Origin of the sequence: Mycobacterium sp. E787 (assembly GCF_001668725.1) — a bacterium.
Classification (GTDB): domain Bacteria; phylum Actinomycetota; class Actinomycetes; order Mycobacteriales; family Mycobacteriaceae; genus Mycobacterium.
In genome coordinates this window covers 1-56,158 of record NZ_LZKL01000056.1, presented here as the reverse complement: position 1 = coordinate 56,158, position 56,158 = coordinate 1, and the positions used below count along the sequence as shown (strand labels likewise).

Sequence of the window (56,158 nt, the reverse complement as noted above, 5' to 3'; positions counted from 1 at the left end):
CGCCGCCGATCACCCACGCGTCGGGCTCGGTGAGCGCGGCCTCGAGCGAACCGGCGACCTCGGCCCCGTCGGCCCGGTAGTCGGGCTGCCGGGTCAGCACCACGTTGCGGCGGCCGGGCAGCGGACGGACCCGGGCCGGCAGCGACTCCCAGGTCCGCCGGCCCATCACCACCGTGTGCCCCAGGGTGATCTGCTTGAACCGGGCCAGGTCCTCGGGCACCCGCCACGGGATGTCACCGCCGCGCCCGATGACGCCCGACGTCGACTGAGCCCAGACCAGGCCCAGGGAGGTCATGTACGGCTCATACGGCGACGGGGGCTTTGATCGCCGGGTGCGGGTCGTAGTTCCTCACGACGACGTCGTCATAGGTGTAGTCGAAGATCGAATCGCGTTGCGCCAGAACGAGTTCCGGATACGGCCGGGGCTCACGGGCCAGCTGGGTGCGCACCTGTTCGACGTGGTTGTCGTAGATGTGACAGTCGCCGCCGGTCCAGACGAACTCGCCCACCGACAGTCCGGCCTGGGCCGCCATCATGTGGGTGAGCAGCGCGTAGCTGGCGATGTTGAACGGCACCCCGAGGAACAGGTCCGCGCTGCGCTGGTACAGCTGGCAGCTCAGCCGCCCGTCGGCCACGTAGAACTGGAAGAACGCGTGGCACGGCGGCAGCGCCATCCGCGGGATGTCGCCGACGTTCCACGCCGACACGATGATCCGCCGCGAATCGGGATCGGTGCGCAGCAACTCCAGTGCGGCGCTGATCTGGTCGACGTGCTCGCCCGACGGGGTCGGCCAGGACCGCCATTGCACGCCGTAGATCGGTCCGAGATCGCCCGTGTCGCTTGCCCATTCGTCCCAGATGGTGACGCCGTGCTGGTGCAGCCACGCGACGTTGGAGTCGCCGCGCAGAAACCAGAGCAGCTCGTAGACCACCGACTTGAGGTGCACCCTCTTGGTGGTCAGCAGCGGGAAGCCGGCCGACAGGTCGTAACGCAGCTGCCGGCCGAACAGGCTGCGGGTTCCGGTGCCGGTGCGGTCGGATTTCACCGCGCCACTCTCGAGCACGAGGCGGAGCAGATCCTCGTAGGGGGTGGGGATCGACACGCGGTCAGCTTACTTCGGTGCGTAAGGAGTAGAACGGATCCCATGCCGAAGATCACCGACAGCGTCACCACTCCCGACGGCTCCTGCCCCGTCCGCCTGTTCACGCCCGAAGGCCCGGGCCCCTGGCCCGGCGTGATCATGTACTGCGATGCCGGCGGGGTGCGCGACACCTTCGACCAGATGGCCGCCAAGCTGGCCGGATTCGGTTATGCCGTCCTGCTTCCCGACGTGTACTACCGCAGCGGCGACTGGGCGCCGTTCGACATGGCCACCGTGTTCGGCGACGCCAAGGAACGCGGGCGCCTGTTCGCCATGATCGGCAGCATCACACCCGACAAGATGGCAGGCGACGCGGGCGCCTTCTTCGACTACCTGGCCGCGCGGCCCGAGGTGTCCGGGCAGCGCTTCGGCGTGTGCGGGTATTGCATGGGCGGCCGGACCTCGTTGGTGGTGGCCGGGCGCCTCCCCGAGCGCGTCGCCGCCGCCGCGTCCTTCCACGGCGGCGGGCTGGTGAGCGACGGCGCGGACAGCCCGCACCTGCTGGCCGACCGGATGACCGCCAAGGTCTACGTGGGCGGCGCCGAGAACGACGCGTCGTTCACCGCCGATCACGCCGAGCAGCTCGACAAGGCGCTGACGGCGGCGGGCGTCGAACACACCATCGAGTGGTACCCGGCCGGCCACGGGTTCGCGGTCCCCGACAACCCGCCCTATGACCCGGCCGCCGACGAGCGGCACTGGGCGGCGATGACGGAGCTCTTCGGTTCGGCGCTATAGCGCCAAGCCGGTGCCGCCGCTTGCGCCGAGCGTCTCGAGCAGCAGCGCCGCGGCCACCGTCGCCCCGTCGGTGCGGATCTCGCCGGCCAGCGCGCCGGCTCGCGCGCGGGTGTCGGGGGCCAGGGCGGTCGCCAGCGCGCAGGACAGGGCGTCCGTCGTCGGCGCCGCCCCGCACAGCGCGGCCCCGACGCCCAGCTGGGCGACCCGGCGCGCCCAGTACAGCTGGTCGGCCCCCTGCGGCACCACCACCTGGGGCGCGCCGGCCCGCGCGGCCGCCGTCGTCGTGCCCGCGCCGCCGTGGTGCACGACGGCGGCGACCCGGGCGAACAGCGCCTGCTGGTTGACCTCGCCCACGGCAACGCAGTCGTCGCCCCGGTCGATCGGCGCCAGGCCGGCCCAGCCCCGGGCGAGCACCGCGCGGCGGCCCTGCGCCCGGATCGCCGCGATGGCCGCCCGCGAGGTGGCCTCGAGCGCGGGCACGGGCATGCTGCCGAACCCCACGTACACCGGGGCGTCGCCGGCGTCCAGGAACTCCACCAGCTCGCCGGGCAGCGGGCGGGTGTCCTGCACCAGCCAGGCGCCGGTTTGGACGACGTCGAGATCAGCGGGCAAGGGCCACGGGCCCAGGGTCGGGTCCGCCGCCAGCCAGGGACGCTCGGCGATGGCGTGGTCACGGACGTTGTCGACCGGCGGCAGGCCGATCGATGCTCGGTGCGCGTTGAGCGTGGCGCCGAAGTGGGCGTTGGCGTTTCGGCCATCCAACTCCCACAGCACCCGGTTGTCGACCGCGCCGGGCGGCAGCGGCGCGGTCCAGAACGACGGCGGCGGGTGGTGCGGTGACGGCAGATCGGTCGGGTGATAGCTCGCGTAGACGTAGTGAATGCCCAGCATTTCGGCCGCCGAGCGCGCGCCGGCCGCGGCGGGCAGCAGGCCCGCCGCCACCAGGGCATCGCAGTCCTGCGCCGCCGCGGCCACCGCGTCGAACTGCGCTGCGATCAGCTCGTCGACGTGCCGCCGCAGGTCCGCCTCCGACGGCGGCGTCGCCGCGGCCGTCAGCGCGCGCACCGACTCCCCGAACGGCACCAGCGGCACGCCGAGACCGGCCGCCCGTTCGGCGAACTCCTCGTCCGGGGGCGCGCAGATGCGGACCTCGGCGCCGAGGGCCCGCAACTCGACGGCGAGACCGAGCAGCGGCTCGACGCCGCCGCGCGAATCGTATGTCGAGAGCAACGCACGCATTTGGCTACTGTGCGGCAGCGCCCAGCGCCCGGCGAACCCACGATGGCCACCCGGAGCACTTTGCCGGACGAAATGGTTTTGATCTTTCTGAGCGAAACGCCGGGGCAAGGCGGTCGCCGGCCCGAGTTAGCGAATCCCGCCAGGAGGAAGTTGCTGCCCGCGGTTATCGCCGGTGACCGGGGCTTTCGACGGGTAGCGGTGATGCGTCCTTGAGTTTGCTGAACTGGCGCCCTGCGGAGACGAAATGGCACTGTGCAGCTAATAACGCGCGCAGCGAAATCTCCGCTGATGCGGTGGAAGACGCGCCGGCTTAATTAGGCATGTGGCAAATAGCTAATGCCGCCTGCGAACTGTGGACTTATCACGCCACTTCCCATACCATTTGCTGTCATCGCATTCTAAGTGCGCGCAATTTCCCGCATCGGAGCGAAATGCCAGGGCGACGACGGGGGTAGGCGTGATCGGGAAGATTCCCACAGCCGTCAACGGTCGACGAATCGAGCGTCGAAGCCCGCGGCCCCCGGATCACCTGCCGATCGACGAACTGCACCGCATGCCGGCTTTGGTCGTCCTGAACAGGCTGCCGGCGCCGGCCCTGGCGGTTGACCGCCTTGGCACCATCCTGTTCGCCAACGGCTCGTTCTGCGAAATGGTGGGCCACTCTCCCGACGAGCTGCTCCAGATGGAGTTCGAACACCTCTTCCGCGACCTGCCGGCCGACGATCACTGGGTCGCGCTGATCGGCACGGGCGCCGAGCGGCTCGTCGAGCTGCGGCACAAATCCGGCCACTCGGTGTGGGCCAGCATGAGCAAGTCGGCGATGCGACGCCGCGACGACACCGTCGCGCTGGTCACCTTCCACGACCGCACCGAGGAGCGCTGGACCAACAGCGACACAGCGGGTCAAGAGTCCGGCAGGTCCACCAGCTGGGCCAGCCGGGTCCGGTGGCTATAGGCGGTGCCGAGCGCCAACTGGTCGCTCTTGGCGCGCTTGAGGTACAGGTGCGCCGGATACTCCCAGGTCATGCCGATGCCGCCGTGCAGTTGCACGCATTCCTCGGCCGCGTGCACGGCGATGCCGCTGCAGTAGGCCTGCGCGATCGCGGCCGCGGTGGGCGCGTCGTCATCGCCGCGGGCGCACGTGTCGGCCGCGTACCTGGCAGCCGCCGTCGCGGCGCCGACCTCGAACCACAGGTCCGCCAGCCGGTGTTTGATCGCCTGGTAGGAGCCGATCGGGCGCCCGAACTGCTTGCGCTGCTTGACGTAATCCAGGGTCGTGTCGAAACACCACTGCGCCAGCCCGAGTTGCTCGGACGCCAGCAGGGCCGCCGCCGTCTGCAGCGCTTCGGCCACCGCGGACTCCCCCGCTCCGACCGGTGACGACGGGGCCCGCGAAAAGCTAACGCTGGCAAGCGGTCTCGTCATGTCCAGCGCCAGCACCGGCGTCACCTGCACGCCTTGCGCCGTCCGGGGCACGGTGTGCAGCTCGAGCCCGTCCGGCCCCGCTGCGGGCACCACCAGCACGTCGGCCTCGGCTGCGCCCGCGACGCTGCCGACCAGTCCGCTCAGCCCGTCGGCCCCGGCGGTGACGCCCGCGACGGCGTCGCCCGGCGCGGTGGAGAGCGGCAGCACCAGCGCGGCGGTGAGCTCGCCCCGGGCCAGCGCGGGCACAGTCTCGCCGTCGCCGGCGCTCAGCAGCGCGACGGTGGCCAGCACCGCGCTGGACAGGAACGGCACCGGCGCGACGGCCCGCCCGATCTCCTCCATGACCACCGCGGCCTCGCGCGCGCCCGCGCCGGCGCCGCCGAGCGACTCGGGCACCAGCAGCCCCGCCACCCCGAGTTCGGCGGCGAGGGTCCGCCAAAGTGCTGAAAAGTCCTGTGGCTCAGGGCCGTAGGCTCGGGCGACCAGTTCGGGTGGGCAGCGGTCGGCGAACAGCTGGCGGACGCTGTCGCGCAGCGCCTCCTCGGTGTCGGAGTACAACAGATCGAGCGTGTCCTTGTCGGTCATCGGGGCAGGTCCTTCCACGCGACGTCCTTGTCGACGCGGTGTTCGCCCGGCAGACCGAGGATCCGCTCGGAGATGGTGTTGCGCAACACCTCCGACGTGCCGCCCTCGATGGAGTTGCCACGGGCCCGCAGGTAGCGGTATCCGGGCCCGCGGCCGATCAGGTCGACCGTTTCGGGCCTGCGCATGGTCCAGTCGTCGTAGCTCAGCCCGGCCTCGCCGTGCAGCTCGATCTCGAAACCCGAGATGGCCTGGGCCAGGCGGGCGAAGGCCACCTTCATGCCCGCACCCTCCGGCCCGGGCTGCCCGGTGCTGGCCTGCTGCCGCAGCCGCTCGCCGGCCAGCCGCAGCACCTCGGCGTCGACCCACAGCCGCATGAGCTCGTCGCGCATGGCGGGGTTGCGCAGCGCCGGCTCGCTTCGCCAGGCCCGGGTGACCTTGCCGATGTGGCCGCCCTCCCGCGGCGTTCCCGCTCGGGTGCCGATGGCGATGCGCTCGTTGTTGAGCGTGGTGGTCGCGACGCGCCAGCCGCCGCCCTCCGGGCCGAGCCGGTTGGCGTCCGGCACCCGTACGTCGGTGAGGAAAACCTCGTTGAATTCCGCCTCGCCGGTGATCTGACGCAGCGGCCGGACCTCGACCCCGGGCTGGGTCATGTCGCACAGGAAGTACGTCAGGCCGGCGTGTTTGGGCACCGTCGGATCGGTGCGCGCGACCAGGATGGCCATGCTCGCGTGCTGCGCCTGCGACGTCCACACCTTCTGCCCGTTGACGATCCAGTCGTCCCCTTGCAAACCGGACGCGCGCACCGCGCGGGTCGACACGCCGGCCAGGTCCGAGCCGGCACCGGGCTCGCTGAACAGCTGGCAGTAGATCTGTTCGCCGGTGAACAAGGGGCGCAGGAACTTTCGCTTCTGGTCGTCGGTCCCGAACGCCGCGATCGTCGGGGCCGCCATGCCCATGCCGATGTAGTTCTTGACGGTGCCGCCCACCGGCGCGCCGGCGGCGGCGAGCTCGGCGTCGACGAGTTCCTGGGCCTTGCGCGGCAGGCCCAGCCCGCCGAAGCCCTCCGGCAGGTGCACCCACGCCAGCCCCGCGTCGTATTGCGCCGCAAGGAATTCCCGCGGTTCGGTGACGGCAGGGTCGTGCTCGTCGAGCAGCGCCCGGACCCGCGCCTTGAGGTCGGCCTCGGGACTCATGGGGCCTGGAACCCCTGCGCGGGCCCCAGCAGCAGGCCGCCGTCGATCACCAACGTCTCCCCGGTGATCCAGCTCGCCGCGTCCGAGACCAGGAAGGCGACCGCGCCCGCCACATCGGCCGGCTCACCGATGCGCCCGAGCGCGATCGTCGCCGCCAGCGGGTCCTCGTGGTCCTTCCACAGCGCCTCGGCCAGCCTGGTGCGCACCACACCCGGCGCGATCGCGTTGACCCGGACGCGCGGCGAAAGTTCCAGCGCCAGTTGCTTGGTGGCGTGGATCAGCGCGGCCTTGGTGGCGTTGTACATGCCCATCGCCGGCGACTGGTGCAGGCCGCCGATCGAGGCGGTGTTCACGATCGCGCCGCCGTGCTCGCCCATCCACGACTTGACCACGAGCGACGTCCACAGCAGCGGGGCCCACAGGTTGACGTCGAAGATCTTGGTGAACCTGGCGTGGTCCTGGTCGATCAGCGGACCGTACGCCGGATTCGTTCCCGCGTTGTTGACCAGGATGTCGACGCGGCCGAAGCGCTCCAGCGTGAGATCCACACAGCGTCGCGCGGCCTCCTCGTCGACGGCGTGCGCGCCGACGCCGACGGCCTTCTCGCCGACCTGCGCCGCCGCCGCGTCCGCTGCCTCCTGTTTGCGGGCGGTCAGCACCACGTCGGCGCCGGCCGCCGCCAGCTGCTGCGCGATCGCCAGCCCGATCCCCCGCGACGCGCCGGTGATAATGGCCGTGCGGCCGGTCAAATCCTGTGAGGTCATCGCGGTGTGCCTTCCCGTTCGCTGCCCGGTTCGCTACAAGGATGTTTTACACACGTGTCTGGGTGGTATGCGACCCGCATGTTCACGAAATTAACCCTCGCGAAAAGACTGGTGGTGGGCGGGGCGGCCGCCGCGGCGATCGCGGCCGCGCCGATCGCCATGACCGATCCGGTTGCCTCCGCGGCGCCGGCCGCCCCCGCGCCCACGCACGTCGTCATCAAGGACGACCCGGGCGGCGGCGGCTGCGACGCCAACGGCAACTGCGGCTCGGGCGGGCAGAACCAGGGGCCCGGCGGCGGCCCCGGCGGGCAGGGCTGCGTGCCGGGTGTCGGCTGCGGCTCCGGCGGGCAGTTCGCCGGGCCCGGCGGCGTTCCTGGCGGCACGGGCTGCCTGCCGGGCGTCGGCTGCGGTTCGGGCCACGGATAACACGCGTCGACCCTCAGCCTCCCGGTAGCCTGGCGATCCAGGCCCGGGAGTCCGCGGGGTCGATGACGTCGTCGAGTTCGAACGTGGTGGCCGACCGCAGCGCCTTGCCGTGCTGGTAGGCCGCCGCCACAAGCTTGTCGAAGAGCTGTTCGCGCGCAACGGGATCCGCCTCCGCGGCGAGCTCCTTGCTGAAACCGAGCCGCACGGCGCCCTCCAGGCCCATGCCGCCGATCTCGCCGGTCGGCCAGGCCACCGTGAAGCGGGGCGCGCGAAAGGAGCCACCGGCCATCGCCATCGCGCCCAGGCCATAACCCTTGCGCAGGATGATCATTCCCAGCGGCACCGTCAGCCGGGCGCCGAGGACGAACATCCGGCCGAAGCGGCGGACGGCGGCCTCCCTCTCCGCGTCCGGACCCACCATGAATCCCGGTGTGTCGCAGAGCGATATCACCGGCAATTGGAACGACTCGCACAGGGCCAGGAAGTCGCCCGCCTTGTCGGCGGCCTCGGCGTCGATGGCGCCGCCGAGGTGGTGGGTGCTGTTGGCGATCAGCCCGTATGCCACGCCCTCGACGCGCACCAGCGCGGTGACGATCCCGACGCCGTAGTCGGGTCGCAGCTCCAGCACCGAACCGACGTCGACGACAGACGCGATCGCGCGGTGCACGTCGTAGGCGCGTAATCGGTTCTGCGGCACCACATGTCGGGCGAGCCGCGGATCGGGCGCCGCCCAGTCGCCGAGCGGACCACGGAAGTAGGACAGATATTGTTTGGCGAGCGCCACCGCGTGCGGCTCGTCGCGGGCCACCACGCTGACGACGCCGTTGTGCCGCTGCACGTCGACCGGCCCGATCGCCTCCGGCGGGTACACGCCCAGCCCGCCGCCCTCGATCATGGCCGGCCCGCCCATGCCGATGTTGGCGTCGGGCGTCGCGATGATCACGTCGCACACCCCGGCGAGCGCGGCGTTGCCGGCGAAGCAGCGGCCGGAGACTATCGACACCAACGGCACCCGTCCGTTCAGCGCGGCGAGCATCCGGAAGGTCGGCACGTCGAGCCCGGCGGCACCGCCGACGTCCGTGTCACCGGGCCGGCCGCCGCCGCCTTCGGCAAACAGCACCACCGGCAGGCGTTTTCGGGTGGCGAGCTCGAAGACGCGGTCGGTCTTGGCGTGGTTGCGCATGCCCTGCGTTCCGGCCAGCACGGTGTAGTCGTAGGACACCACGACGGCCGCGGCGCCGCCGATGGTGGCAAGCCCGGCGACCAGGCCGTCGGCCGGGGTGTTGGCGATCAGGTCATCTTCGGAGCGCCGGCTGCGCTGGGCGGCGATCGCCAGCGCGCCGTACTCGACGAAGCTGCCCGGGTCCACCAGGTCGGCGATGTTCTCACGGGCGGTGCGCCGGCCTCGCTCGTGCCGCTTGGCCACCGCCGCCGGCCGGCCCTCGTCGAGGGTGAGCAGGTGCCGGTGTACCACCTCGTCGAGGTCGGCGCGGGGCCGGTCGAGATCCATTACTGCCGAGTGGAACTCGTCGTCGGCTCCGGCCCCCGTGCGGGTGAACACGACCAGGGGATCGCCGGTTCCGACGACCTGGCCGGGCGCCACCAGGCTTCGCACCGTCCGCAGCGTGTCGGGCGCGGCGAGCACATGCTGCATCTTCATCGCCTCCAGGACGACGACCTGGCCGCCGGCGGCGATCTCCTCGCCTTCGGCCGCCACCTCGACCACGGTGCCGGCCAATTGTGCGCGCAGCGCCTCCTCCCCGGGGTAGAGCTCGACCGGTGCCGCACGGACGTCGTGCTGGTGGGACAGCGCGGCGGCGGCCAGCTCGGGCAGCTTCTCGTCGACGAAGTCCGTCGTCACCCAGCCGGCTTCAAGCTGGCTGTCCGACAACAGTTCCCGCAGCAACTCGAGGTTCGTGCGAACCCCCTCGATGCCGAATTCGCCCAGGGCGGTGCGGGCCTTGCGCACCGCCGCCTGCACTGAGGACCCGTGCACGTGGACGACGACCTTGGCCAGCAGCGAGTCGTACCGCGGGCTGATGACCAGGCCCGGCCGGCCATAGGTGTCGACGCGCACGCCGGGACCGCTCGGCGGCGAGAACACCGTCAGGGCGCCCGCGGCCGGCGCCACCGTGCCGTCGGCGGCGAGGGTCTCCGTGTTGACCCGGGCCTGAATCGCGATGCCGCGCGGGGCGGCCGGCTCGCCGATGACTTCGTTTCCGTCCGAGGCGATTCCGGCGGGGAGACCGAGCTGGTAGTGGGACGCTCCGCGGGCGATGGCCAGCTGCGCGGCCACCAGGTCCACGCCGGTGGTTTCCTCGGTTATGGTGTGCTCGACCTGGATGCGGGGGTTGACCTCGAGGAACACGAACTCCTCGCCGGCGACCAGGAATTCGACGGTGGCCAGCCCGCGCAGCCCGACCCTGGCGCACAGGCGCGCCGCCGCCCGGTGCAGGGCGCGGCGCAGGTCGTCCGAAAGCCCTTGGGCCGGAGCGATTTCCACCAGCTTCTGGTAGCGCCGCTGGACGCTGCAGTCGCGGTCGCCGAGCGCCAGCGCGTGCGTCTGGTGGCCGGCCGGCGCGCCGACGACCTGAACCTCGATGTGCCGGGCCGCGGGCAGGACCGCCTCGGCGAACAGCGCGGGGTCACCGAAGCCGAGGTGCGCCTCGGCGGCGCACTGCTGGTAGGCGTGGTCGACCTGATCGGCGCCGGTCACCTTCCGCATGCCCCGGCCGCCGCCGCCGGCGAGGGCCTTGATCATCACGGCGCCGCCGCGGGCCGCCAGAAACGCCTTGATGTCGCCGACGCCGCTGGGCCCTTCCGTGGCCGGCAGCACCGGTACGCCGGCCGCGACCGCCGCGGCCCGGGCCGACGCCTTGTTGCCGACCAACTCGAGAACCTCGGCGCCGGGCCCGGCAAACGTACAGCCGGCCGCCGCGCAGGCACGGGCGAATTCGGCATTCTCGCTGAGGAATCCGTAACCGGGGTGGATCAGCTCGGCGCCGGACTTCTTGGCCGCCGCCAGCAGCTCGGCATGATCCAGGTAGGCCGCCGGGCCGGCGCCCGGCAGCGGAATCGCCTCGTCGGCGGCGTGCACGTGGGGGCTGTCGGCGTCGTCCTCGGCGTACACCGCGACCGTACGGACGCCCAGTTCCGTTGCGGTGCGGATGATCCGGAGCGCGATCTCGCCCCGGTTGGCGATCAGCAGGGGGGCGCTCATCGGAGCGGGTCCCCCCAGCGCACCTGCCCGCGCAGCTCGCCCTTGAGCAGTTTGCCGCCGGCATTGCGCGGCAACGCCTCCCCCAGCACGGTGACGTACTGCGGGACCTTGAAGTCGGCCAACTGTTCGCGGCAGTGGTCCAGCACCGCCCGCACATCGATCTCGCCGTCGCCGGCGACGAGGACGGCGCCGACCTTCTCCCCCATGACGTCGTCGGGCACGGCCAGCACGCAGGCGTCGGCGACGTTGGGCGCCGAGAGCAGCGCCGCCTCGACCTCGACGCTGGAGATGTTCTCGCCACCCCGGTTGATGATGTCCTTGAGCCGGTCGACGATGTGCACCCGCCCGGCGTCGTCGACGCGGACCACGTCGCCGGTGTGCAGCCAGCCGTCGGCGAAGGTGGCGGCACTGGCGTCCGGCCGGTTCCAGTAGCCCGCAGTGATATTGGCGCCGCGCGCGACCAGCTCGCCCACCCCCGGCTCGTCGCCGCCGAACGGGACCAGGCCGAGGTCCACCGAAGGGACGGCGAACCCGACGGAGTCGGCGTGCTCGACGGCGTCGCGGTCCGGCAGGACGGTCATCAGCGAGGCGGACTCGGTCATCCCGTACCCGTTGAACACCGTGGCGTGCGGGAAGGTCCGCTTGACCGACCTCACCAGCGACGGCGCGATGGGAGCTCCCCCGTAGCCCACCCAGCGCACGCCCGACACGTCGGCCCCGGCAAGGGCCTTGTGCCGCAACATCAGCGCGTAGATCGCCGGGACGGTCACCATGACCGAGATGCGCTCCGCGGCCAGCGTGGCGATCAATTCGTCGAGGTTGAGCGCGGGCATGATCACCGACGCGCCCCCCAGCCGCATCGCCGCCAAAAGCTGTGAATTGCACCCGGTCACATGGAACAGCGGCACCGAGATGAGAGTGCGCATCCCCTCGCCGAGGTCCCTGGGCTGCTCCAGGCAGCGGATCGCGTTCTCGGTGTTGGTCACGAACGCCTCGTGGGTGGTCGGCACGCCCTTGGGGTGTCCGGTGGTGCCCGAGGTGTAGAACAGGGCGGCCGTGTCCGTGTGGCCGAGGCCGTGGGTCACGTACGGCTTGCCGTCGGGCAGCGGCGCGTCCGGGGGCAGGTCGACCCGCGCGCCGGAGTCGGACAGGACGAACTCCACCTCGGGTCGCGCCGAGCGCGTATTGACCGCCACCGCAACGCCGCCGGCCATCACCGTGCCCCAGAACGCCAGCACCCAATCGATCCCCGCCGGATAGCGCACGGCGACGCGTTCGCCCGGGGTCAGCCCGTCGGCGCGCAGGCCGCCGGCGACCCGGGCCGCGCGCTCCCACAGCTGCCGATAGGTAAGCCGGCCGGCGCCGAGCTCGACCACGGCCTCGCTCTCGGGGCGGTTGTCGACCTGCTCGGCGAGCATGTCCAGCAGGGTGGCGGGCAGGCGGTCGTAGCGCGGGATGCCGTCGGCGTCGCGGGACACGCCCACTGTCGGGTCTGCCGGGAATGGGTTGTGGCGGCGCGAGATTTCGATCACTTCAGGCATGCCCGGTCCTTGCTATCCCCCTGTCCTATCGTGATAGCGGTGACGATCGAGGATTCCGCCATCATGCCCGAGGCATTCTTCACTGTCGACGGCGACTCCTACCTGCCGGGCGCGATGACGCGGGGACCGTGGGGCGCGGCACTGGGCGGCCAGAACGTCGGCGGCCTGCTGGCGTTCGGCATCGAGCGATCCGGGCTCGATCCGGACCTGCAGCCCGCCCGGCTGACGGTCGACCTGTTGCGCCCGGTCCTGCCCGAGCCGGTGCGGATCGAGACGTCGGTGCAGCGGGAAGGCCGGCGCATCAAACTCGTCGACGCCGCGCTGCTGCAGGATGGGCGGACCGTCGCGCGGGCCAGCGCGCTGTTCCTGCGGCGAGGAGACCACCCCGCCGGTCAGGTGTGGTCCGGCCCGGTCGAGATGCCGCCGCTTCCGGCGGACTCCGACGGCTTCCCGACCGACTTGCCGTTCCTCATCTGGGGGTACGGCGCCACGCTTTCGGGCAGCCCCGGCATCGCGGCGGGCGAATGGGAACAGGCCCACTCGCAGAAGTTCGCGTGGACGCGGTTGTTCCGCCCGATGGTGCAGGGCCACCCGCTCACACCCTTCACCCGCCTGGCGTTCGTCGGCGACATCACGAGTTCGCTGACTCATTGGGGCACTGGCGGTTTGCGCTACATCAACGCCGACTACACCGTCACCGCGAGCCGCCTGCCGGACGGCGAGTTCCTCGGCCTGGCGGCCCAGAGCCACTACGGCACAGCGGGTGTCGCGACCGGCACCGCGACCCTGTTCGATCGGCACGGGCCGATCGGCTCCAGCACGGCGCTGGCGCTGGCCCAGCCCGCCGAGGCGTTCCAGCCGGCCTATCGGTAGCTCATCCCTCCATAAGCCGCGCGGCGACCGTCGCCCCGAGTTCCCAGCACGCTTCCAGGTCGGCCTTGCCGGGCTTTCCCGAAACCACCACCGTCTCAGCCGATTTCGTCCACCCCAGCCCGGTCGTGATGGCCTCGATGCCGCGCTCGGCGCCCTCGGTGCCCTCGTTGCCGTGCAGGTAGACGCCGAACGGCCGCCCCCGCGTCGCATCGAGGCACGGGTAGTAGCAGACGTCGAACGCGTGCTTGAGGGCGCCGCTCATGTAGCCCAGGTTGGCCGGCGTGCCCAGCAGGTAGCCGTCGGCCTCGAGCATGTCGGCCGGCGACAGGGTGAGTGCGGGCCGTCGCACCACCTCCACCCCCTCGATCTCGGGGTCGGTCGCGCCGGACAGCACGGCCTCGAACATCTCCTGGGTATGCGGGGACGGCGTGTGGTGCACGATCAGCAGCGTCTTGCTCATGGCTGGGCCTGGAGCTGGACCGCGGTCTTCATGGCCTCGCGCGCGCGCCGGCGATCGCCCGCGTAGTCGTAGGCGCGGGCCAGCCGATACCAGCGCCGCCAGTCGTCGGGGTCGGCCTCCACCTCCGTGCGCACCGTCGCGAACAGCGCGTCGGCCGCGCCGCGCTCGATGCGGCCCGAGGGCCGCCGCGGCAGCGCGCTGGTGTCGAGTTCCATTCCGTCCGCGGCGATCAGCCGGGCCAGCCTCTGGTGCGCGAACCCGGCCCGCAGCGTGGCGACCATCGCCCACAGCCCGATGACCGGCATGATCAGCACCGCCGCGCCCAGGCCGACGGCGGCGGCGCGGCCCGACGCGATCATCGCGGCGGCCAGGCGGCCCAGCAGCACGAAGTAGGCCAGCATCGCCACGCACAGGAAGGCGATCAGCAGCTGGGTGCGCCGCGTCTTGGTCATTGGAGGTCGAGCAGGGGCTCGAGGCCCACCGTGAGGCCGGGGCGTTCGGAGATCCGCCGCACGGCCAGCAGCACGCCGGGCACGAACGACGTGCGGTCCAGGCTGTCGTGGCGGATGGTCAGCGTCTCCCCGTCGGTCCCGAACAGGATCTCCTGGTGGGCGACCAGCCCGGCGAGGCGCACCGAGTGCACCGGAATCCCGTCGACGTCGGCTCCGCGGGCGCCGGGCAGGCTGCTGCTGGTGGCATCGGGGTTGGGCGGCAAGCCTTTTCGGGCCTCGGCGATCAGTTTCGCGGTGCGGGCCGCGGTGCCCGACGGTGCGTCGGCCTTGTGCGGGTGGTGCAGCTCGATGACCTCGGCGGAGTCGAAGAAGGGCGCGGCCTGCTTCGCGAAATGCATCGACAGCACGGCGCCGATCGCGAAGTTGGGCGCGATCAGCACCGACGTGTCGGGCTTGTCGTCCAGCCACTCCTGTACCCGGTCGAGACGCTCCTGGGTGAACCCCGTCGTGCCCACGACGGCGTGAATGCCGTTGCGTATCAAGAACTCCAGGTTGCCCATCACCACGTCGGGATGGGTGAAGTCGATGACGACCTCGGTGCCGCCGTCGGTCAGCAGGCTCAGCGCGTCGCCCTCGTCCACCTCGGCGGACAGCGTCAGGTCGTCGGCGGCCCGCACGGCCGCCACCATCGTCGACCCGACTTTGCCCTTGGCTCCCAACACCCCTACGCGCATGGTTTCACCCTAGTCCGCTCGGTTTTGTCCACAGTTCGATGTTCATCCACAAGGCCGCCTTTGCCGACCGCCAGCGTCGGACCTGCGCAATACAATTCGAACATGGGTTCGATCGACATGCCGGCGGACATGGCCGCCGAATTGGACGCGCTTGACGCGGCCGTGGCAGCGATCGCCCAACGAAATCTCGATGGCCTGCCGCCCGCGGTCCGACTGCGCGCGCTGGAGCGGCGGGAGACGGCAATCCGCCGCCAAGTCGCGGCGAACCACGATGCGATCGCCGGCCTGGCGAAGGAGGACCCCGCACACGTGGGCGGGACCGTGCACAAGGTGGTGGCCGACTGGCTGCGGATCAGCCCCGCCGAGGCCAACCGCCGGCTTCGGGACGCCAGACAGCTTTCCCCGCGTCTCACCCCCACCGGTCAGGAACTGCCACCGGAGCTGCCGGCCACCGCGGAGGCGTGGCGCGACGGCATGCTCGACGGTCAGCACCTGCGGGTGATCCAGACGTTTGTCCGCGACCTGCCCGACGAGACGCCGGTCGACACTGTCGAGAAGGCCGAGCGATTCTTGGCGCGGCTGGCGACGACGTTGCGCCCCGACCAGCTGGAGAAGGCGGCGCACCGGTGCTCGCTATTGATCAATCCGGACGGGAAGTACTCCGACGCCGACCGCGCACGCCAGCGCGGCTTCACCTGGTGTGGCCAACGGGCCGATGGGATGAGCCTGGGCAAGCTGGTGGCGTCGCCGGAACTGCGCGCCAACCTCGACGCGTGGCTGGCGCGGTTCGCGGCGCCGGGAATGTGCAACCCCGACGACGAAAGTCCCTGCGTCGACGGCGAACCCGATGAAGAGCGCGCCCGCAGGGACACCCGCAGCCATGCCCAGCGCCAACACGACGCGCTCAACGCATTGGTGCGTGGCCGGCTGGGTGATCCTAAGCTGGGCCGGCACAACGGATTACCGGTCACCGTCATCGTGTCGACCACGCTGCGGGAGCTGTTGTCGGGCGCGGGCCGGGCGGTGACCGGCGGCGGCACGTCGGTGCCGATACGCGACCTGATCCGGATGGCCAGCCACGCCTATCACTATCTGGCCGTGTTCGACGAGCACTCGGAGCGGCCCTTGTATCTCGGGCGAACGCGCCGCATCGCCTCACCGGATCAGCGCATCGTCCTCTACGCGAATACAAAGTGAGGTTGCGCACACTAGCGCATGACCGCGTGGTCCAGGTCAGGCCACGTGATGGCGCCGGGGCCACACGATAGGCGGCGTGGCGGCCTTGCTGTCCTAATCGCGACCGTCCGGTTGGTAGGGTTGGGACGTGATAGATGTGCAAACGGAGGACGACCTCCAAGATACGTTGTATCACTACACTGATTTTGCTGTGCTGCAGAGCATTTGGGAAAACGCCGAAGTATGGGCGACTAATGCGCGGTACTTGAACGACATCACAGAGACTAGGGTAGGGCCAGGGCTCGTCCAGGGTGTGCTCCTTAACCGAGAGTTGGCGACCGCTGGCGAGATCATTGCCTTCACCGAGCGTCTTCGCCAGCAGGGCGTTGCCGGAGATGAACCCCTACCACCCAGCGACGCCGATGCACTGCGCGAGTTATACGAGAACCGAGCGTTCTATCGCGAGATCCGCATGGCATTCGATTACTCCATCATCAGCGGCAATTGTTTCATCTTCAGCTTGTCGAAAGAGCCTGACCAACTCAGCCAGTGGCGTGCCTACGCCAAAGATGGAGTCTGCATTGGGTTTTCGACCGAAGTACTCCGCGACAGTTTATCCGCCGCTCGTGCCGACCGCGCATATCTGAAGAGCGTCGAGTATCCCGGCACGAGCGCCGATCCGGCGGACATTTCAGACCCCATCATCGAATTCATGAGGAATCGGCGCGATGAACTGATCGCAGAAGGCTGCGACGACGTGAACATACGAAACGTAGAGATCGGACGCGAGATCCTAATGAGGGTGGCCTTTTTGAAGCACGCCAAGTTTGAAGAAGAGAAGGAAGTGCGGGTGGCGGTGCAGGGCAACCCGAATCATTTCACGCCCAACCGCTATGGGATTGTGCCACGCATGAAGCTGCCTCTGAACCCGCACGCGATTCGCTCGGTAATGGTGGGGCCGGGAGCCCACACAGACCTACGGGTGCAATCTCTACGGACTTATCTTGACGAACGGGGATTTGGTGAGGATCTCGGTGCCCTGGGTGCCGAGGTTGAGCTGTTCAGGTCATCAATTCCGTATCGCGACTGGTAAGCGAGCCGATTGCCCGGCCCGCCCGGACCCGCCGCCCGCCGTGCGCGCCCAACCACGGCGTAGGCGAAGGGGTGTTTTCAGACGAAGATCGCCCGGTTGGATCGGGGGCGCCCCGCCGTCACCGCGCCGAACCTTGACAGCGTCGCCGCCACCAGCGGAGCCAGGAACACTCCACCGTCTGGGCGCCGGTCCCATGCCCACGCCCCGGCATCACCAATCGGACGGCGCCGCGCACCCGCCACGGCAGCGTCCAACGCGGGCTGCCCAGCATGAGACACCTTGCCGGCGGCCACGTCGTCGCAGAACGCACCGCAGGCCCGCGCCATGTCCCGCCCGGTGGTCAGCACCGTCTTCACCCGGGCCGCCGTCAGCGCGGGCACCAGCGCCGCCGCCGGGGACGCCCCGTCGATCACCACCGGAATCCGGCGCCCCGTGGCGCGGTCGGTGACGAACTGCAACGCATCCAGCGGGTCGCAGCGGTCGACCCCCAGCAGTTCCACATGGGTCCGACCGTTCCCGAGGGACCAGGCCCCCGCTATCGCCATCGCCCGATCCGGGGAAGCGTCCACGGCAATCGCCAACGGCGGCACGTCGTCGGCAGGCCCCGACGACAGCAAGCCCGCCCACAGGTCTGCGTCGATCACCACCTCGGCGCGGTCGGCGGGCCACAAATTCAGCCGCTCGCGCGCGAACCCCGGCTCCGACAACTCGCGGCGCTCCGCCTCCATCGCCTCCACACCGATCCGGCCAGGATTCGCCGCCGCCCACTGGTCGCGGTCATCCAAATGGCAGCCAGGCTCGGCGCCGTACTCCACCCACGCCAGCCGCTTCCCGGTGCCCGCGTGCGCTTCGGCGCGTAGCCGACCGAACACCTCGGCGTCCGTCGACAACTGCGGGCTGGTGCCGAACAACCACGCCACCGAATTGGGGCGCGCCGACATGGCCGGGCGCAGCGCCTCCCACTGCTGATCCGTCAAAAGCTGCGCCTCATCGGCCAAATAGGCGTCAATCGACCAGCCCCGCAACGTATTCCGCGTCCGGGCCGGGAAAAACAACCAAGTGCCGTCCCGGAGCCGAATTTCCTCGCGGCCCAACGCATAACCAATCGACTTGACCCGCCTGCGCAGTTCGTCGAAATTCTCGAAGTACCCGGCCAAGTGCTGGAACAACAACCGGCTCGTTTTTTGCTCATGCGCGCTTGCGACGATGACTTTCTCGTTGAAGATCAGCGCGCCAGCCAACGCGCGGGCACACAAAATCCAACTCTTGCCGTTCTGGCGGGATACATTGCAGCCCAACGTGTTTACCGCCCAGAACCCATCCGGGCGCACACCGCACCCCGCTTTGAGCGCATCAACCTGCCAGTCGTCTAACGTGGTGCCGAACGACGCCGACAGTTCGGCCACCAGCTCGGCGTCGTTACGACGAACGGCGGGGGCGACGCGCAGGCGCGGCTTGACGCCGGGCCGCAAGCTGGTCGACGACATCAGTCCTGTCCTCCGTATGTAGGGAATCAATCTCGGCGAGCACCATGCGGTATTCGCGGGACAGGCCCGCCAAATCCCGCGCCGCCTCGCAAGAAGCCAACGCAGTGGCCAGTTGGTCGCGGGTGGCGACCAGCCGGGCCAGGCGGTCCCCGGAATCACTTTCCATTCCTGCGCACCCCCTCCAAGAAATGCTGCACCTCGGCGAGAGAAACACCGATCTGATGCCGCCCCGACTCGGAACCCAACACCAACCGCCCGCCGTCGGACACCCAGAAAGTGCCGTCGCGCAACTTGGCCAGGCGCATGCCGAGGGAATGAGCGAAGCGGGCCATGTCGTTCTCATCACTGCTGGTCATCGGGCCTCCTGCCTTTTCGTGACGGGTCCCATTTTTGGCAATTTTGCTCCTCGTGTAAGGCGCAGTGCCAAGAGATGCGCCGTGACCTGCGGCGATGGGGCCATACCCCGGGGGGTAAGGTGGTCACCATCGTCGACTCGTGACGTAAGGGACGACGGCAGCGCGTTGCCGTGTGCCATCGCCGCGCCTGGCGTTGCACCGCCTATGGGCAAGGCGGACATTGGTTCTGGCATAAGGCGAGCCGCCTTTGGAGTAGGGCACGACCTCATCGACGACCGCCGACCAGGGGTCCAACCAGTGCAACGTCTTATCGACCGGCCTTCCACAGATCCAGCACACGTCCTCCTCGGCGAGGACTTGGGCGCGTAGGCATCTTCGCCTGTGCCCGTTGGCGTAGCGCGGGTTTCGCATCGGAGTTCACCACGCCGTCATCCTGCCGCCGACCATCCCCCGTTCGGCCTGGAGCGGCGCCTGGTAGCCGGGGTCGCAGGGATCGTGGACCTCGCGGCGCGTGACGCCGGTGTCGATCTGCACGTGCCTGACCTCAAGCGGCGGGGGCGCGGCGAACTCGATGATCGAGGTGAGTTCATCTGAGGGCAGCGCTCTAATCTCCACACCCAACGCGTGCAGCGCGGACCATCTGCCGCAGCGCTTTTCGGGGTCGGTGGTGGTGAACGCGGTCCACACGTGGCGGCGGTGGTGTTGCTCGGTCGGCGCGCAGAGCAGCGGCAGGAGGGTCTCGGTTCTGTCGATGCCACGGACCCCGGCGAGGGCGGCGGCCTGCGCGAGTGGCACGGCCAGCCGGGTGAGTTCGGCGGACCACTGCTCAGCCGCCAACCAACTCTTGCGCTGCTTCTCGGTGGCGTGGTGTGCGATGTCGACGGCGCTGGTCTCGGGATCGAATCCACTTGCGGCGTCGCCGAATCCCTTGGCCGCGACGTTGTACTGCTTGGCGACGTGGCCATAGTTGCTGACTGCGACGCCCGCGTACAGTTCGCGCAGTTTGGCTCCCGCGAGGTGACGGAGGGCATTGACCACGCGTGCAACGTCGCCGGGCGGGGCTTGCTCGGCCAGTGCCGCCGCGAACAGTTGCGGCACATCATCATCGGTGCCGTCGATGATCGCTGCGGTTAACCGTGCCTGCATCGGGCGGTCGAGCGCGGTAACAGCGGCTAGGCGCTCGGTGAGGGCCTGCCACTGAGGCGGAATCGTGGCCCCGGCGGCTGCGACCGCCCGCACCGCTTGGACGTGATCGGTGAGTTTGTCAGTTTCGTAGGTGGGCATTTATTCGCTCCTCATGGTGATGTTTGTTCCGCCGGTGAACCGCCGCAGCGCGTCGGCGGCGACCTGTTTCTTGGTTGCGCGGTCGGTCTGGCGGGCTGCCGAGATGACCTGTTGCGCTTCGGATTCGCTCAACTGCGCCAGGGCGTCAATGAGTTGTTCCTTATCGACTGACATGGTGCTTGTCCTTTCTGTTTTTCACGGCGGCTTGTGCCGCTGCGGCTTTGGTGGCCGGGTCGATGGTGGCCGGGATGTGTTGGCGCCCGCCGCCGGATGTGGTGCGGATCTTCGTGGCGGTGGTAGCGCGGTGGGTTTTGAAGATGCCGCGACGGTGTTGGCGGGTCACAGCATCTCCGCTTCGTCAATGTCGTTGAGGATTCGTGAGAGTCTGTGGTACTCGAAATCGCCTGTGCTGTCGTGTTGTTGCCGGCGCTCATGTTCGGCCCGCAGCCTATACAGAGCATCGCGGTAGGCGTGCATCATTGTGTCAGCCGCGCATTCCGTACACACAAGGCCGTCAGGTGTTTCAATGGCAACTTCGTACCGCGCTCGTACCTGGCGGTGGCAGCCGGGGCACGTAACGTCGCGGGTAAGCAGATATGCGTTGAAGACCGGCTCTGGCAGCGGGCGAAACACTAGGTCGTCCGAGGCTGTGATCGCCGGCGGGTTGCCGTGGTCGTCAGATATGTTGTCGCTCACGCGGTTCTCCTCTTGCTGGGTAATTCGGCGAAGGCCCGATTCAGCTCGACTTGGAGTTGGTGGTCGCCGCCGTGGTCGGGGTGGCAGACGCGGGACAGCAGCCGGTAGGCCAGTGGCGCGCGGGCTGGACCGACTCGCTGAAACACGAGCTGCGCCCAGGTGGCCGGGTCGGTGTCGTGGTGGTGCTGGGTGGGGTCGTCAATGCCGGCGACGACATGGCCGCGCCGGCGCAGCATGGCGGCCAGTGGGCGCGCCCAGCCGGCTTCGACGGTCCAGGCCTTGGCGGTCGGATGCCAGGATCGGGCGTAGTGCGGGACCGTGGCCTTGATCAGGTCGATGACCGCAGGATCGTAGGAGAACTGGACGACGTAGACGGCGCCGTGGACGCCGAACCGGACGGCGGTCACGACCGGGCCTTCTTTTCGTTCGCCGCGACGATGCAGCGGCCCTTGGAGCAGTAGCCCCTGGCCCGAGCCAACGGCATGTGCAGGGGAATCTCGTCACCGCAGTTAAGGCAGTGGACGACGGCGTCGCTTTCTCCCCCAGATTCGTGCGCAACAGCGCAACCGCTCTGGTCAGGCATGGTGTCGGCGGTTGCGAGTTGCGACGGCTCCGGCAGCAGCTCAACCGCCTCCGGCAGGTCGTCACCGACGACCCAGCGACCAGGTTTCCCCCGCTTGTCCTCAAGGTTGCGGACATACCCGCCGTCGGCAGCCACACGTAACCGCCGGCTCGCATTGGACTTGTCCAGGCCGAGTTTGTCGGCGATGGCGGTGACCATGACGCCCAGATCCGACGCCAGCGCGGCGACCGCCTCGACGGTGTCCCGCACGGTGTCTGAGACTGTCGCGCCGACGCCCTCAGAGATGATGTCGGCCACCAGATCACGGACCACGGCGTAGTCATCGAGCGCGGCGATGATGCGCCCGTCTTCGTCGCGGTCCCGGCTGGCCTGGTGGAGCACCGCGTGGGCGCGGATCAGGGCGAGCAGGGAACCGAAGTCGCGGCGCAGCCGCACGGCGGCGGGCGGTACTTGCTCGGCGAGCCGGCGAGCGTAGGGGATGGTTACCCGGTGCTCGGCGCCGGCGAGCCACCGCTGGAAGCCACGCCACTGCTCTAAGTCGTTGCCGCCGTTGGTTTCATCGGCAATTTCGAGCAGCACCCTGGCGGTCTGCGCGCGTGAATCGTCGGTGGCCAGCGAGAAAATACGGGTTTCGTTCTCGGCGTGAACCCGAGTCTTGGTGGTGGTGAAGATCAGGTTGGTCGGACCCGTCTTGGTGATCGTCTTGGTGGTGAAACCACCATCTTTATCCCGGATTGTGACCTCGTAGTCGATGCGCCCCTCGGACAGCAGTGACCGGATGAAGTAGCTGGTCATGTCGTCTTCGACGCCTTCGCGCAGCGCCGTGACCTCGTAGATGACGATGGTGCGGTGGGCGTATTGCTGATTGGAGTAGATCAGCGCCTTCTCGGACATGGCCGTAAATTCGAGGTACGCCTCGGGCGGAAAAAACCGGGTCACGGTCTCGACGGTGTAGGACTTGCCTGACGCCGAATGGCCTTTCACCCCAGCGGAGACCTGCTTGTCAAGGAGCCGTGAGGTCAGCACGAGGTAGAGGATTTTCGCCAGCCGTTCCTCGCCGACCAGGCCACGGGATCGAACTTCGTCGGCGACGGCGTCGAGGATGCGCCGCAACTGCGCAATGGGTTGCACCGCTTCCCACCTGGGCGGTTGCGCTGTTGCGGTGGTTTTCTGGGGGGTAAAGGGGACGAACTCGTCGAGCGTGTGGCCGGCGGCGATGTGATCGGCGGCGTCCTTGCCTTCGACCGCTTCGACGATCCGCACCGACGCAGCGATGCCCTCGAGCAGCCCGGCGACCTGGGCAGCATGGTTACGACCGGCTTTGTCGTTATCGGCGACGATGGTGGCGTGCTTGCCCTCGAGCGGTGACCAGTCGGCCAGCCGGGCCTTGCAGGCGCCCATCGCCGAGGTGACCGCCGCCCCGCCGGCGGCTTCGATTGCCAGCACGTCCTTTTCGCCCTCCACGACGTAGACGGTGGCGGCGTCGCCGATCCGGTCACCGTGAAACAGGGCGTTGCCCTCGGTGTTTCCTGACTGCCGGAACGTCTTGTTGGGCTTGCGGTGGACCTTGCGCCCGTCGCCGTAGGTGTAGGTGGCGCCGTTACGGGTGTTGAACAGGTCGGCCATCGTCTTGTTGAGCGCGGCCATGACATCCTGGGGGGAGCATCCCGCGTGGCAGTGGATGAGCACCTGCCCTTCGATGCCGGTGATGCTCAACGACGGGTTGCGGTCGCCGTGCCCGTCGCCGTGGCCGGGGCAGGGGCATTGAGCTATCGCCCGGTTGCCGTTGATCTTGACGTGGCAGCCGTGAGCCTCCAGGGCGCCGATGAGCCTGCCGAATGCGGCGTCGTCCATCAGTAGCCCCGCTCGGACAGGACACGGTTAACGGCATGCTCTCCGACAGGGTCGGGGTGCTTGACCAGCTTGACCAGGTCGGGGTCGGCGAGGGCGGCGCGACGCTGCTCGGCGGTCAGCCGCAGCGCGTTGGCGAAAAACTCGAAAAACTTCCAGCCATTACGCTCGACGCGGGCCTGGAATTGGCGGACCAGCCGGTTGACGCGGCGCGGCGACATCTCCATGCCGCACTGGTTGAGGATGGCGTGTGCGATCCTGATTTGGACTTCGGTTTGGCCGTGGGCCTCGGTGCCAGTACTACCACCGGATGCGGGTTTCGGCGTGACCGCCGGGGGGCTTTTCATGGCCGCCGCCGGGGCCGAAAGAGCAGTCGCAGGCGATCCAACTGTCGTGGCGTGAGGTCCGGCCAGTTCGCGGTCGTTTTGGTGATCGCCGCGACCCATTCGTCGGGCAAGTCGGCCAGCCAGGGCGGCACGCAACTTTGCGGCCCGGGGCCTCCAGCGCTACCCGGTACCGGGTGGCGCCCAGAAGGGTTCGGTGAGGTGGACAACGGGGTTCTCCTCCAACGCAACAAAAGTTGGCCCTCGATGGAGGACTGAAGGAGACACCACGGGCCGCCTAGCGCGACCCTCCCCGTGCTCGATTAGCGAGTCTATACCGGAGCTGCGTCAGGGTGATAGGTCTTGTCCACCCGCTGGCGAGCAACGTGTCAAGGATGGGGTGCAGGTGCTCGGCGCGGGCAGGGACAGAGTCGCCGCAACTGCACTCGATGCGGTATCGGAGGCGAGTGGCAGCTTCGGGGCCGCCGACGCGACGGTCGCCGTCCAGGAACTGCCGCTGCGCTTTCTCGCCGCGCAGAAGGAACGTGTCGTCCATGTCGGTGCCATCCGTGATGACGCCCCACCCGCCAGCCGGGTCCCGTTTGAGCCGCAGCACAACGTGCCCGCCGCGTCGTCCGTCGTGGGCCATGCTGTCGCAGACAATCGTGATCATGCTGGGCAGAACACGTCGTCGATGTGGGACTCGGTCGGTCATCGTGGCTCGATTATTACTGAATCGCCCGTTTCGGTGCGATGTCCACGTCGTCCGGGTTGAACCCAGGGCCTTTGCGGGTGGCGGGCAGGATCGTCACCGTGGCAACCTCGTCGACGGCCTGCGCCTGCTCGCTCGGCGACATGGCCTTCCAGCGCTCCCAAACCTGCTCGCCGGCGGCGACCAGCCGGGCGGCTGGGCTGGTGCGGGTCGCGGCGGCCAGCTCGGCGTCGCACGCCGCGATCTGCGCGGCCAAATCCGCTAAGTCCGAAAGGTATTCGCTCTCGTCGAGGCTGCCCGCGTTATGGGCGCGGCGCACCGCGTCTTTGCGGCAAACCAGCGCCTCGCGGCGCACATTGAGGTCATCGAGGTCAATATCCTGGTTGTCCAGCAGTAGGTGAGCGTTCGGCGATGACAGGATGTCGATGATCTGCCGCTCTACGAACTTATCGAGCGGCTCCCCGGCGCGCACCAGGTGCGCGTGCTCGCGGCACACGTAGCGGCGCCCACCGGCCCGCTTGCCGCCGGGCTGCGCGGCTTTCATGGTCGTCCCGTCGTTGCAGATGCCGCAGCGATACAGGCCGGAACCGATGTATTTGCGCTCAAAGCTGGTGCATATCACCCGTTCTGGGTCTGACAGCAGCGCGACGAGGCCTTTGTGCGTGTTGGCGTCGATCAGCGGTGTCCAGTTGCCGGGGCCAATCACCTTGCCCTGGTGGGTTTTCAGCGCGGCGCAGCGCGGGTTGATTAACAGGCGCCGCACGCCGGGCGCGTTGAACGGGCGGCCACGGGTACCTACCAGCCCGGCGGCCTTCCATTCCCGCGCCACGCCCTGAATACTCTTGCCGCCCAACACTTCCAGCGCGGCCTTACGCACCGCCGATGCTTCCGGTTCCAGCGGTTCCCCTTTCATGGTGTAGCCGAAAGTCCGGTTGGCGCTTTGCCATTTACCGGCCTCGGCCTTTTGCCGGTTGGCGCGGATACGGCGCTCGCTCATGTGCTCCGACTCCTGTCTCGCAACGGAACCTAAGATTCGCGCGACCATGCGGCCCGCGCTGGTGGACAGGTCCAGTTCGCCGCCCTGCGCGGTGCGGATGGGAACGCGGGCCAGCTCGGCGATGTCGATAAGGCGTTCAAGGTCTTTCATGCTGCGGTACAGCCGGTCTGTGTGCCAGCACAGCAGCACGTCGAATCGGTGGTTTTTCATCGCGTCGAGCATCGCCTCGAAACCGGGGCGCCGCTTGCCGGAGTAGGCCGACGTGTCGTTGTCGACGTAGACGTGATCGTCGGCGACGGTCAGGCCCAGCCGCGCGGCCAACTCCCGGCAGTCCTGCTCTTGACGCGCTACGCCTAGGCCGTCGCCGCCGCGACCGGGCGGCTTCGGTTCGTCGTCGGGCTGGTCCCCGTTGGCCTTGGCGGGGTCGTGGCTGATCCGCGCGTAAATGGCGGCGCGGGCTTTTTTGCTGGTCATACCCACGGAGCATAGCGTGCACAACCTAACTTTTGGTGCGAAGGACCGCGGCTGCACGCACCCGGGCTGCGACGTACCCGGCTACTGGTGCGAGGTGCACCACGTCGACGAGTGGGCGACGGGGGGCCGCACCGACGCCGACAAGCTGACCTTCACCTGCGCGCCCGACCACAAGCTGCTGGAAATGGGCTGGACGACAAGGAAACTGCCCGACGGCCGCACCGAGTGGATACCGCCTCCCCAGTTGGATCGCGGGGCGCGCACCAACGACTATCACCATCCCGAGCGCCTGTTCGACGATGATGACGACGAGGCCCCTTGACCGCCTTGACGGCGCGCCCCCTACCTCTTGAACCGCCCCGCGAACCCGCGCAGCGGCAGGTCCGCGCTGGTGATGAGCCCCGGCGGCGCCGCCACCACCGACTTGATCGAGGCGAGGGCCGGCATGCCGGTCACGGTCATCCCGATGGAGGCGAAGTTGTCGGGATTCGACAGGTCGACGCCGGGCTTGGGGAAGATCATGTGCTTGTTGTAGATGCACGGGTCGCCCTTGATCTGGGTGATGTAACAGCCCTTGATGTTCCAGCTCGGATCGGTGTGCGGGGTCATCTGCCACTCCAGGTGCGTCTCGACGCGCGGCACCCCGTTCACCATGCCCTGGTATTTGATGTAGTTGCCGCCCAGCGAGCCCTTGGGCAGCGTGTACCAGCCCAGGTCGACGTCCTTGGTGCAGGCGCCCAACTCGTAGCTGAACTTCACCTCGTCCAGGGGCAGGTCGAAGCAGTCGGCCATCATCAGCACGCTGTCGGCAAAGACGCGGGTGTATTTCTCCAGCTTCGCCGGGATCTCCGGGTCGTCGACCGGCTGGCCGTAGCCCACCTCGATCCAGGTGTCCTTGGAGTGGTGGCAGGAGACGTCGACGGACTCGATGGTGGTGACGTTCTCGATGTCGGCGACGTCGGCCGAACACACCACGCCCAGGATCTGGTTCAGGCCCGGGTTCATCCCCGTCCCGTAGAACGTCGAGCCGCCCGTCTCGCACGCCTCGGCCAGCAGCCGGGTCACCGGCTTGCCCGACGGGTGCGGATGGTTCTTGTCGCGGTGCCAGCCGGTGATCCAGTCGGCGGTGGTGACGATGTTGATGCCCGCCTCCAGCACCTGTACGTAGAGGTCCTCGTCGGGGAACACGCCGTGGAAGGTGAGCACGTCCGGCCTGGCGGCGAGGATCTCCTCGATGGTGCCCGTGGCCTTCACCCCGTTGGGCTCGATGCCGGCGAGCTCGCCGGCGTCGCGGCCCACCTTGTCGGGCGAATAGCAGTGCACGCCAACGAGTTCCAGGTCGGGCTGGGTGGCGATCCGCTTGATCATCTCCGAGCCGACGTTGCCGGTGGCCACCTGGAAGACGCGGATGGGTGCTGTGCTCATTCCGTCGTGCCTTTCTGCGCTGCGATTGCCTCGGGATAAAACTGCCTGGCCCACTCGCGGATCGCGGTGAAACCCGCGTACTCGTCGGCGGCCAGCGCGGGCAGGTCGGAGTAGCGCTGGTGCTGCCAGATCTCGATGTCCTGCTCGAACTGCCGGATCACTTCCCGCCCGAATTCGGCCGCCTTGCGCTCGGCACGCGCCGGGTCCTTGCCCGCGCCGATCTCGGGGCGGCCGATGTAGACCATGAACCGGACGTCGGAGGTGCTCTCGTCGACGGGCGTGACCGCGGAGATGGTGCGGTTGTCGACCATCCCCCAGCTCTTGGTGACGGCGATGCCCAGGCCGCCGTTGACGGCCTCCACGCCGCTCTTGACGTCCCCGATCCGCTGGCCGTCGTCGCCCTCGAAGGTGATGGTGAAGTCGACGAAGGACACCGGTTCGGCGAAGTCGTGGCGGGTGAACACCGGCACGATCGGGGTGTTGTGCACGAACTTGAAATGGGCGAAGTCCACCCCGTTCTCGAGCACGTACTGCGGGTGCAGCTCCAGGCCCGGGCGATACAGCCGCTGCTGCGGGTAGTAGTCGCCCGCGCCGCGGCCGTCCTCGAACGAGGCGAACACGTCGGGCGCGTCGAAGTACGGGTCGCGGCGCTCGGCGTCGTGCCAGATGTAGACCGACGCGTTGCGCTCCACCACGGGGTAGGTGCGCATCCGCCTGCCGCGGTTCGGCCGGTCCTGGTACGGGATGCAGACGTTGCGGCCGTGGGAGTTCCACTGCCACCCGTGGAACGGGCACTGCAGCGCCTCGCCGACCACCTTGCCGCCGTAACCGAGGTGCGCGCCCAGGTGCTCGCAGTAGGCGTCCATCACCACGAGCTCGCCGGACTCGGCGCGCCAGGCGACCATCTCCTGGCCGAAGTACTTCATCCGGTGCACGCCACCGAGCCCGATCTCGTCGGACCAGGCGACCTGGAACCAGCCCGTCGGCTTCATCGACAACGGTGGTTTGGCCATCTGAGCGCCCCTCCTCGGGTCATGACAGAATCACAGTACCCTCTATGAAAATGATAGACTAGCCGGATGCCCGGAACGCAGGCCGCCGAGCGGCGCCCCAACCGGCGCGGCCACGCGACGCGCGAGAGCATGCTGGAGGCCGCGCTGAAGTCGCTGGCCTCGGGCGAGCCGGGCTCGGTGTCGGCCAACCGCATCGCCAAGGACATCGGCGCCACCTGGGGCGCGGTGCAATACCAGTTCGGCGACGCCGACGGCTTCTGGGCCGCCGTGCTGCACCGCACCGCCGAGCGGCGCGCCGCCACGTTCGCCACACCGGCGCAACCCGAGGCGCCGCTGCGCGAGCGCGTCGGCGCCATCATCGGCACCCTGTACCGCGGCCTGGCATCGGCGGATTCCCGCGCGATCGAAAACCTGCGCGCCGCGCTGCCGCGCGACCCCCGCGAGCTGGAGCGCCTCTACCCGCGCACCGCCGCCGAGTTGTTCTCCTGGGGCAAGAGCTGGCTCGAGACCTGCCAGAACGCCTTTGCCGGCCTGGACGTCGACCCGGACCGGGTGCGCGAGGTCGCCGCGCTCATCCCGGGCGCGATGCGCGGCCTGGTGTCGGAGCGCCAGCTGGGCTCCTACGCCGACCTCGACCTGGCCCGGCGGGGTCTGACGAACGCGCTGGCGGCGTATCTGGAGTGTCGGCCTTAGCCTTAGCGTGTGCAGGCCGGCGACATCACCATCCGGGAAGCCACGCCCGACGATTTCGCCATGGTCGCGGCGATGCACTACCCGGTGTGGCGACAGTCGTGGGCGGGGATACTGCTGCCCCAGGTGCTCGACATCCTGGGACCGCCGAAACGCTGGGTCGCCGAGATCTACCCGCAGAGCCTGAGGCGCGCCGGCTGGCGCATGTGGGTCGCCGAGGCCGACGGCCGCACCCTCGGCGTCGCCATCTTCGGGCCCGACTCCGACCAGCCCGACGACCTTCTGGTGGACGCGCTGTACGTCGCGGAGGACAGCCAGCGGCACGGCATCGGCGGCCGCATGCTCGAGGCGGTCCTGGGCTCACACCCGGCCGGCGACGTGATCCTGTGGTGCGCCGAGCGAAACGACAAGGCGCGCCGCTTCTACGAGAAGAACAACTTCCACGTCGACGGCCGCACCCTCGATTGGGAACCCCTGCCCGGCATCAAGGTGGCCCACGTCGGATACCGCCTCAAGCGTTGAGCGCCTAACGCTGCCGAATGTCGAAGCGCGCGAACAGCCGAAGCGCCGACGGGCTGATCCGCCGCAGGGCGTAGCCGACCCGCGACTCGGCGGCGACGGGCAGCACGGCGGGGCCGGTCCCGACCGCCTTGACGATCGCCCTGGCCACGGCCTCCGGCGTGTAATTGCGACGCCGGTACGCCGCGTCGGCCTTCTGGCGCGCGAGTTCCTGTTGCTCGGCGGTCATCCCCGCGTACACCGTGCTCTTGGCGATGTTGGTGTTGACGAATCCCGGGCACACGGCGGTGACGGAGATGCCCTCGTCGGCGAGGTCGGCCCGCAGCGATTCGCTGAACGCCAGCACCGCCGCCTTGGTGGTGCCGTAGGCAACCATGGATTTCGACGGGATGAACGCCGCGGCCGACGCCAGGTTGATGATCGTTCCGCCCTCGCCGCGCTCGACCATCTGCGCCCCGAAGGCCCTGCTGCCGGCGATGACGCCGCCGACGTTGACGGCCATGATGTCCGCCCAATCGGCGGGGCTGGTCTCCAGGAACCGGCCGGCCATCCCGATGCCGGCGTTGTTGACCAGGATGTCGACGACGCCGTGGTCGTTGAGCACTTGTGCCGCAAGCTCATTCATCGCGGCCTCGTCGCTGACATCGGCCCGGTACACCGCCGCCTCGGCGCAGGCCGCGCGCACGGCGTCCGCGGTTTCGTCGGCGCCGGCGAGATCCCGGTCGACGATCACCACCTTGCGGGCGCCGTGGCGCGCCAGTTCCACCGCGGTCGCCCTGCCGATGCCGGCCCCGGCGCCGGTGATCAGCGCGAGCTTGCCCCGCACCTCCCCGCGACCGCCGCGCACCACCGCCGTGCCCAAGGCGCCGGATCCGCCCCCGTCATCGACGTGCTGGTCGACCCATTCGGCGGTCAGCCGGGCGATGACCTCGGGCCGCGACGTGACCACCCAGTGGCCGCCCTCGATCGGAATCACCCTGCCGCCGGCCGGGATTGAGCCGGTGAACCGCTGCAGCGCGGGCGTCACGAAGACGTCGCGGCGCGGCACCAGGGTTTGGACCGCGACGGTGGTCCGCGGCAGCCGCGGCCCCGGCGACAGCATCGGCCCGGGCATGTTCGCGCGGTACAGCTCGAGCCCGCTGACGTAGTCGGCGATGGATCGCGGCGGCCGCTCGCGCCGGCTGCGGATGCTCGACCGGCCGATGCGCTCCAGGGCCTCGTGCACCTTGATGCCAACCCGCAGGCGAAACGCGAGCTCCGGCAGGCCCGGGCACAGGAAGAACGCGATGTAGAGCGATCCCAGCAGCTGTCGGGCGACCTGAGCCACGGCCCGCGGCGTGCGCGCCGAGCGCAGAAAAGCGCCCGCGTACCCCAGATGCGGGCCCGAAATGGACGTGAACGAGCCGACTTTGGCCATCACCGCGTCGTCGGTGACGGCGTCCCACGCCTGGATCGAGCCCCAGTCGTGGGCCAGCAGGTGCACCCGCCCGACGCCGAGGCTGTCGATCACCGCGCCGATGTCGGACCCCAGCTGCGCGAAGGCGTAGCCGGAATGCTTTGCGGGATGGGATGATTCGCCGGCACCGCGGACGTCGTAGGCGACGACGTTGTAGCGGCCGGGGTAACGCTCACCGAGCTCGTGCGCCACCCCGTCCCACAGGTGGTGGTTGTCGGGCCAGCCGTGGATCGCCAGGATGGTCGGGCGCGCCGCGTCGATCCCGGTGTACCGGTGGACCGCCAGGGTGACGCCGTCGGAGGCGGTGACGCTGAAAGTCGTTGCGGGCATGGGTCAGCGCGACGCCCGGGCGGCGCGCGAGACCGCCAGGTAGTCGACCGCCGGCCCCAGCCCGCCCAATTGGGACGGGTGGAACCCCGGCAGGTAGTAGTTGCCGACCACCCGCACGAACCGCAGCGGCCCGGGCACCAGTCCCCGCCGCGCCGCGCGCACGTAGTCGCGCCAGCGCGGCTTGCTGCCCGGCGGCAGGTACGGGTCCACCGAGTAGAGGAACCGGACGCCGCGAATCCACAGCAGCAGGATCCCGGGCGTCACCACCATCTGGGCGCGCACCTGCCGCCAGTAGCCGGCCCGCAGGTGCTTCATGGTGTCGAACGCGACGGCCTTGTGTTCGACCTCTTCGGCGCCATGCCAGCGCAGCATGTCCAGCATCACCGGGTCGGTGCCGATCGCGTCGTGGGCCGGCGAGTCGAGCACCCACTCGCCGAGAATGGCGGTGTAGTGCTCGATCGCCGCGACGAACGAAACCTGTTCCAGCAGCCAGCGTTGCCGGCGTCGCCGGCCCCACCGCGGCCTGGGCCCCAACAGCTTCTCGAACAACCACCTGATCTGGTCGGTGTACGGGGTCAGGTCGACGCCGGCGGCGGCGAAGTGGGCGAGCACGCCCGCGTGCGCCTGGGAGTGCACGGCCTCCTGGCCGATGAAGCCCTGGACGTCCAGGCGCAGCTGGTCGTCCTTGATCAACGGCAGCGCCCTCTTGAAGGCGTCGACGAAGAACTCCTCGCCCGCGGGCAGGAGCAGGTGCAGGACGTTGAGGACGTGCGTGGTGAACGGCTCGCCGGGCACGTAGTGGAAGGGCAGCTTCGCCCAGTCGAACTCGACGTCACGCGCCTCGAGGACCAGCCGCTCGTGCTCGAGCGCGGCCCCGTGCGGACCCGCCGCCTGGTCGTCGACGGTGAACATCGTGGGGCCCTCCCCTCAGCGCGCGGCCACGCGCCTGCGCAAGTCGTACTCTCGCAGATCCGTCTTGGCCAGCATCGCGCGGTGTTCGGCCGGTGTGAACGGCCACACCTCGGGCACCCCGTCCTTGTTCAGGTACCAGCTGTCGCAGCCGGTGGTCCACACCGTGTCCGGCATCGCGGCGCGCAGCTTCGCGTTGTAGCTCTCGGTCGCCGACTGCGTGGGCTCGACCGTGTCGAATTCGCCGCGGCGCCACGCCTGGATCCAGCCCAGGATGTGTCCGGCCTGGTGCTCGGCCACGGCGGTCAGCGAATGGTTGCCCACCGGGCTGTGCGGCCCCAGCATCATGAAGAAGTTGGGGAAACCGGGCATGGCCACGGTCCGGTGGGCCCGCGGCCCGTCGCGCCACACCTCGTCGGCGTCGATGCCGTCGCGGCCGGTCAATCGCATCGGCCGGAAGAACGCGTGGGTGTCGAACCCGGTGCACGCGACGATGATGTCCACCTCGTGCAGCTTGCCGTCGTCGGTGACGATGCCCCGCGGTTCCACGTGGTCGATGCCGTCGGTCACCAGCTCGACGTCGTCGCGCTGGATCGCGCGGTAGAACCCGCCCGACACCACCAACCGCTTGCACATCGGCTGGTATGAGGGCGTCAGCGCCGCACGCAAGTCGGGGTCGCGCACGCGGCGCAGGCTGGCCCGGCACAGCGCCCCCATCGCCCTGCGCCGCAGCCCGGGTTTGGTCAGCGCGACCGCGAAGGTGTCGAAGACCAGGCTGTACGCCCGGTACGCCAACCGATCCAGCCACGGCATCACCCGATGGGTGACACCGGCGAACCGGGAGTATCGCGGGTTGGGCATCGGGACTATCCACTGCGCGGGGCGCTGGAACAGCGCCACCCTGCCCGCCACGCCGGCCAGCCCGCAGACGAGCTGCACGCCGGTGGATCCGTTGCCGATCACCGCGATCCGGCGCCCCGCGACGTCGATGGAATGGTCCCAGCGCGCGGAATGGAAGACGGGGCCGGCGAAGGCGTCCAACCCGGCGATCGACGGCATCCTGGGGTGGTGCAGCACGCCGGTCGCCGAGATCAGGAAGTCGACGGCCGATTCGTCGCCGGCGTCGGTGCGCACCACCCAGCGGTCGTCCTCGAAACGGGCGCTGACGATTTCGGTGCCGAACCGGATGCGGTCCCGCAGCCCGAATTCGTCGGCGACGCCGCGGAAGTAGGCCTGGATCTCGCCGCCGGGCGAAAACATGTGCGTCCAGTTGGGCTTGGTCGCGAAGGTGTACTGATAGACCCGCGACGGCACGTCGCAGGTCAGCCCGGGGTACGTGTTCTCCCGCCAGGTGCCGCCCACCTCGTCGGCCTTCTCGTAGACCGTGACATCGGTGATCCCGTTGCGCAGCAACGCGATTGCCATGCACAGCCCGGACATGCCCGCTCCCACGACGGCCACGGCCGGATCGCGCCCCGTCGGGGTCGTCACGGGCCGGCTACCCGGCCCGGGCCGCCGCTCGGCATCGGTGCCGTGACCCGGTGGTCATCCATTTGCCGATCATAAGCGCGTCGAGCCACCGCGCAACGGGCCGAATCGGGGAACCGCGGCCAGCGTGCCAACGGCGTCGAGCAGCGCCCTCCGCCTCCCCGGCGCCGGTGCCCGGTGTTTGCGGCCCCGGCGGAGTTTCTCCACACTTGAGCCATGCGCGTCGGCGTCCCAACCGAGATCAAGACCAACGAGTTCAGGGTGGCGATCACCCCCGCCGGCGTCGCGGAATTGACCCACCGCGGCCACGAGGTGCTCGTCCAGACCGGCGCCGGAGACGGCTCGGCCATCCCCGACGCGGAATTCAAGGCGGCCGGGGCCGAACTGGCCGACACCGCCGAGCAGGTCTGGGCCGACGCGGACCTGCTGCTCAAGGTCAAGGAGCCGATCGAGCCCGAATACGGCCTGCTGCGCAACGGGCAGGTCCTGTTCGCCTACCTGCATCTGGCCGCCTCGCGCGCCTGCACCGACGCGCTGTTGGCCTCCGGCACAACGTCGATCGCCTACGAGACGGTCCAGGCCGACGACGGCTCGCTGCCGTTGCTGGCCCCGATGAGCGAGGTCGCCGGCCGGCTCGCGGCGCAGGTGGGTGCCTATCACCTGATGCGCACCCAGGGCGGGCGCGGCGTTTTGATGGGCGGCGTGCCGGGCGTCAAGGGCGCCGATGTCGTGGTGATCGGCGCCGGCACGGCCGGCTACAACGCCGCGCGGGTCGCCGGCGGCATGGGCGCCAGCGTCATGGTGTTCGACGTCAACATCGGCAAGCTTCGGCTCCTCGACGCCGAGTTCGGCGGCCGCGTCGGCACCCGCTATTCCTCCGCGTACGAGCTGGGCGGCGCCGTCAAACGCGCCGACCTGGTGATCGGAGCCGTACTCGTGCCCGGCCACAAGGCGCCCACACTGATACCGAATTCCCTTGTCGCGCAGATGAAGCAGGGCGCGGTGCTGGTGGACATCTCCATCGACCAGGGCGGCTGCTTCGAGGATTCGCGGCCCACCACGCACGACGACCCGACGTTCGCCGTGCACGACACCCTGTTCTACTGCGTGGCGAACATGCCCAGCGCGGTGCCCAAGACGTCGACCGTCGCGCTGACCAACGCCACGATGCCGTACGTGCTCAAGCTCGCCGCCCAGGGCTGGCGGGCGGCGTGCCGGTCGGATCCCGCTCTGGCCAAAGGGCTTTCGACGCACGACGGGATGCTGCTGTCCGAACAGGTCGCCGACGACCTCGGCCTGCCGTGCACCGCTCCGGCTGCGGTCGTCCTCTGACAGTGTTCGCCGGGCCCTGCCCGGCCACCGTCACCCGCCGAGGCCGGCGACGATGTCGGCCACCGAGCCCGGGCGGGCCTCCCGGAACGACGTCCCGGCCCACAGCGCCATCCCGTTCGGGTCCTCCCGCTCGGTGGCGGCCTCGCGGATCGGCAGCGTCATCTGGTTGACCTCGGGGTAGCCCAGCGGGGCCACGTTGTCGAGCAGGCGGATGAATTCGTTTTCCAGGCCGCGGGCGTACCGGCCCGAGAACGCACGGGAGACGATGGTTTTGGCGAAGAGCTGGTTCTTCATGGCGGTGCGGTGCGCCTGGCTGGTGCCCGCCTCGTCGCTCAGCAGCAGCGCGGTGCCGACCTGCGCGGCGACGGCCCCCCGGCGCAGCACGCCTGCGACGTCCTCGGCGGTGCCCAGCCCGCCCGCCGCGATGATCGGGACGTCGCGGTGCGCCCGGTGGATCCGGTCGATCAGGTCGTGCAGCGACTCGGTGCCGGGTTCCATGTCCGGCGCGAAGGTGCCGCGGTGCCCGCCGGCGCCGGGCCCCTGCACCACCAGGCTGTCGGCGCCGGCGGCGACGGCGATCCCGGCCTCGTAGGCCGATGTCACCGTGACCATCACCAACAGCCCGTGCGCGCTGAGGCGCCGGATGACGTCCGGCGGCGGCACGCCGAAGGTGAACGACACCAGCTCCGGATGGACGTCGGCGACCACCTCGAGCTTGCGCTCCCAGTCGTCGTCGTCGCCGAACTCCGGCCGGCCCACCTCGCACTGGTAGTGCTCGGCGATGCCCTCGAGCTCGTCGGCGTAATAGTCCAGCGCGATCCAGTCCGCGACGCTGGGCTGGGGCACGAACAGGTTGACGCCCAGCGGGCCGGTGGTCATGGCGCGGGCCGCCGCGATGTCCTCGGCGAACCGCTCCGCGCTCACGTACCCGCCGGGGATGAAGCCGAGGCCGCCGGCGTTGGACACCGCCGCGGCCAACGCCGGGGTGCCCGGGCCGCCGGCCATCGGCGCACCCACGATGGGCACCGCGATATCCCAAAAGCCGAGAACCACGGCGCTAATGTACCATCGCCCGAAGTTGTTGGGGCAGCGATCGTTTGGAGGCGTACGGGCCCAGGACGGCGGCGCCGTAGCGCCTGCCCAGCAGCCGGCGGGCCACCGCGTTGACCTCCTCGACGGTCACCTCGTCGATGCGTTGCAGGGTGTGTTCGATGCTGCGGTGCCGGCCGTAGTTCAGCTCGCTGCGGCCGATGCGGCTCATCCGGGCGCTGGAGTCCTCCAGGCCGAGCACCAGGCCGCCGCGCAACGACCCCTTGGCGATGCGGCATTCGGCCTCGGTGATGCCGTCGCGGGCCACCGCGTCGAGCACGGCGCTGGTGACCCGCATCACGTCGGGGAACCGCTCGGGCAGGCACGCGGCGTACACCGACAGCGCGCCGCTGTCGGCGAAGATGTCCACCGCCGAGTAGACCGAATAGGCCAGGCCGCGCAGCTCCCGAACCTCCTGGAACAGCCTGGAGCTCAGGCCGCCGCCCAGCGCGGTGTGCAGCACCGACAGGGCCCAGCGATGCTCCCAGCCGCGCCCCGGGGTGCGGACACCCAGCGACACGTGGGTCTGCTCGGCGTCCCGGTTGATCAGCGTCAGCCCGGGTTTTCCGGTGATCCGCCCGGCGCCCTTGCGCGGCGCGACGGGCTGCCGGCCGCGGACCAGGTGCTTGCCGAAGTGCTCGCGCACCAGCGCGACGACGTGGTCGTGGTCGACGTTGCCGGCCACCGCGACGACCATCCGCTCCGGGGTGTAGCGCCGCACGTGGAACGAGTGCAGTTGCGAGCGCGTCATCTCCGACACGGAACGCGCGGTGCCGATCACGGGGCGGCCCACCGGGTGGTCGCCGAAGAGCGTCGACAGGAAGATGTCGCCCAGCGCGTCCTCCGGGTCGTCGTCGCGCATGGCGATCTCCTCGAGGACGACGTCGCGTTCCAGCTCGACGTCCTCGGCGGCGCACCGGCCGTTGAGCACCACGTCGGCGACCAGGTCGACGGCCAGCTCCAGGTCGCTGTCCAGCACGTGCGCGTAGTAGCAGGTGTGCTCGCGCGCGGTGAACGCGTTCAGCTCCCCGCCGACGGCGTCCATCGCCTGCGCGATGTCCACGGCGGTGCGGGTCGGGGTCGACTTGAACAGCAGATGCTCGAGGAAGTGCGCCGCCCCGGCCACGGTCGCGCCCTCGTCGCGCGATCCGACCCCGACCCAGACCCCGACCGACGCGGAGCGCACGGCGGGCAGGTGCTCGGTGACCACCCGCAGGCCGCCCGGCAGCGTGGTGCGCCGGACGGCCTTGTGGTCGGCGTTCACCCCGGCGAGCTGCGCGCCCCGGCGCAGGGACGGCGCGGGGGGTTTCCTAGACGGAGCTGGCGGCATCGGCAGGAGCGGGCGCGGCGGGCGGCGTGTCCGCCGAGTCGGCTGACTCCGCCGAGTCCTCGTCGGCCACCAGCACCAGGGAGATCTTGCCCCGCTTGTCGATGTCGGCGATCTCCACCCGCAGCTTGTCGCCGACGTTCACCACGTCCTCGACCTTCGCGATGCGCTTGCCCTTGCCGAGCTTGGAGATGTGCACCAGGCCGTCGCGGCCCGGCAACAGCGACACGAAGGCACCGAAATCCGTTGTCTTGACCACGGTTCCGAGGAATCGCTCGCCCACGGTCGGCAGCTGCGGGTTGGCGATGGCGTTGATCCGGTCGATCGCGGCCTGCGCCGAGGGCCCGTCGGTGGCGCCGACGAACACGGTGCCGTCGTCCTCGATGGAGATCTGCGCGCCGGTCTCCTCGGTGATCGCGTTGATGACCTTGCCCTTGGGCCCGATGACCTCGCCGATCTTGTCGACCGGGACCTTGATGGTGGTCACCCGAGGGGCGTACGGGCTCATCTCGTCGGGCGAGTCGATGGCCTCGGCCATCACCTCGAGGATGGTCAGCCGGGCGTCCTTGGCCTGCGCCAGCGCGCCGGCCAGCACCTGCGACGGGATGCCGTCCAGCTTGGTGTCCAGCTGCAGCGCGGTGACGTAGTCCTTGGTGCCGGCGCACTTGAAGTCCATGTCGCCGAACGCGTCCTCGGCGCCCAGGATGTCGGTCAGGGTGACGAAGCGACGCTCGGTCTTGCCGTCGACCTCGACCTCGTCGGAGACCAGGCCCATCGCGATGCCGGCGACCGGCGCCTTGAGCGGCACCCCGGCGTTCAGCAGCGCAAGGGTGGACGCGCAGACCGAGCCCATCGACGTCGAACCGTTGGAGCCCAACGCTTCCGACACCTGGCGGATGGCGTAGGGGAACTCCTCGACGCTGGGCAGCACCGGGATCAGGGCCCGCTCGGCGAGCGCGCCGTGGCCGATCTCGCGCCGCTTCGGCGAACCGACCCGGCCGGTCTCGCCGGTCGAGTAGGGCGGGAAGTTGTAGTGGTGCATGTAGCGCTTGGAGGTTTCGGGCCCCAGCGAGTCGATCTGCTGTGCCATCTTCACCATGTCCAGCGTGGTGACGCCCATGATCTGGGTCTCTCCGCGCTCGAACAGGGCGCTGCCGTGTGCGCGCGGCACGACGGCGACCTCCGCCGACAGCGCGCGGATGTCGGTGATGCCCCGGCCGTCGATGCGGAAGTGGTCGGTCAGGATGCGCTGGCGGACCAGCTTCTTGGTCAGCGCGCGGAACGCGGCGCCGACCTCCTTTTCCCGGCCCTCGTACGTCGCAGCGAGCCGCTGGGCCACCTCGGCCTTCAGCTCGTCGGTGCGCGCGTCGCGCTCGGCCTTGCCGCCGATGGTCAGCGCCTTGGCCAGCTCGTCGGTGGCCACCGAGGCCACCGAGTAGTAGACGTCGTCGCCGTAGTCGGGGAACACCGGGTAATCCCCGGTGGGCTTCGCGGCCGCGTCGGCCAGTTCCTGCTGCGCGGCGCACAGCACGGCGATGAACGGCTTGGCGGCCTCCAGGCCTTCGGCCACAACGGTTTCCGTCGGCGCGGGGGCCCCGCCCTCGACGAGCTCGATGACGTTCTCGGTGGCCTCGGCCTCGACCATCATGATCGCGACGTCTTTTGTGTCACCGTCGCCGACTATGCGCCCGGCCACCACCATGTCGAACACCGCGCGCTCGAGCTGCTCGACCGTGGGGAAGGCGACCCAGGTGCCGTCGATCAGGGCCACCCGCACGCCGCCGATGGGACCGGAGAACGGCAGGCCGGCCAGCTGGGTGGAGGCCGACGCGGCGTTGATCGCCAGCACGTCGTACAGGTCGTTGGGGTCCAGGCTCAGGATCGTCACCACGACCTGGATCTCGTTGCGCAGGCCGCTCACGAACGACGGGCGCAGCGGGCGGTCGATGAGCCGGCAGGTCAGGATCGCGTCGGTGGAGGGGCGGCCCTCGCGGCGGAAGAACGAGCCGGGGATGCGCCCGGCGGCGTACATCCGCTCCTCGACGTCGACCGTCAGCGGGAAGAAGTCGAAGTGCTCCTTGGGGCTCTTGCTGGCGGTGGTCGCCGACAGCAGCATGTTCTCGTCGTCCAGGTACGCGACGACGGCTCCGGCGGCCTGCTGGGCCAGCCTGCCGGTCTCGAAACGGACGGTGCGGGTGCCGAAGCTCCCGTTGTCGATGGTGGCGGTCGCCTCGAAGACGCCCTCTTCAATTTCAGCTACAGACATGGGTGTCCGTACGGCCTCTCTGGGTATTCGCTTTTTCGCGCGCCCTGATGCGACCCGGAGAACGAGAGTCTGAATGCGGCTACGGCCATCGATCGAAGCGGCCGACCTGCCCCAGATCCGGAGAGCCCGGCAGCCACTACCGAAGACCGCCCGATGCAGACTGTGCTGCTCCGTCGGACACACGCAGTGACGCGCTGGAACGGCTCACGCGGATCTGCGCAAACCGCACCGTTTGCTCGGGCCGAAAGAGGCCCAGAACGGTCCCACTCTACACGGGCGAACACAGCCCGCGGCAAGCCTCGGGCTTTGCCCGGCCTCAGCGGCGCAGGCCCAGCCGCTCGACGAGCGAGCGGTACCGCTCCACATCGATCTGGGAGACGTACTTGAGCAGCCGCCGCCGGCGCCCCACCAGCAGCAGCAGTCCGCGCCGCGAGTGGTGGTCGTGCTTGTGCACCTTGAGGTGCTCGGTGAGGTCGGCGATTCGCCTGGTCAGCAGGGCGACCTGGGCCTCCGGGGACCCGGTGTCGGTGTCGTGCAGGCCGTACGAGCCCAGGATTTCTTTTTTCTGCTCGGCAGTAAGCGCCACGAAACTACTCCATCAATCGGTCCGCGATCATTGGGTATCAAGGCGCGGCCACCGCGAACCGCAGCACGCGCCGATGTCGTCCGGCAGTCTAGCAGCGGGGCGGTGGCGGACTCGAATCGTCGGGGGCGCTCACTCCGTGAGCAGCGTGCGGGCCCGTTCGGTGTCCTCGCCCATCGCCGCGACGAGGCCCTTGATCGTGTCGAACCTGCGCTGCCCGCGGATGCGCGCGACGAAGTCCAGCGCCACGTGCTGCCCGTACAGATCGGCGCTGGTGTCCAGGACGAACGCCTCGACGGTGCGGGTGCGCCCGGAGAAGGTCGGGTTGGTGCCGACGGACACCGCGGCCTGGTAGCGCTCCCCCGGGATGACGGTGCCCGCCACCGGCCCGTGCCCCAGCACCGTGAACCACGCCGCGTACACGCCGTCGGCCGGGATGGCCGAGTACATCGGCGGCGCCACGTTGGCGGTGGGGAAGCCCAGCTCCATGCCCCGCCCCTCGCCGCGGACGACGACGCCCTCGACGCGATGGGGGCGGCCCAGCGCCTCCGTCGCCGCCACCATGTCGCCGGCGTCCACGCAGGACCGGATGTAGGTGGACGAGAACGTCACGGTCTCGTTGCTGTGGTGCTCCGACAGCAGGGACATGGACTCCACCGCGAAACCGAACCGCTCGCCGGCGCGGCGCAGGGTCTCGACGTTGCCGGCGGCCTTCTTGCCGAACGTGAAGTTCTCCCCCACCACCACCTCCACCACATGCAGGTTCTCCACCAGCAGCTCGTGGATGTAGCGCTCCGGGGTGAGCTTCATGAAGTCGCTCGTGAACGGCATCACCAGAAAGACGTCGATACCCAGCTCCTCGACGAGCTCGGCGCGCCGCGTCAGGGTCGTCAGCTGCGCGGGGTGGCTGCCGGGATAGACCACTTCCATCGGGTGCGGGTCGAACGTCATCAGGACCGTCGGGACGTTGCGGGCGCGGGCGGCCTTCACCGCGTGCGCGATCAGCTCGGCGTGGCCGCGATGCACCCCGTCGAACACCCCGATGGTGACCACGCATCTGCCCCAGTCCGTGGGAATCTCGTCTTGGCCGCGCCACCGCTGCACGACCGCAAGCCTACGGCGCCGCGCCGCGACATGGCGCGTCAGATCGCCGGTGGCACGCCGCGCCGGGCCAGGTTTGCCTAAACTTTCTGCTTGTGAGGGCTGACGATGAGCCTGGCGGTATCACCGCGGTCGGCCAGGACTACCTGAAGGTCATCTGGAATGCCCAGGAATGGTCCACGGACTCCGGGCCCGCGAAGGTCAGCACCAAAATGCTGGCCGACCGGATCGGGGTGTCGGCCAGCACGGCCTCGGAGTCGATCCGCAAACTCGCCGAGCAGGGCCTGGTCAACCACGAGAAGTACGGCGCGGTGACGCTGACCGAGGCGGGGCGGCGGGCGGCCCTCGAGGTGGTGCGCCGCCACCGCCTGCTGGAGACCTTCCTGGTCAACGAGCTCGGCTACGCCTGGGACGAGGTGCACGACGAGGCGGAGGTGCTCGAGCACGCGGTGTCGGACCGGCTGGTCGCCCGCATCGACGCCAAGCTGGGTTACCCCCGGCGCGACCCCCACGGCGATCCCATCCCCGCCTCCGACGGGCAGGTGCCCACGCCGCCGGCCCGCCAGCTGTGGGCGTGTGGCGACGGCGACACCGGGACGGTGGCCCGCATCTCCGATTCCGACCCGGAGATGCTGCGCTATTTCGCCGACGTCGGCATCCGGCTGGACTCGCGGCTGCGCGTGCTGACCCGCCGGGAATTCGCCGGCATGGTCTCGATCGCGATCGAATCCGCCGACGGCGCCGAGTGCACCGTCGACCTCGGCAGCCCGGCGGCGCGGGCGATCTGGGTGGTCGCCTAGGTCGTCAGCCCGCGAGCGTGACGGGGCCGCGATTTCCGGCGCGGATCTTCGCAGTGCGGTTACGCCCGCGATCCGGTGTCAGCTCAACAGCCCCTTGGCGATGTGGGTGACCTGAACCTCGTTGCTCCCGGCGTAGATCATCAGCGACTTCGCGTCGCGGGCCAGCTGTTCGACGCGGTACTCGGCCATGTAGCCGTTGCCGCCGAACAGCTGCACGGCCTCCATCGCGACGTCGGTGGCCGCCTCCGAGGAGTACAGCTTGATGGCCGACGCCTCCGCCAGCGTCAGCGGCTTGCCCGCCCGCTGCCGCTCGATCGTCTGAAACACCATGTTCTGCACGTTCATCCGCGCGATTTCCATCTTCGCCAGCTTGAGCTGGATCAGCTGGAACTGCCCGATGTTGCGGCCCCACAGCGTGCGGGTCTTGGCGTAATCCACGCACAGCCGGTGGCATTCGTTGATGATGCCCAGCGCCATCATCGCGATCCCGATGCGCTCGGCGGCGAAATTGTCCCGGGCGCTTTCGCGGCCGTCCCCGCCGGCCTGCTCGCTCCCGCCGAGCAGGCGGTCGGGGGTCAGCCGCACGTTGTCGAAGAACAACTCGCCCGTCGGCGAGGACATCATGCCCATCTTCTTGAACGGCTTGCCCTGGGTGAGGCCCGGCATCCCCGCGTCGAGCACGAAGATCAGCACCGGCCGGTTGCGCCGATCGACCGTCGCATCCCCCTCGTCGAGTTTCGCGTAGACAACCAGAACGTCGGCGTAGGGCCCGTTCGTGATGAACGTCTTCTGGCCGTTGAGGAGGTAATCCTCCCCGTCGCGCTTGACGTAGGTCTTCATGCCGCCGAACGCGTCCGAGCCGGAGTCCGGCTCGGTGATGGCCCACGCCGCGATCTTCTTCAGCGTCATCAGGTCGGGCAGCCAGCGTTCCTTCTGGGCCAGCGTGCCGCGGCTCATGATGGTCGCCGCGCCCAGACCGAGGCTGACCGACGCGGTGCTCAGCAATCCGATGCTGACGCGGGCGATTTCGGACACCAGCACCGCGACCATCGATCCCTGAGCACCGAAACCGTCTGTGCTGCCGACCCTTTCGGGCTGTCCGGTACGCTCCCGGTCCAGCATCTTCTGGACCGACTCGGCGGCCATGACGTCGAGACCGAACTGGCTGAACAGCTTGCGGGCGATCGGATAGGGGGACAGCGCCCCGGATTCCAGCTCGTCGAGGTGCGGGCGTATCTCCTTGTCGATGAACTGGCGAACGGCGTCCCGGACCATCAGGTCCGTGTCGGACCACTCGATCACGGTTCAGCGTTCGGCGCGCTGGTAGGCCGTGACGACGGCGGCGCCGCCCAGCCCGATGTTGTGCTGCAGCGCCGCGGACACGTTGTCGACCTGACGCTTGTCCGCGGTCCCCCGGAGCTGCCAGGTCAGCTCGGCGCACTGCGCCAGGCCGGTCGCGCCGAGCGGGTGGCCCTTGGAGATCAGCCCACCGGACGGGTTGACCACCCAGCGGCCGCCGTAGGTGGTGTCGCCGTTGTCGATCAGCTTGGGCGCCTCGCCCGGGCCGCACAGACCCAGGGCCTCGTACAGCAGCAGCTCGTTGGCCGAGAAGCAGTCGTGCAGCTCGATCACCTGGAAGTCCTCGGGGCCCAACCCGGACTGCTGGTAAACCCGTTGGGCAGCCTGGACATTCATGTCATAGCCGATGAGGTTCTTGGCGCTGCCGTCGAACGTCGACTCGAAGTCGGTGGTCATCGCCTGGCCGACGATCTCCACCGCCCGGCCGGCCAGCCCGTGGCTGTCGACGAAGCTCTCCGAGGCCACGATCGCCGCGCCCGACCCGTCGGAGGTCGGCGAGCACTGCAGCTTGGTCAGCGGGTCGGAGATCATCCGCGACGCCAGGATGTCGTCGAGCGTGTAGGACTCCTGGAACTGCGCGAACGGGTTGTTGGTGGAGTGCTTGTGGTTCTTGTAGCCGATCTTGGCGAAATGCTCTGCGGTGCTGCCGTATTGGCGCATGTGCTCGCGCCCGGCGGCGCCGAACATCCACGGCGCGACCGGCATCGCGAACTCGTCGATCTCCGCCATCGCCTTGACGTGCCTGCCCATCGGCGACTCGCGGTCCTGCGCGCCGCCGCTGAGCGCGCCGGGCTGCATCTTCTCGAAGCCGAGCGCGATGGCGCAGTCGACGATCCCGCCGCGGACGGCCTGCGCGGCCAAAAACAGCGCCGTCGAGCCGGTCGAGCAGTTGTTGTTGACGTTGACGATCGGGATTCCGGTCATGCCCAGCTCGTAGAGCGCCCGCTGCCCCGACGTCGAGTCGCCGGCGACGTAGCCGACGTAGCCCTGCTCCACCTCGCGGTAGTCGATGCCCGCGTCGGTCAGCGCGTTGGTGCCCGACTCCCGCGCCATGTCCGGGTAGTCCCAGCCCTCCCGGCGGCCGGGCTTCTCGAATTTCGTCATGCCGACGCCGACGACGTAAACCTTCTTGGACATAGTGCGCCTTCCGCAGATGTGGGGCGAGTTCACACCCGTCTGGTCCGGAGCTTAGCCGGGTCGACGTGGTCGCTGGAACCCCCGTCGCTGCCAGGGCGCCCGACGTCAGGCGGGGTCGACGAAGACCGGGTCCTCCCCCGACATTCCGGCCACCACGGCGGCCAGCTGATTGGGCTTGCCGAGCAGACCGACTTGCAGCTCGGTTTCGCGTTTGAGGGCGGCCGCGGCGTCGTTGCTGAGCCACGTTTCGTCGTAGAGGCGCTTGGCAGCGCGAACGGCATCGGGAGATTTGCGCGCGATCTCGTCCGCGAGTGCCAGCGCCGATCCCAGCGGATCGTCACTGTTTCGCGTGACCAGTCCGAGTACCAAAGCCTCGCTGCCTGCCACGATGCGACCGCTGAAGGTCAGCTCCTTGGCCACGTCGATCGGGACGAGTCGCGGGATTGTCTGCGTGATGCCCATGTCGGGAACCAGCCCCCACTTGACCTCCATGATGGACAGGTTCGCGTCCGGTGCGGCGATCCGGATGTCGGCGCCCAGCGCGATCTGCAGGCCGCCGCCGAAGCAGTTCCCGTGGATCGCGGCGATGACCGGCGCCGGCACCAGGGACCAGTCGTAGGCCACGCGTTGCGCAAAGTTGGCCACCCGGTCGCCGTCGCGTTGCAGCAGCACCCCGGTGCCACCCTGTCCGGACATGAAGCCGGCGACGTCCAGGCCCGAGCAGAAGCTCTTCCCCTCGCCGTGCAGCACCACCGCACGTACCGAATTGTCTTCTGCCAGCTGCGCTGCCGCGTTCATCAAGCCCTCGAACATGGCTTGGTCAAGCGCATTGTGTTTGTCGGTGCGCACCATCGTCACGGTGGCTACGCCACCGTCCGCGATGCGCACGCGGACCCTGTCTTCGCTCACCCGTACGAACCTACCGCGAGAGCGTCGCCGGGCGGAGGACCACCACCGACTTGGTCCTCGGGCCCTCGTCGCGCAGCAGGGCGATCACCCGGCCCTCGGCGTCGGCGGCGGCGTAGATGTCGTCGATCCCGGCCGGCGGCAGGGACCGGCCGTTGCTCGCCGCCTCGGCCTCCTCGGCGGACAGGTCGCGGCGCGCAAACAGCAGCAGGCACGCCTCGTCCAGCGACCAGTTCAGCCGGGGCCGTTCGGCCAGGTCGTCCAGCGAGCGCGCCCGGTCCAGCCCGAAGCGCCCGACGCGGGTGCGCCGCAACGCCGTCAGGTGCCCGCCGACCCCGAGCGCCGCCCCGAGATCGCGGGCCAGCGCGCGGATGTAGGTCCCCGACGAGCAGTCGACCTCGACGTCGACGTCGACGAAGGCGCCCTCCCGCCGCACGGCCAGCACCTCGAACCGGTCGATGCGCACCGGCCGGGCCGCCAGCTCGACGGCCTGACCCTCGCGGGCCAACCGATACGCGCGCCGGCCGCCCACCTTGATCGCGCTGACCGCCGACGGCACCTGCTCGAGATCGCCGCGCAGGCCGTCGACGGCGGCCGCGATCGCCGCGTCCGTCACGCCCGACGCCGAAACGCATTGCACCACTTCGCCTTCGGCGTCCTCGGTGGAGGTGGTCTGACCCAGCCGGATGGTGGCGGCATACGACTTCGACGCCGCGGTCAGCAGGCCGAGGATCTTGGTGGCCCGCTCGACGCCGATCACCAGCACGCCGGTGGCCATCGGGTCCAGCGTCCCGGCGTGCCCGACCCTGCGGGTGGCGAAGATCCGCCGGCACCGCCCGACGACGTCGTGGCTGGTCATTCCGGCCGGCTTGTCGACCACCACGATGCCCGGTTCGGTCAAAGCACGATCCCGGTGAGCACCAGCCCCCGCTCGACGGACCACCGGCCCCGCAGCGAGGTCAACGGCGGACCCGACAGGGCCGTGCCGTCGACCAGGATCTTGGAGACGAACACCCCGGAGGTCCGCCCGCCGGGCGGGTCGAGGTCGAACACGATGTGGGCGTCCTCGAAACCGAGCCACCGCTCGGTCAGCGGGAACCAGGCCTTGTACGTCGCCTCCTTGGCGCAGAACAGGATTCGGTCCCAGTGCAGGCCATCGGGCAGCGCGGCGATCTCGTGGCGCTCCTCGTCCAGGGCGATCGCGCCCAGCACGCCGTCGGGCAGCACGTCGTGCGGTTCGGCGTCGATGCCCACCGAGCGCACCGCGGGGGCGCGGCCCACCACCGCGCCGCGGTAGCCGGTGCAGTGGGTGAGGCTGCCGACCACGCCGTCGGGCCAGCACGGCTGGCCCTTGTCACCCTTGAGGATCGGCACCGGCGGGATGCCGAGCTCGCTCATCGCGACGCGGGCGCAGTGCCGGGCGGTGATGAACTCGTTGCGCCGCTTGGCGACCGACTTGGCGATCAGCGGCTCCTCTTCGGGCAGCGGGGCCAGGCCCGGGGGGTCGGAAAACACCTCGGTGTAGGCGAGGTCCTCGGACCCCGAAGAGAGCAGGGCGTCGGGCAACACCGACGACACCAGCGTGCGGCCCGTCATCGGGATTGCCGCTGCCGCACTCGTTCCCGGAACTGCTCGGCCTGCCGGCGCATCTCGGGGGTGATCACGAAGTGACCGCCGAAGTCGTTGAGATAGCCGGGCGCGTACCGGGGATCCGGCAACACCTGGCGCAGCCAGCTGTACGGCTTGCGCCGGCGCCACTCCCGCGGATAACCCACCGACACCTCCTCGAAGCGCACGCCGTCGTACCAGGTGGTGCGCGGGATGTGCAGGTGCCCGTAGACCGAGCAGACGGCGTTGTAGCGGGTGTGCCAGTCGGCGGTCCTGGTGGTTCCGCACCACAGCGAGAACTCCGGGTAGAACAGCGCGTCGCAGGGCTCCCGCACGAGGGGGAAGTGATTCACCAGGACCGTCGGTGTCATCCAGTCCAGCTCTTCGAGGCGGGCGCGGGTGGCGGCCAGCCGCTCCCGGCACCAGGCCTCGCGGGTGGGGTACGGCTCGGAGGAGAGCAGGAATTCGTCGGTGGCCACCACGTTGCGCGCCCGGGCGATGGCCATGCCCTCGGCTTTGCTCGCCGCGCCCTCCGGCAAGAAGGTGTAGTCGTACAGCAGGAACATCGGCACGATCGTGGCCGGGCCGCCGCGCTCGGTCCACACCGGAAACGGGTGCTCCGGGCTGACCACGCCCAGCTCGTCGCACATGTCGACCAGATAGTCGTAGCGCGCCCTGCCGAAGACCTGCACGGGGTCGCGGCTGGTGGTCCACAGCTCGTGGTTGCCCGGCACCCAGATCACCTTCGCGAACCGCCGCCGCAGCAGGTCAAGCGCCCACCGGATGTCGTCGGTGCGTTCGGCGACGTCGCCGGCGACGATCAGCCAGTCGTCCGGCGACGACGGGTGCAGCGATTCGGTGACCGGCTTGTTGCCGAGGTGGCCGGTGTGCAGGTCGGAAACCGCCCACAGCGTCGGCTGCGCCCCGTTCGCCGATTCGTCCCCCCTTTGTTGCCCAGCCACGACTAACCAGCCTAGCCAACGCGCCGCGACGAGCCGGTTTCCACCGGGCCCTTGCCCGCCCCGATTAGAACGTGTTCTCTTTTTACTGTGACGCCGCCAACACGACTTGTACACTCCCGGCAAGAAGGGCCGAGGCAAGACCGGGTGGGGGTAGCAGGCATCGTGTTCGCCAATCTGCGGGTGATTTCGGCGCTGGGCGCGCTGGCCACGGCGGTGGCGGTGGGGTGGCTGAGCGCCCCGCCGGGGCCGGGCGGGGCCGGGCCCGTGCAGCTGCGGTCGACCGCCCAGCCGATGGAGACCACGATGAAGAGTCCCATCGTCGCGACGACCGACCCGCGCCCCTTCGACGCGTGCGAGGACATCCCGTTCGACGCCGTACAGCGGCTCGGGCTGGCCTTCACACCGCCCGAACACGAGGACGGGCTGCGCTGCCACTTCGACGCGGGCAACTACCAGCTGGCCGTCGAACCCATCGTCTGGCGCACCTACGAACAGTCCCTGCCCGCCGACGCCGTCGAGACCACGATCGCCGGTCACCGGGCCGCGCAGTACTGGGTGATGAAGCCGACGTATCACAACAGCTTCTGGTTCTTCTCGTGCATGGTGGCGTTCAAGACCAGCTACGGGGTCCTCCAGCAGGCCCTGTACTACTCGACGGTCTACTCCAACCCGGAAGTCGACTGCATGTCCACCAACGTGCAGCGCGCCAACGACCTCGCGCCGTATTACAAGTTTTAGCCGGACAGGCGCCTAGCCTGGGGTCGTGACCACCACCTCCGCGACGACCCCCGCGGCCTCCGCCCGTCCCGCGCAACGCCGGCCGAGCCGCGCGAGCCGCGCCGGCGACGCCGCGCTCGGCCGGGCGCTGGGCCTGCCCCGGGCGACCACCGAGTACACCGTGGAGCGCGTCGACGTGCCGATGCGCGACGGGGTGCACCTGGCGGCCGACCACTACGCGCCCGACACGCCCGGCCCCACCGGCACCCTGCTGGTCCGCGGGCCGTACGGCAGGGCCTTCCCGTTCTCGCTGGCGTACGCCCGGCTGTACGCCGCGCGCGGGTATCACGTGCTGCTGCAGAGCGTGCGCGGGACGTTCGGGTCGGGCGGGGACTTCGAGCCGATGGTCAACGAGGCCGCCGACGGCGCCGACACGGTGGCCTGGCTGCGCGAGCAGCCGTGGTTCACCGGCCGCTTCGCCACGCTCGGCGTGTCGTATCTGGGCTTCACCCAGTGGGCGGTGCTGCAGGATCCGCCGCCGGAGCTGGCCGCGGCCGTCATCACCGCGGGCCCGCACGATTTCAACGCCTCGGTGTGGGGAACCGGCTCGTTCGCCCTCAACGACTTCCTGGGCTGGAGCCACCTGGTCGCCAACCAGGAGGACCCCGCACGCATCCGGCAGGCGCTGCGCCAGCTGCAGGCCCGGCGCAAGGTGGCGGAGGCGGCCGGCGGGCTGCCCCTCGGCGCCGCGGCCCGGGCGCTGCTCGGCGCGGGCGCGCCGTGGTTCGAATCGTGGGTCGAAAACCCCGAGGGGGCGTTCTGGGACTCGCTGCAGTTCCGCGAGGCGCTGGACCGCGTGCGGGTGCCGGTGCTGCTCATCGGCGGCTGGCAGGACATCTTCGTGCGGCAGACGCTGCAGCAGTACGCGCAGCTGCGCGGCCGGGGCGTCGACGTCGCGCTCACGATGGGGGCCTGGACGCACACCCAGCTGCTCGGCAAGGCGCTGCCGGTCAGCGCGCGCGACACGCTGGACTGGCTCGACGCCCACCTGGGTGGCGCGCCGCTGCGCCGGCCCAGCAGGGTGCGCGCGTGCGTCACCGGCTCGGGTTGGCGCCACCTCCCCGACTGGCCGCCGGCCACCACCGAACGGGCGCTGTATCTGCGGCCGGGCGGGCACCTGGGTGAGACCGCACCACCGAAGCTCAAGGGATCGGCGCCGGCGACATTTCGCTACGACCCGGCCGACCCGACGCCCACCATCGGCGGCCCGCTGCTGTCCACGAACAGCGGCTACCGCGACGACAGCAAGCTCCCCCTGCGCGACGACGTGCTCGCCTTCACCAGCCTCACGCTGACCGACGACCTGTATGTCTACGGCAACCCGATGATGGAGCTGGCGCACGGCTCGGACAATCCCCATGTCGATCTGTTCGTCCGGGTGAGCGAGGTCGATGCACGTGGCCGCTCCCGCAACGTCAGCGACGGCTACCGGCGGCTGAGCGGCAAGACGAAAACCGTCCGGGTCGAACTGGACGGGATCGCTCATCGCTTTCGGGCGGGCTCACGCATCCGGGTCCTGATCGCGGGCAGCTGGTTTCCGCGCTTCGCGCGCAACCTCGGCACCGACGAACCGTTGCTGACGGGCTCGCAATCCACGCCGGCCACCCACACCGTGCACTACGGGCGCTCCCGGCTGCTGCTGCCCGTCGGGCCCGCCCTCCCGTGAGTCAGCCGACCGCGTCGCGCACCCGGCGGGCAACCCGGTCCAGCTCGGCCTCGTCGCAGACCGGCGCGGCCAGCCGAACACCCGCCGGCGCAAGCTCCACCCAGCTTTTGCAGCCCGCGAACTCGGGGGTGCGCTCGATGCGCACCGGCTCGGCCAGCGGGATCACCGAGACCACCAGCACGGCCAGCTTGTGCCTGGGGCGGAAGTCGAGCCGGTCCGCGCGCACCGACTCGGCGGTCCAGATGTGCAGGTCCTCGATCGCCGCAAGGCCATCGGGTCGGTTGACCTCTTGCGCCGCAACGACTTTCGCCGCCGCCCGCAGCACCAGGTGATCGTCGGCGCTGTCGTGCGCCCCGGCGTCCAGCAGGTCGCGATGCTCGGGCCGGACGCGCTGGGCGTGGCTGTGCGCGACCGTCGGGAACAGCAGGAACTCGCGTGCGGCCAACTCGAACCGCTTCTCGCCGACGCCGCCCTTGCGCAGCAGCACCCGCTGGCGCCCGGCGAGCAGCGCGTGCACCACCGCGCCCCACTCCTTGAGCGCGGGCACGGTCGCGCTCCGGGTCACGTCGCCCGCGCGAGGCGGGCCAGCACCTCGGGCCGGCGCAGCGGCGGGACGGTCTTCGGCGGCTGGCGGCGCGGCGGCAAGGCGGCCAGCAGTCGGGTCGTCGCCTCGGTGACCTCGGCGACCGCGGCCTCGAAAGCGTCGGCGTTCGCGGCCGACGGGTGGGTGATGCCGCTGACCTTGCGCACATACTGGCGCGCGGCCGCCGCAACCTCCTCCGGCGTGGCCGCCGGCTGCAATCCGCGCAGTTCGGTGATGTTCCGGCACATGGCTCCACGATAAGGGCAGCACGCCACCCTCTACGGTGAACACATGACCGACGACGTCCTGCTGATCGAGACCGACGAGCGGGTGCGCACGCTGACCCTCAACCGGCCGCAGGCGCGCAACGCGCTGTCCGCCGCGCTGCGGGACCGGTTCTTCGGCGCCCTGGCCGACGCGGAGACCGACGACGGCGTCGACGTCGTGATCGTCACCGGCACCGATCCGGTGTTCTGCGCGGGACTCGACCTCAAGGAGCTGGGCAGCGAGGCGGCGCTCCCGGACATCTCGCCGCGGTGGCCGCCGCTGACCAAGCCGGTCATCGGCGCGATCAACGGCGCGGCGGTCACCGGCGGGCTGGAGCTGGCCCTGTACTGCGACGTCCTGATCGCCTCCGAGCGGGCCCGCTTCGCCGACACGCACGCCCGGGTGGGCCTGCTGCCGACGTGGGGGCTCAGCGTGCGGTTGCCGCAGAAGGTGGGCATCGGCCTGGCCCGGCGCATGAGCCTGACCGGGGACTACCTGTCCGCCGCCGACGCGCTGCGCGGCGGCCTGGTCACCGAGGTGGTGCCGCACGACCGGCTGCTGACGGCCGCGCGGGAGGTGGCGGCGTCGATCGTCGGCAACAACCGGGACGCGGTGCGGGCGCTGCTGGCCTCCTATCACCGGATCGACGACTCGCAGACCGGCGGCGGGCTGTGGCTGGAGGCGATGGCGGCCAGGCAGTTTCGCACCAGCGGCGAGGACATCGCCGCCAATCGCGCGGCCGTCCTGCAGCGCGGGCGGGCGCAGGTGCGTTAGGAGGACGCGATGCGCGGCAACACCCTGCGGGCCCTCGGCGGCCTGGCCCTGGCGGCATCCGCGATCGCGTCGGCGCCGCGCGCCGCGGCGCTGCCTCCCGGCTTCCCCGACCTGAACAGGTTCACCGCCGTTTCCGCGGACGGGTACGCGACGCCTCGCCAGGGCGGCGGGGCCCGCATCAGCTTCTCCGCCACACCGACCCTGGTGTGCGACTTCTACGGCGGGCCGGCGCCCGTGCCCCAACCGTCGCAGGACATCAAGTGCAGCGGCGACGCGCCCGGAATGGACGACGTGCCGTTCCCGGGCGGGGGTCATCCGAAACCGGGCGACTGCGTGGTGGGCTCGGTGAACTTCAAGGGACCCGGCTACGAACTGAGCCGCATGACCTACGGCGGGTGCGACGGCAACCCGCCCGCCCTGCAGTCGGGCGGAAAACCGCTGGGCGCGGGGCAGAAGCTGTCATACCTCAACGTGACGTGCGCGGTCGGCGCCGACAACCTCGTCGCCTGCCTGGACACCACCAGCGGGGAGCACGGATTCGTGTTGCAGCCGTCGGGCAGCTGGGCGTTCTAATCCAGGGCCGCGCGCAGCGACGCCACGGCGTCGTCGATCGAGCCGGCGGTCGAGTAGCCGGCGGCCAGCCGGTGGCCGCCGCCGCCGAACTGTGAGGCCACCGCCGCCAGATCCACGTCGGCCTTGGCCCGCATCGACACCGACCACTGCCGCGGGTCGACCTCCTTGAAGACCGCCGCCACCTCCGCCTGCTGCGTCGTCCGCACGATGTCGACGATGCTCTCGACCTCCTCCGGGCGGGAGTCGATCCAGTCCCGGTGCCCGACGACGGCGTAGACCAGCCCGCGTCCACCGGCCGCGTCGGGCAGCAACTCCGCCGAGGCCAGCACCCGCGAGAGCAGCGGCAGCCACCCGAACGGGTGGGTGTCCATCAGCGTCCGACTGATCGCGGCGTTGTCGACGCCGACGTCGACCAGCCGGGCCGCCAGCCGCAGCGCGCGGGCGCTGGCCCAGCGGAACGACCCGGTGTCGGTCGTCAGCCCGGCGTAAATGCAGTGCGCCACGTCCACGTCGATCGGCTTGCCCCACGCGTCGAGGATGTCGGCGACCATCATCGTGGTGGAATCAGCCGACACGTCGATGAAATTGACGCTGCCGAACATCTCGTTGGACGCGTGGTGGTCGATGACCAGCACCCGGCGGCCGGGGCCGGCCAGGTCGCTCAGCTCCCCCAGCCGCTTCACGCTCGGAACGTCAACGGTCACAACCAAATCCACGTCGCGGCTCATGCCGTCGGGGCTGACCAGCAGGTGGCAACCGGGTAGCGACGCCAGCGATTCCGGCAGCGTCGCCGGCGCGGCGAAGCTCACCTCGACGCCCTTGCCGCACTTGTCCAGCACCAGGGCCAGCGCCAGCCCCGCGCCGATGGTGTCGGCGTCGGGATGTACGTGGGCGACCACCGCGATCGTCGCGGCGGCCGACAGCAGCTCGACGGCGCCGGCGGCGTCCACGCGCGTCCCGACGGGCGGGACGCCGGCCAGCTCAGTCTTGGGGTTGATCGTCGTCACCGGCGTTCCCGTCGCGCGCATCGCTTGACCCCCCGGCACGGTATGGATCGGCCTCCCCGGCCGGCTTGGCACCCGAGCGCACCCGCGCCAGGTCGGCGTCCGCGGCGCGGGCGCGCTGCAACAACTCGTCCATCCGCTGCACGCTGTCGGCGGTGGTGTCCCTGGTGAACGTGAGGGTGGGGGTGAAACGCACGCCGGTGCCGGCCCCGACCTTGGTGCGCAGCGCGCCCCTGGCCCGCTCCAGCGCGGCCGCGGCGGCGGCGTAGTCGGGCTCGTCGTCGAGCGTGCGCCCCATCACCGTGTAGAACACCGTCGCGTCGTGCAGGTCGGCGGTCACCTTCGCGTCGACGATGGTGACCCCGTCCAGCCCCGGGTCCTTGATCTCGAACTCGATCGCCGAGGCGACGATGGTGAAGATCCGTTTGGCCAGCCGGCGCGCGCGGGCGGGGTCCGCCATTACGCGCGCTCCTTCTGGACCAACTCGTAGGACTCGATGATGTCGCCTTCCTTGATGTCGTTGTAGCCCAACGTCATACCGCATTCGAAGCCCTCGCGGACCTCGGTCACGTCGTCCTTCTCCCGGCGCAGCGAGGTGATCGTGAGGTTGTCGGCGACCACGATGTTGTCCCGCAGCAGCCGCGCCTTGGCGTTGCGGCGCACCACCCCCGAGCTGATCATGCAGCCGGCGATGATGCCGACCTTCGAGGAGCGGAACAGCGCACGGATCTCGGCGCGGCCCAGCTGGTGTTCCTCGTAGATCGGCTTGAGCATGCCGCGCAGGGCCTTCTCGATCTCGTCGATCGCCTGGTAGATCACCGAGTAGTAGCGGATCTCCACGCCCTCGCGGTTGGCCAGCTCGGTCGCCTTGCCCTCCGCGCGCACGTTGAAGCCGATGATGATCGCGTCCGAAGCCGACGCCAGGTTGACGTTGGTCTCGGTGATGCCGCCGACGCCGCGGTCGATGACGCGCAGCGCCACCTCGTCGTCGACCTGGATGCCCAGCAGGGCCTCCTCCAGCGCCTCGACCGTACCGGCGTTGTCGCCCTTGAGGATCAGGTTCAGCTGGCTGGTTTCCTTCAGCGCCGAGTCCAGGTCCTCCAGGCTGATCCGCTTGCGCGAACGTGCCGCCAGGGCGTTGCGCTTGCGCGCGCTGCGCCGGTCGGCGATCTGGCGGGCGATGCGGTCCTCATCGACGACCAGGAAGTTGTCACCGGCGCCGGGCACCGACGTGAAGCCGATGACCTGCACCGGCCGCGACGGCAGCGCCTCCTCGACGTCCTCGCCGTGCTCGTCGACCATGCGCCGGACGCGACCGTACGCGTCGCCGGCGACCACGGAGTCGCCGACGCGCAGCGTGCCGCGCTGGATCAGGACCGTGGCGACCGGTCCGCGGCCGCGGTCCAGGTGCGCCTCGATCGCCACGCCCTGGGCCTCCATGTCGGGGTTGGCCCGCAGGTCCAGGGCGGCGTCGGCGGTCAGCAGCACCGCCTCCTCCAGCGCCTCGATGTTGGTGCCCTCCTTCGCCGAGATGTCCACGAACATCGTGTCACCACCGAATTCCTCTGGCACCAAACCGAACTCGGTGAGCTGACCGCGAATCTTCTGCGGGTCGGCGCCCTCCTTGTCGATCTTGTTCACCGCCACCACGATCGGCACGTCGGCCGCCTGCGCGTGGTTGATGGCCTCCACCGTCTGCGGCATCACGCCGTCGTCGGCGGCCACCACCAGGATGGCGATGTCGGTCGCCTTGGCGCCGCGGGCACGCATGGCGGTGAACGCCTCGTGACCCGGGGTGTCGATGAACGTGATCGGCCGCTCGTTGCCGTCCAGGTCGACCGAGACCTGGTAGGCGCCGATGTGCTGGGTGATGCCGCCGGCCTCGCCCTCGCGCACGCTGGCTTTCCGGATGGTGTCCAGCAGCCGGGTTTTACCGTGGTCGACGTGACCCATCACGGTCACTACCGGCGGCCGGGTCTGCAGGTCCTCCTCGCCGCCCTCGTCCTCGCCGTAGGTCAGGTCGAAGGACTCCAGCAACTCGCGGTCCTCGTCCTCCGGGCTGACGACCTGGACGTTGTAGTTCATCTCGCTGCCCAGCAGCTCGAGGGTCTCGTCACCGACCGACTGGGTGGCCGTCACCATCTCGCCGAGGTTGAACAGCGCCTGCACCAGCGCGGCCGGGTTGGCGTCGATCTTCTCGGCGAAGTCGGACAGCGATGCGCCGCGGGCCAGCCGGATGGTCTCGCCGTTGCCGTGCGGCAGCCGCACGCCGCCGACGACCGGCGCCTGCATGTTCTCGTATTCGGCGCGTTTCGCCCGCTTCGACTTGCGGCCGCGCCGGGGCGCGCCGCCGGGACGGCCGAACGCGCCGGCCGCGCCGCCGCGCTGGC

The 56,158-nt window shown here is 69.8% G+C and carries 56 protein-coding genes and 2 pseudogenes (1 of these 58 cut by a window edge); 16 read left to right on the top strand and 42 right to left on the bottom strand.

Annotated elements, in window-relative coordinates:
- A protein-coding gene (locus A5705_RS12520) for a dihydrofolate reductase (protein WP_067882592.1) crosses the window boundary here: on the bottom strand, positions 1-295 show its 5' portion. The gene continues 191 nt to the left of window position 1, outside the view; the window shows 295 of its 486 coding nt (coding positions 1-295); it begins with the start codon at positions 293-295; its stop codon lies off the left edge, out of view.
- 7 nt (positions 296-302) lie between these two features.
- A complete protein-coding gene (locus tag A5705_RS12515; protein ID WP_067882594.1) occupies positions 303-1,103 on the bottom strand; it encodes a thymidylate synthase in 801 nt (266 codons plus the stop codon).
- Positions 1,104-1,145: 42 nt separating this feature from the next.
- Between A5705_RS12515 and A5705_RS12510 the strand changes: the two genes are divergently transcribed.
- Positions 1,146-1,880 (top strand): dienelactone hydrolase family protein, encoded by a 735-nt coding sequence (locus tag A5705_RS12510; RefSeq protein ID WP_067882597.1) that lies wholly within the window; start codon positions 1,146-1,148, stop codon positions 1,878-1,880.
- Here the strand turns inward: A5705_RS12510 and A5705_RS12505 are convergent.
- Complete coding sequence (locus tag A5705_RS12505) at positions 1,875-3,119, bottom strand: glycosyltransferase (protein ID WP_067882598.1); 1,245 nt, start codon at positions 3,117-3,119, stop codon at positions 1,875-1,877. The two genes, A5705_RS12510 and A5705_RS12505, sit on opposite strands and share 6 nt — an antisense overlap.
- Before the next feature lie 457 nt (positions 3,120-3,576).
- On the opposite strand from A5705_RS12505, the gene A5705_RS12500 reads away from it, so the two are divergent.
- Positions 3,577-4,074 carry a PAS domain S-box protein gene (locus A5705_RS12500; protein WP_067882600.1) on the top strand — a complete coding sequence of 166 codons (498 nt, stop codon included), beginning with the start codon at positions 3,577-3,579 and terminating at the stop codon, positions 4,072-4,074.
- Here A5705_RS12500 and A5705_RS12495 read toward each other — a convergent pair.
- From A5705_RS12495 to A5705_RS12485, 3 genes are read right to left on the bottom strand one after another with little or no spacing between them, the layout of a single operon-like run.
- Complete coding sequence (locus A5705_RS12495; RefSeq protein WP_067882602.1) at positions 4,023-5,129, bottom strand: acyl-CoA dehydrogenase family protein; 1,107 nt, start codon at positions 5,127-5,129, stop codon at positions 4,023-4,025. The two genes, A5705_RS12500 and A5705_RS12495, sit on opposite strands and share 52 nt — an antisense overlap.
- Positions 5,126-6,322, bottom strand: coding sequence for an acyl-CoA dehydrogenase family protein (locus A5705_RS12490; RefSeq protein WP_067882604.1), 1,197 nt, complete (start codon positions 6,320-6,322; stop codon positions 5,126-5,128). Before A5705_RS12490 ends, A5705_RS12495 begins: the two co-directional genes overlap by 4 nt.
- Positions 6,319-7,086 carry an SDR family oxidoreductase gene (locus tag A5705_RS12485; RefSeq protein WP_067882606.1) on the bottom strand — a complete coding sequence of 256 codons (768 nt, stop codon included), beginning with the start codon at positions 7,084-7,086 and terminating at the stop codon, positions 6,319-6,321. Before A5705_RS12485 ends, A5705_RS12490 begins: the two co-directional genes overlap by 4 nt.
- Positions 7,087-7,164: 78 nt before the next feature.
- On the opposite strand from A5705_RS12485, the gene A5705_RS12480 reads away from it, so the two are divergent.
- A complete protein-coding gene (locus A5705_RS12480; RefSeq protein ID WP_067882609.1) occupies positions 7,165-7,512 on the top strand; it encodes a PE-PGRS family protein in 348 nt (115 codons plus the stop codon).
- A gap of 13 nt (positions 7,513-7,525) precedes the next feature.
- Here A5705_RS12480 and A5705_RS12475 read toward each other — a convergent pair whose 3' ends face one another.
- Positions 7,526-10,732 carry a carboxyl transferase domain-containing protein gene (locus A5705_RS12475; RefSeq protein WP_067882612.1) on the bottom strand — a complete coding sequence of 1,069 codons (3,207 nt, stop codon included), beginning with the start codon at positions 10,730-10,732 and terminating at the stop codon, positions 7,526-7,528.
- Positions 10,729-12,273: a class I adenylate-forming enzyme family protein gene (locus tag A5705_RS12470; protein WP_197517019.1), complete on the bottom strand. Its 1,545-nt coding sequence runs from the start codon at positions 12,271-12,273 to the stop codon at positions 10,729-10,731. The genes A5705_RS12475 and A5705_RS12470 overlap by 4 nt, the downstream gene beginning before the upstream one ends.
- Before the next feature lie 39 nt (positions 12,274-12,312).
- On the opposite strand from A5705_RS12470, the gene A5705_RS12465 reads away from it, so the two are divergent.
- Positions 12,313-13,146, top strand: coding sequence for a thioesterase family protein (locus A5705_RS12465; protein ID WP_197517020.1), 834 nt, complete (start codon positions 12,313-12,315; stop codon positions 13,144-13,146).
- 1 nt (position 13,147) lies between these two features.
- Here the strand turns inward: A5705_RS12465 and A5705_RS12460 are convergent, their stop codons facing one another.
- From A5705_RS12460 to dapB, 3 genes are read right to left on the bottom strand one after another with little or no spacing between them, the layout of a single operon-like run.
- On the bottom strand, positions 13,148-13,606 hold the full coding sequence (locus A5705_RS12460) for a flavodoxin family protein (protein WP_067882616.1): 459 nt from the start codon (positions 13,604-13,606) through the stop codon (positions 13,148-13,150).
- Positions 13,603-14,058, bottom strand: a complete 456-nt coding sequence (locus A5705_RS12455; RefSeq protein WP_067882618.1) for a hypothetical protein — start codon at positions 14,056-14,058, stop codon at positions 13,603-13,605. Before A5705_RS12455 ends, A5705_RS12460 begins: the two co-directional genes overlap by 4 nt.
- Positions 14,055-14,792, bottom strand: coding sequence for a 4-hydroxy-tetrahydrodipicolinate reductase (gene dapB, locus A5705_RS12450; RefSeq protein WP_067882620.1), 738 nt, complete (start codon positions 14,790-14,792; stop codon positions 14,055-14,057). Before dapB ends, A5705_RS12455 begins: the two co-directional genes overlap by 4 nt.
- Before the next feature lie 102 nt (positions 14,793-14,894).
- Here dapB and A5705_RS12445 point away from each other — a divergent pair.
- Both A5705_RS12445 and A5705_RS12440 read left to right on the top strand, forming a co-directional pair.
- Positions 14,895-15,986 (top strand): annotated as a pseudogene (locus A5705_RS12445) (13E12 repeat family protein); the annotation flags it as partial.
- Positions 15,987-16,116: 130 nt separating this feature from the next.
- Positions 16,117-17,061, top strand: a complete 945-nt coding sequence (locus A5705_RS12440; RefSeq protein WP_068277779.1) for a DUF2971 domain-containing protein — start codon at positions 16,117-16,119, stop codon at positions 17,059-17,061.
- A 77-nt stretch (positions 17,062-17,138) separates the two neighbouring features.
- On the opposite strand, the gene A5705_RS12435 is transcribed toward A5705_RS12440, so the two are convergent.
- The 9 genes from A5705_RS12435 to A5705_RS12400 form a co-directional block, all read right to left on the bottom strand.
- On the bottom strand, positions 17,139-18,548 hold the full coding sequence (locus A5705_RS12435) for a hypothetical protein (RefSeq protein ID WP_068277776.1): 1,410 nt from the start codon (positions 18,546-18,548) through the stop codon (positions 17,139-17,141).
- Between the two features lie 155 nt (positions 18,549-18,703).
- Positions 18,704-18,904: a hypothetical protein gene (locus A5705_RS12430; RefSeq protein ID WP_068277773.1), complete on the bottom strand. Its 201-nt coding sequence runs from the start codon at positions 18,902-18,904 to the stop codon at positions 18,704-18,706.
- 123 nt (positions 18,905-19,027) lie between these two features.
- Positions 19,028-19,315, bottom strand: a complete 288-nt coding sequence (locus A5705_RS29165; RefSeq protein ID WP_082956441.1) for an HNH endonuclease signature motif containing protein — start codon at positions 19,313-19,315, stop codon at positions 19,028-19,030.
- 6 nt (positions 19,316-19,321) lie between these two features.
- Positions 19,322-20,188 carry a hypothetical protein gene (locus A5705_RS12425; protein ID WP_068277770.1) on the bottom strand — a complete coding sequence of 289 codons (867 nt, stop codon included), beginning with the start codon at positions 20,186-20,188 and terminating at the stop codon, positions 19,322-19,324.
- The gene (locus A5705_RS27785) at positions 20,189-20,362 is read right to left on the bottom strand and encodes a hypothetical protein (RefSeq protein WP_156763104.1); all 174 of its coding nucleotides are present in this window, start codon (positions 20,360-20,362) and stop codon (positions 20,189-20,191) included.
- Positions 20,363-20,527: 165 nt separating this feature from the next.
- Positions 20,528-20,884, bottom strand: a complete 357-nt coding sequence (locus A5705_RS12415; RefSeq protein WP_068277765.1) for a hypothetical protein — start codon at positions 20,882-20,884, stop codon at positions 20,528-20,530.
- Positions 20,881-21,291: a hypothetical protein gene (locus tag A5705_RS12410; protein WP_068277762.1), complete on the bottom strand. Its 411-nt coding sequence runs from the start codon at positions 21,289-21,291 to the stop codon at positions 20,881-20,883. The genes A5705_RS12415 and A5705_RS12410 overlap by 4 nt, the downstream gene beginning before the upstream one ends.
- Entirely contained in the window at positions 21,288-23,321 is a 2,034-nt protein-coding gene (locus A5705_RS27780; protein ID WP_068277759.1) for a helix-turn-helix domain-containing protein, read from the bottom strand. The genes A5705_RS12410 and A5705_RS27780 overlap by 4 nt, the downstream gene beginning before the upstream one ends.
- Complete coding sequence (locus A5705_RS12400) at positions 23,321-23,665, bottom strand: hypothetical protein (RefSeq protein WP_156763103.1); 345 nt, start codon at positions 23,663-23,665, stop codon at positions 23,321-23,323. The genes A5705_RS27780 and A5705_RS12400 overlap by 1 nt, the downstream gene beginning before the upstream one ends.
- 376 nt (positions 23,666-24,041) lie before the next feature.
- Between A5705_RS12400 and A5705_RS27775 the strand changes: the two genes are divergently transcribed.
- Entirely contained in the window at positions 24,042-24,416 is a 375-nt protein-coding gene (locus tag A5705_RS27775; protein WP_156763102.1) for a hypothetical protein, read from the top strand.
- Here A5705_RS27775 and A5705_RS12390 read toward each other — a convergent pair.
- Entirely contained in the window at positions 24,370-25,824 is a 1,455-nt protein-coding gene (locus tag A5705_RS12390; RefSeq protein WP_082956439.1) for a recombinase family protein, read from the bottom strand. The genes A5705_RS27775 and A5705_RS12390 overlap by 47 nt on opposite strands.
- A gap of 37 nt (positions 25,825-25,861) precedes the next feature.
- On the opposite strand from A5705_RS12390, the pseudogene A5705_RS12385 reads away from it, so the two are divergent.
- Positions 25,862-26,146, top strand: a pseudogene (locus A5705_RS12385) (HNH endonuclease signature motif containing protein); the annotation flags it as partial.
- A 20-nt stretch (positions 26,147-26,166) separates the two neighbouring features.
- Here A5705_RS12385 and A5705_RS12380 read toward each other — a convergent pair.
- On the bottom strand, positions 26,167-27,249 hold the full coding sequence (locus A5705_RS12380; protein WP_067882623.1) for a dihydrodipicolinate reductase: 1,083 nt from the start codon (positions 27,247-27,249) through the stop codon (positions 26,167-26,169).
- Positions 27,246-28,262, bottom strand: coding sequence for a Rieske 2Fe-2S domain-containing protein (locus A5705_RS12375; protein ID WP_067882624.1), 1,017 nt, complete (start codon positions 28,260-28,262; stop codon positions 27,246-27,248). The genes A5705_RS12380 and A5705_RS12375 overlap by 4 nt, the downstream gene beginning before the upstream one ends.
- Before the next feature lie 129 nt (positions 28,263-28,391).
- Between A5705_RS12375 and A5705_RS12370 the strand changes: the two genes are divergently transcribed.
- Both A5705_RS12370 and A5705_RS12365 read left to right on the top strand, forming a co-directional pair.
- On the top strand, positions 28,392-28,955 hold the full coding sequence (locus A5705_RS12370; RefSeq protein ID WP_067882674.1) for a TetR family transcriptional regulator: 564 nt from the start codon (positions 28,392-28,394) through the stop codon (positions 28,953-28,955).
- A 60-nt stretch (positions 28,956-29,015) separates the two neighbouring features.
- Entirely contained in the window at positions 29,016-29,474 is a 459-nt protein-coding gene (locus A5705_RS12365) for a GNAT family N-acetyltransferase (protein ID WP_067882675.1), read from the top strand.
- Between the two features lie 4 nt (positions 29,475-29,478).
- On the opposite strand, the gene A5705_RS12360 is transcribed toward A5705_RS12365, so the two are convergent.
- From A5705_RS12360 to A5705_RS12350, 3 genes are read right to left on the bottom strand one after another with little or no spacing between them, the layout of a single operon-like run.
- Positions 29,479-31,257: an SDR family oxidoreductase gene (locus A5705_RS12360; protein WP_067882626.1), complete on the bottom strand. Its 1,779-nt coding sequence runs from the start codon at positions 31,255-31,257 to the stop codon at positions 29,479-29,481.
- Between the two features lie 3 nt (positions 31,258-31,260).
- On the bottom strand, positions 31,261-32,169 hold the full coding sequence (locus tag A5705_RS12355) for a metal-dependent hydrolase (protein ID WP_067882627.1): 909 nt from the start codon (positions 32,167-32,169) through the stop codon (positions 31,261-31,263).
- A gap of 15 nt (positions 32,170-32,184) precedes the next feature.
- A complete protein-coding gene (locus A5705_RS12350; RefSeq protein ID WP_255400365.1) occupies positions 32,185-33,657 on the bottom strand; it encodes an NAD(P)/FAD-dependent oxidoreductase in 1,473 nt (490 codons plus the stop codon).
- Positions 33,658-33,870: 213 nt separating this feature from the next.
- Here A5705_RS12350 and ald point away from each other — a divergent pair, with 213 nt between their 5' ends.
- Positions 33,871-34,986 (top strand): alanine dehydrogenase, encoded by a 1,116-nt coding sequence (gene ald, locus A5705_RS12345; RefSeq protein WP_067882629.1) that lies wholly within the window; start codon positions 33,871-33,873, stop codon positions 34,984-34,986.
- Between the two features lie 30 nt (positions 34,987-35,016).
- On the opposite strand, the gene A5705_RS12340 is transcribed toward ald, so the two are convergent.
- From A5705_RS12340 to A5705_RS12320, 5 genes are all read right to left on the bottom strand, one after another.
- Positions 35,017-36,039: a nitronate monooxygenase gene (locus A5705_RS12340; protein WP_067882630.1), complete on the bottom strand. Its 1,023-nt coding sequence runs from the start codon at positions 36,037-36,039 to the stop codon at positions 35,017-35,019.
- A gap of 4 nt (positions 36,040-36,043) precedes the next feature.
- A complete protein-coding gene (locus A5705_RS12335) occupies positions 36,044-37,405 on the bottom strand; it encodes a pitrilysin family protein (protein WP_067882632.1) in 1,362 nt (453 codons plus the stop codon).
- Positions 37,386-39,668, bottom strand: a complete 2,283-nt coding sequence (locus A5705_RS12330) for a polyribonucleotide nucleotidyltransferase (protein ID WP_067882634.1) — start codon at positions 39,666-39,668, stop codon at positions 37,386-37,388. Before A5705_RS12330 ends, A5705_RS12335 begins: the two co-directional genes overlap by 20 nt.
- Before the next feature lie 316 nt (positions 39,669-39,984).
- On the bottom strand, positions 39,985-40,254 hold the full coding sequence (rpsO, locus tag A5705_RS12325) for a 30S ribosomal protein S15 (RefSeq protein WP_066909705.1): 270 nt from the start codon (positions 40,252-40,254) through the stop codon (positions 39,985-39,987).
- A 129-nt stretch (positions 40,255-40,383) separates the two neighbouring features.
- Entirely contained in the window at positions 40,384-41,355 is a 972-nt protein-coding gene (locus tag A5705_RS12320; protein ID WP_067882636.1) for a bifunctional riboflavin kinase/FAD synthetase, read from the bottom strand.
- Positions 41,356-41,447: 92 nt separating this feature from the next.
- Between A5705_RS12320 and mntR the strand changes: the two genes are divergently transcribed.
- Entirely contained in the window at positions 41,448-42,152 is a 705-nt protein-coding gene (gene mntR, locus A5705_RS12315) for a manganese-binding transcriptional regulator MntR (RefSeq protein ID WP_067882639.1), read from the top strand.
- A gap of 78 nt (positions 42,153-42,230) precedes the next feature.
- Here mntR and A5705_RS12310 read toward each other — a convergent pair whose 3' ends face one another.
- The 6 genes from A5705_RS12310 to A5705_RS12285 form a co-directional block, all read right to left on the bottom strand.
- Positions 42,231-43,454 carry an acyl-CoA dehydrogenase family protein gene (locus tag A5705_RS12310; RefSeq protein ID WP_067882641.1) on the bottom strand — a complete coding sequence of 408 codons (1,224 nt, stop codon included), beginning with the start codon at positions 43,452-43,454 and terminating at the stop codon, positions 42,231-42,233.
- Positions 43,455-43,457: 3 nt separating this feature from the next.
- Complete coding sequence (locus A5705_RS12305) at positions 43,458-44,648, bottom strand: lipid-transfer protein (RefSeq protein ID WP_068277751.1); 1,191 nt, start codon at positions 44,646-44,648, stop codon at positions 43,458-43,460.
- 105 nt (positions 44,649-44,753) lie between these two features.
- On the bottom strand, positions 44,754-45,557 hold the full coding sequence (locus A5705_RS12300; protein ID WP_068277749.1) for a crotonase/enoyl-CoA hydratase family protein: 804 nt from the start codon (positions 45,555-45,557) through the stop codon (positions 44,754-44,756).
- Between the two features lie 10 nt (positions 45,558-45,567).
- Positions 45,568-46,455, bottom strand: coding sequence for a tRNA pseudouridine(55) synthase TruB (gene truB / locus A5705_RS12295; protein WP_067882647.1), 888 nt, complete (start codon positions 46,453-46,455; stop codon positions 45,568-45,570).
- Positions 46,452-47,150 (bottom strand): 4'-phosphopantetheinyl transferase, encoded by a 699-nt coding sequence (locus tag A5705_RS12290; protein WP_068277746.1) that lies wholly within the window; start codon positions 47,148-47,150, stop codon positions 46,452-46,454. The genes truB and A5705_RS12290 overlap by 4 nt, the downstream gene beginning before the upstream one ends.
- Positions 47,147-48,124, bottom strand: a complete 978-nt coding sequence (locus A5705_RS12285) for a metallophosphoesterase (RefSeq protein WP_068277743.1) — start codon at positions 48,122-48,124, stop codon at positions 47,147-47,149. Before A5705_RS12285 ends, A5705_RS12290 begins: the two co-directional genes overlap by 4 nt.
- A 162-nt stretch (positions 48,125-48,286) precedes the next feature.
- On the opposite strand from A5705_RS12285, the gene A5705_RS12280 reads away from it, so the two are divergent.
- Complete coding sequence (locus A5705_RS12280; RefSeq protein ID WP_067882652.1) at positions 48,287-48,862, top strand: DUF3558 domain-containing protein; 576 nt, start codon at positions 48,287-48,289, stop codon at positions 48,860-48,862.
- A gap of 25 nt (positions 48,863-48,887) precedes the next feature.
- Positions 48,888-50,567 carry a CocE/NonD family hydrolase gene (locus A5705_RS12275; protein WP_068277740.1) on the top strand — a complete coding sequence of 560 codons (1,680 nt, stop codon included), beginning with the start codon at positions 48,888-48,890 and terminating at the stop codon, positions 50,565-50,567.
- A 1-nt stretch (position 50,568) separates the two neighbouring features.
- Here the strand turns inward: A5705_RS12275 and A5705_RS12270 are convergent, their stop codons facing one another.
- Positions 50,569-51,132: a DUF1802 family protein gene (locus A5705_RS12270; RefSeq protein ID WP_068277738.1), complete on the bottom strand. Its 564-nt coding sequence runs from the start codon at positions 51,130-51,132 to the stop codon at positions 50,569-50,571.
- Entirely contained in the window at positions 51,129-51,398 is a 270-nt protein-coding gene (locus A5705_RS12265; RefSeq protein WP_067882655.1) for a DUF2277 domain-containing protein, read from the bottom strand. The genes A5705_RS12270 and A5705_RS12265 overlap by 4 nt, the downstream gene beginning before the upstream one ends.
- Before the next feature lie 43 nt (positions 51,399-51,441).
- Here A5705_RS12265 and A5705_RS12260 point away from each other — a divergent pair, with 43 nt between their 5' ends.
- Together A5705_RS12260 and A5705_RS12255 are read left to right on the top strand one after the other, a co-directional pair.
- A complete protein-coding gene (locus A5705_RS12260) occupies positions 51,442-52,191 on the top strand; it encodes an enoyl-CoA hydratase (RefSeq protein WP_068277736.1) in 750 nt (249 codons plus the stop codon).
- A gap of 9 nt (positions 52,192-52,200) precedes the next feature.
- Positions 52,201-52,764, top strand: coding sequence for a hypothetical protein (locus tag A5705_RS12255; RefSeq protein ID WP_068277734.1), 564 nt, complete (start codon positions 52,201-52,203; stop codon positions 52,762-52,764).
- Here A5705_RS12255 and A5705_RS12250 read toward each other — a convergent pair.
- From A5705_RS12250 to infB, 3 genes are all read right to left on the bottom strand, one after another.
- Positions 52,761-53,771, bottom strand: coding sequence for a bifunctional oligoribonuclease/PAP phosphatase NrnA (locus A5705_RS12250; RefSeq protein ID WP_068277807.1), 1,011 nt, complete (start codon positions 53,769-53,771; stop codon positions 52,761-52,763). The two genes, A5705_RS12255 and A5705_RS12250, sit on opposite strands and share 4 nt — an antisense overlap.
- Positions 53,746-54,228, bottom strand: coding sequence for a 30S ribosome-binding factor RbfA (gene rbfA / locus A5705_RS12245; protein WP_068277731.1), 483 nt, complete (start codon positions 54,226-54,228; stop codon positions 53,746-53,748). Before rbfA ends, A5705_RS12250 begins: the two co-directional genes overlap by 26 nt.
- Positions 54,228-56,158: translation initiation factor IF-2 (gene infB / locus A5705_RS12240; protein ID WP_068277728.1), on the bottom strand; the 1,931-nt coding region annotated here is incomplete at its 5' end. The genes infB and rbfA, both read right to left, overlap by 1 nt.

Bases quoted from the DNA above. Each gene is read 5' to 3' on its own strand.
- A5705_RS12510 (WP_067882597.1), top strand. From the start codon at position 1,146: ATGCCGAAGATCACCGACAGCGTCACCACTCCCGACGGCTCCTGCCCC.
- A5705_RS12505 (WP_067882598.1), bottom strand. From the start codon at position 3,119: ATGCGTGCGTTGCTCTCGACATACGATTCGCGCGGCGGCGTCGAGCCG.
- A5705_RS12495 (WP_067882602.1), bottom strand. From the start codon at position 5,129: ATGACCGACAAGGACACGCTCGATCTGTTGTACTCCGACACCGAGGAG.
- A5705_RS12490 (WP_067882604.1), bottom strand. From the start codon at position 6,322: ATGAGTCCCGAGGCCGACCTCAAGGCGCGGGTCCGGGCGCTGCTCGAC.
- A5705_RS12485 (WP_067882606.1), bottom strand. From the start codon at position 7,086: ATGACCTCACAGGATTTGACCGGCCGCACGGCCATTATCACCGGCGCG.
- A5705_RS12480 (WP_067882609.1), top strand. From the start codon at position 7,165: ATGTTCACGAAATTAACCCTCGCGAAAAGACTGGTGGTGGGCGGGGCG.
- A5705_RS12475 (WP_067882612.1), bottom strand. From the start codon at position 10,732: ATGAGCGCCCCCCTGCTGATCGCCAACCGGGGCGAGATCGCGCTCCGG.
- A5705_RS12470 (WP_197517019.1), bottom strand. From the start codon at position 12,273: ATGCCTGAAGTGATCGAAATCTCGCGCCGCCACAACCCATTCCCGGCA.
- A5705_RS12460 (WP_067882616.1), bottom strand. From the start codon at position 13,606: ATGAGCAAGACGCTGCTGATCGTGCACCACACGCCGTCCCCGCATACC.
- A5705_RS12455 (WP_067882618.1), bottom strand. From the start codon at position 14,058: ATGACCAAGACGCGGCGCACCCAGCTGCTGATCGCCTTCCTGTGCGTG.
- dapB (WP_067882620.1), bottom strand. From the start codon at position 14,792: ATGCGCGTAGGGGTGTTGGGAGCCAAGGGCAAAGTCGGGTCGACGATG.
- A5705_RS12435 (WP_068277776.1), bottom strand. From the start codon at position 18,548: ATGTCGTCGACCAGCTTGCGGCCCGGCGTCAAGCCGCGCCTGCGCGTC.
- A5705_RS12430 (WP_068277773.1), bottom strand. From the start codon at position 18,904: ATGACCAGCAGTGATGAGAACGACATGGCCCGCTTCGCTCATTCCCTC.
- A5705_RS29165 (WP_082956441.1), bottom strand. From the start codon at position 19,315: ATGCGAAACCCGCGCTACGCCAACGGGCACAGGCGAAGATGCCTACGC.
- A5705_RS12425 (WP_068277770.1), bottom strand. From the start codon at position 20,188: ATGCCCACCTACGAAACTGACAAACTCACCGATCACGTCCAAGCGGTG.
- A5705_RS27785 (WP_156763104.1), bottom strand. From the start codon at position 20,362: ATGTCAGTCGATAAGGAACAACTCATTGACGCCCTGGCGCAGTTGAGC.
- A5705_RS27780 (WP_068277759.1), bottom strand. From the start codon at position 23,321: ATGGACGACGCCGCATTCGGCAGGCTCATCGGCGCCCTGGAGGCTCAC.
- A5705_RS12400 (WP_156763103.1), bottom strand. From the start codon at position 23,665: ATGAAAAGCCCCCCGGCGGTCACGCCGAAACCCGCATCCGGTGGTAGT.
- A5705_RS12390 (WP_082956439.1), bottom strand. From the start codon at position 25,824: ATGACCAGCAAAAAAGCCCGCGCCGCCATTTACGCGCGGATCAGCCAC.
- A5705_RS12380 (WP_067882623.1), bottom strand. From the start codon at position 27,249: ATGAGCACAGCACCCATCCGCGTCTTCCAGGTGGCCACCGGCAACGTC.
- A5705_RS12375 (WP_067882624.1), bottom strand. From the start codon at position 28,262: ATGGCCAAACCACCGTTGTCGATGAAGCCGACGGGCTGGTTCCAGGTC.
- A5705_RS12370 (WP_067882674.1), top strand. From the start codon at position 28,392: ATGCTGGAGGCCGCGCTGAAGTCGCTGGCCTCGGGCGAGCCGGGCTCG.
- A5705_RS12365 (WP_067882675.1), top strand. From the start codon at position 29,016: ATGGTCGCGGCGATGCACTACCCGGTGTGGCGACAGTCGTGGGCGGGG.
- A5705_RS12360 (WP_067882626.1), bottom strand. From the start codon at position 31,257: ATGCCCGCAACGACTTTCAGCGTCACCGCCTCCGACGGCGTCACCCTG.
- A5705_RS12355 (WP_067882627.1), bottom strand. From the start codon at position 32,169: ATGTTCACCGTCGACGACCAGGCGGCGGGTCCGCACGGGGCCGCGCTC.
- ald (WP_067882629.1), top strand. From the start codon at position 33,871: ATGCGCGTCGGCGTCCCAACCGAGATCAAGACCAACGAGTTCAGGGTG.
- A5705_RS12335 (WP_067882632.1), bottom strand. From the start codon at position 37,405: ATGCCGCCAGCTCCGTCTAGGAAACCCCCCGCGCCGTCCCTGCGCCGG.
- A5705_RS12330 (WP_067882634.1), bottom strand. From the start codon at position 39,668: ATGTCTGTAGCTGAAATTGAAGAGGGCGTCTTCGAGGCGACCGCCACC.
- A5705_RS12305 (WP_068277751.1), bottom strand. From the start codon at position 44,648: ATGTCCAAGAAGGTTTACGTCGTCGGCGTCGGCATGACGAAATTCGAG.
- A5705_RS12290 (WP_068277746.1), bottom strand. From the start codon at position 47,150: ATGACGGGCCGCACGCTGGTGTCGTCGGTGTTGCCCGACGCCCTGCTC.
- A5705_RS12265 (WP_067882655.1), bottom strand. From the start codon at position 51,398: ATGTGCCGGAACATCACCGAACTGCGCGGATTGCAGCCGGCGGCCACG.
- A5705_RS12260 (WP_068277736.1), top strand. From the start codon at position 51,442: ATGACCGACGACGTCCTGCTGATCGAGACCGACGAGCGGGTGCGCACG.
- A5705_RS12255 (WP_068277734.1), top strand. From the start codon at position 52,201: ATGCGCGGCAACACCCTGCGGGCCCTCGGCGGCCTGGCCCTGGCGGCA.
- rbfA (WP_068277731.1), bottom strand. From the start codon at position 54,228: ATGGCGGACCCCGCCCGCGCGCGCCGGCTGGCCAAACGGATCTTCACC.